We start from the raw sequence: 57,010 nt of genomic DNA on the forward strand, positions 1-57,010 counted from the left end.
CCGAGCCCCATTTGGTCCGCTCGCTCAGCGAGAGGAATCCCGCCGCCGGGATGGTCGCGAAGGCGCCCACCAGGTAGGCCACGAACAGCACCGTGCCCTGCCCGGGCTCCTCGCCCCGGCCCAGCTGGACCAGGCCGACCACCAGCTGGGCCAGGACCAGCACGGTCACCACGGCCATGCCGATGAAGTGCCAGTCCTTGGTCGGCTGGTCCCGCCAGGCGGCGAAACCGCACCAGGCGGCGAGGGCGAGTGCGGCCGCGCCGATGGCGACCGTCAGGGCGTCGAGCATGCAGCGAGGGTATTACGGGCCGAAAGACCCGATGCGCGCACCCCTGCCCGGGAGCTTTGCTTGAAGCATGAAGCTGCAAGGGAAGCACGGCCCGCATTTCGACGCGCTGCTGTTCGACAACGACGGCACGCTCATCTCCTCGATGGAGTCGGTGCACCGCTGCTGGACCCGCTGGGCCCGGGAGTACGGGATCACCGAGGAGGCCTTCGCCGCGGTGGAACTCCACGGCCGCCCGGCCGCGGAGATCATCGCCGACCTCCTGCCCGAGGACGTACGGGCCGGGGCGCTCGCCCGGATCGAGGCCCTGGAGGTCGAGGACGTGGCGGGCGGGGTGGTCCTGCTCCCCGGTACCAAGGAGCTGCTCTCGGCCCTTCCCGCCGGCCACTGGGCTGTGGTCACCTCCGCGACCCGGCCGCTGGCCGAGGCCCGGCTGCGGGAGGTCGGCGTCGACTTCCCGGAGATGGTGGCCGCCGACGACATCACCCGCGGCAAGCCCGACCCGGAGCCCTTCCTGCTGGCGGCCGCCCGCCTCGGCGTGGACCCGGCCCGCTGCGCGGTCTTCGAGGACGCCCCCGCCGGCCTGTCCGCGGGCCGCGCCGCCGGGATGACCACCGTGGCCTTGACCACAACGCACCCGGCCGCGGAGCTCGACGCGGACGTGGTCGTACGGGACCTCTCGGCCGTGTCCGTGCTGGTCGGAGCCGATGGCGTGGAGATCGAGACGGACGATCGGCCCTGACCGCTGGTGTCCGGTATGCGGCCGAAATCCGTCCGCTATTCGGACATCTTTGATCGGTGACGGGGAACGTCTGGTTTACTGGGCCCATGACCACGACGAGCAGCCGCACCCTTGCGACCGAGGCGACGATGACGCCCGGTGCTCGTTGTATGTGTCGAATGCGCGCCTTCTGAGGGCCCCTTCCCCAGGTCTCACGCCCCGAAGCGAGACCGGCCGAGCCGCTCCCGGCACCCCCGTGTGAACCCGGACCGCTCCTGCCCCGCGCACGCGCCGAAGCCATCGTTTTCTGATGGTTCGACCCGTATCGCGTCCCCAGATGTTTGCCCCGTGCCCGGCACCCGCTGCGCCGCGCACTCGACAGCGACGGAAATCCTGTGATCACCACATCGGGCCTCACGAAGGTCTACCAGTCCCGTGGCCGAGAGGTCACCGCCCTGGACGGCGTCGACCTGCACGTCCGCCAGGGCGAGGTCTACGGAGTCATCGGCCAGAGCGGCGCCGGAAAGTCCTCCCTGATCCGCTGCGTGAACCTGCTCGAGCGCCCCACCTCCGGCACCGTGTCCGTCGACGGCGTCGACCTCACCGCCCTCGCCGGCCGGGGCCGCCGCGCCGGCAAGGAGCTCCGCGAGGCCCGCAGCCGCATCGGCATGGTCTTCCAGCACTTCAACCTGCTGTCCTCGCGCACCGTTCAGGGCAACGTCGAACTGCCCCTGGAGATCCTCGGGGTCTCCGGCCGCGAGCGCTCCCGCAAGGCCGCCGAGCTGCTCGACCTCGTCGGTCTCGCCGACAAGGCCAAGTCCTACCCCGGTCAGCTCTCCGGCGGCCAGAAGCAGCGCGTCGGCATCGCCCGCGCCCTGGCCGGCGACCCCAAGGTGCTGCTCTCCGACGAGGCCACCAGCGCCCTGGACCCCGAGACCACCCGCCAGATCCTCCAGCTGCTGCGCGACCTCAACCGCCAGCTGGGCCTGACCGTGCTGCTCATCACGCACGAGATGGACGTGGTCAAGTCCGTCTGCGACTCGGCCGCCCTCATGCGCAGCGGCCGGATCGTCGAGGCCGGTACCGTCACCGAGCTGCTGGCCACTCCGGGATCCGAGCTCGCCCACGAACTGTTCCCGCTGACCGGGTCCGCGACCACCGCGGAGCACACGGTCATCGACGTCACCTTCCACGGCGAGACCGCGACCCAGCCGGTCATCTCCCAGCTGGCCCGCACCTACAACATCGACATATCGATTCTCGGCGCCGCGATGGACACCGTCGCCGGCCGGCAGATCGGCCGCATGCGCATCGAACTGCCCGGCCGCTACGAGGACAACGTCGTGCCCGTCGGCTTCCTGCGCGAGCAGGGCCTGCAGGTGGACGTGGTGGAAGCGGACGTCGAGGCCGACGTCGACGTGGACGGCGAACTGGCCGAGCTGGTCAAGGATGGTGCGAAGTGACCTGGTCCGAAATGCAGCCGCTGCTCACGCAGGGCACCTTCGACACCCTCTACATGGTGCTGTGGTCCGCCCTGGTGACGATCGTGGGCGGCCTGCCCATCGGCATCCTGCTGGTCCTGACCGACAAGGGCGGCCTGCTCCAGAACCGAGCGGTCAACAAGGTCCTCGGCGTGATCGTGAACATCGGCCGCTCGCTGCCGTTCATCATCCTGCTGATCTTCCTGATTCCGGTCACCACGGCGATCGTCGGCACCTTCATCGGCCCCACCGCCATGATCGTCCCGCTCGCCATCGGCGCCATCCCCTTCTTCGCCCGGCTCGTCGAGACCGCCGTCCGCGAGGTGGACCACGGCCTGATCGAAGCCGTCGAGTCCATGGGCGGCGGCATCCCGACCCTCGTCGGCAAGGTGCTCCTCCCGCAGGCGCTGCCCTCGCTGATCGCGGCCGTCACCACCACCGTGATCACCCTGATCGGCTACTCGGCCATGGCCGGCGCCGTCGGCGGCGAAGGCCTCGGATCCAAGGCCATCACGTACGGCTTCCAGCGGTTCGAGACCGGCTTCATGATCGCCACCGTCGTGGTGCTGATCGTGCTCGTCACGGTGATCCAGCTGCTCGGCGACGGCGTGGTACGCCTCCTCGCGCGCCGCGGTCGGACAGCCTGAACCGGCCCGAGCCGGACATTCATCAACTTTTCCCAAGAAAGCCCGCACTTGTCGTGCTTGGGCCGTCATCCACACAGCAAGACGCAAGAAAGGCACTCTTCGTGCGCAAGAACATCAAGCTCACCGCCCTCGCCGCCACCGTCTCGGCGCTCGCCCTCGGCCTCACCGCCTGCGGCAGCTCCTCCGACCCGTCCTCCACCAAGGCCGACGGCGGCAAGACCGACGAGAGCAAGCCCCTGGTCGTCGCGGCGTCCCCGACCCCGCACGCCGACATCCTGAAGTTCGTCAAGGACAACCTGGCGGCCAAGGACGGCCTCAAGCTGGAGGTGAAGGAGTTCACGGACTACGTCCTGCCGAACACCGCCACCCAGCAGGGCCAGGTCGACGCCAACTACTTCCAGCACGTGCCGTACCTCGACGACTTCAACAAGAAGAACGGCACCGACATCGTGCCCGTCGTGAACGTGCACCTGGAGCCCCTGGGCCTGTACTCCAAGAAGTTCAAGGCCCTCACCGACATCAAGGCCGGCCAGACCATCGCCGTCCCCAACGACCCCACCAACGAGGGCCGCGCGCTCCAGCTGCTCGCCGCGAACAACCTCATCACCCTCAAGGAGGGTGTCGGCACCGGCGCCAAGCTGTCCGACATCACCGACAAGAAGGGCCTGGAGTTCAAGGAGCTGGAGGCCGCCACGGTCCCGCGCGCCCTGAACGACGTGGACGCCGCCGTCATCAACGGCAACTACGCCATCGAGGCCAAGCTCGTCCCGGCCAAGGACGCGCTCGTCCTGGAGAAGGCCGAGGGCAACCCGTACGCCAACATCCTGGCCGTCAAGAAGGGCAACGAGAACGACCCGCGGATCCAGAAGCTCGCCAAGCTCCTGAACTCCGACGAGGTCAAGAAGTTCATCGACGAGAAGTACCAGGGCTCGGTCATCCCGGCCTTCGGCAAGCCGGCCGCCTAGTTCCGGCCACGGCGCCGGACCTGCCCGGACCGGCCCGCCCGCCCGGCCCCGTACGCCCCACCGGCGTACGGGGCCGGGCTCTGCCCGCTTCCGGGCAGCCCGGCCCTGCACATCACCAGGCCCATGCTGCATGCTGTGGCCTACGACCCGCGGCTGCGGCCCGTAGGAACGGTCCCGCACCACGGTCGCCTCGCATCACGGTCGCACCACGGTCCCAGGCTTGGAGCTGCGCATGACTACCACCTTCCCGGACGTCACCATCAGCACGGACCGGCTGGTGCTGCGCCCCTTCGAGGAAGAAGACGTCACCGCGCTCGCCGAGATGATGAACGACGAACACGTCACCGCCTGGACCTCCGTCCCGCACCCCTACACCTACGCCGACGCCGTCACCTGGGCCACGAAGACCGCCCACGCCGAGCGCACCGAGGGCCGCGGCATCGTCTTCGCCGTCACCGAGTTCCTCACCCAGCGGCTGGTCGGCATCGTCCACCTGCAGGACACCGACTGGCGGACCCGCGCCACCGAGGTCGGCTACGTCACCGCCCCCTGGGCCCGCGGCGAGGGCTACGCCAGCGAGTCCGTCCGCGCCGTCGCCCGCTGGCTCTTCACCGACCAGGGCTTCGAACGCCTCGAACTGCGCACCGCCGCCGACAACACGGCATCCCAGCAAGTGGCGCAGAAGACCGGTTGCATCAGTGAAGGCGTCCTGCGCAACGCCTGCATAGTGCGCACCCAGAACCCCGACGGAACCTGGGCCGACACCCGCAGCGACCTCATCGTCTGGGGCCTGGTCCCCGAGGACCTGGACGAGGACGCCGACGGCTACTCCAGCTCCCACGACGACTACGGGAACGAGTACGGCGACGACTACGGGACCGACTACCGGACCGACTACGGAGACGGATACCAGGACGGCTACTCCGTGGGCCACGCGGACCCCCGAGCCGAAGCCCGCGACGCCTACCCGGCCCGCCCCGCCCACACCGACGACGCGAACGGCTACGCCCTCTTCTCCGACCGGAACTAACAGGCCGACCGGGTAGTCTCACGAAGCCCGACCCCCTCGACGAAGCTTCGCCCTGCTCCGGCCGCATCCGGGCAGGGCCCCTCCCACACCAGGAGACTGACGACGATGGCCGACCGGGTCACGGTGATCGGCTGGGACGGCTCCCCCCTGACCGCGGCAGCCCGGTCCGCGCTCTCCGCCGCCACTCTGGTGGCCGGCGCCGCCCACCACCTCGCACTCCCCGAAGTCCCGCCCACCGCCGAACGCGTGCGCCTGGGCAGCCTGCCCCTCGCCGCCCGCCGGATCGCCGGCCACCGCGGCACCGCCGTCGTCCTCGCCGACGGGGACCCCGGCTTCTTCGGCGTCGTACGGACCCTGCGCGCCCCGGAACACGGCCTGGAGGTGGAGGTCGTACCGGCCGTCTCCGCCGTCGCCGCCGCCTTCGCCCGCGCCGGGATGCCCTGGGACGACGCCCAGGTCGTCGTCGCCCACCGCCGCACCCTGCGCCGCGCCGTGAACGTCTGCCGCGCCCACTCCAAGGTCGCCGTCATCACCTCGCCCGGCGCCGGCCCCGCCGAACTCGCCCTGCTGCTCGAAGGCGTCCACCGCACCTTCGTCATCTGCGAGGAACTCGGCACCGACAAGGAACAGGTCACGGTCCTCACCTCCGACAAGGCCGCCGACCACAGCTGGCGCGACCCCAACGTGGTCATCGTCATCGGCGGTACGGGACCGGCCGCGGCCGCCGCCGAACCGGCCTGGCTGCTGGGCCGCAGCGCGGCCCCGGCCGCCGGCCGGGGCTGGGCCCGCCCGCAGATCGACGTGGGCGAAGGCGAGGCCACGCAGCTGCGCGCTGCCCAACTCGCCCGGCTCGGCCCGCGCACCGGGGATCTCGTCTGGGACATCGGCTCCGGCTCCGGAGCCCTCGCCGTGGACGCCGCCGCCCTCGGCGCCGCCGTCATCGCCGTCGACGCCGACCGGCACGCTTGCGAACGCACAACCGCAGCCGCCCGCGCCCGGGGCGTGCAGCTCCAGGTCGTCAACGGCCGCGCCCCGCACGTACTGGAAACCCTTCCCGAACCGGACGTCGTCCGCGTCGGCGGCGGCGGAGCCCAGGTGGTCGCCGCCGTCGCCGACCGGCGTCCCGAACGGATCGTCAGCCACGCCTCCACGCGCGACGAGGCGGAGGCCATCGGCCGGGTGCTGGCCGAGGGCGGGTACGCCGTCGAGTGCGCGCTGCTCCAGTCCGTCGGCCTGGACACCCGGACCTGGACCGAACAACAGCGCTCCGTGGTGTTCCTGCTGGCCGCCGAACGCCCCGTTCACCGCCCGGACCGTCCCTAGCCGCGAGCCCGGGGTAGGCTGGCCGATCGCCGCACCGCCCGGACGATTCGGGCATGCGGTACCGGCTGGACGCGCGACGTGGCGCAGTCCACAGAGGACCGTGGCGGTTATGGCCGCCGCGGTGGCGAACGGGCAGGACAATACTTACTGGTTGTCGTGCGGGCGTGCGTGAGGCCTCGTGGGCGACCGGGCAGTCGAAGAGGCAACACCGATGGGCGAGGGGTACGCATGACTGACACCGGCCAGGTTCCGGGCGAGGGTCTCCCGGACAGCACGGGCATGGTGGATCAGCCGGGCGTCCCCGCCCCTGCTCCCCTGTCTTCCCCGGCGACCGGGAGCTACGCCTTCCAGGACCTCGTGGACAACCCGGCCGAACCGGAGGACGAGGAACTGCTGCTGATGCCGAGCAGCCAGGGCGCGTGGAGCGACCCCCAGGTCGTCCCGCCGGTGCCCGCGTTCCCCGAGTTCCCCGAGCCCTCCGCGTACACGGACGCCCCCTACGCCGACTTCGGCGGGGCCCCCGAGTACCAGCAGCCCCACCCGGTCCAGCTTCCGGTCCCCGAGGCCCCGCTCGGCTTCGAGCCCGCCGGCTACCCGCAGCAGTCCTTCGACGGGCAGCCGTTCACGGAGCAGCCGTCCTTCGCCGACGCCTCCTACGCCGACGCCTCCTACGGCGCCGGTGCGCACGAGGCCGGCGGCCGGGATTCCGGCGCCCTTGACCTCGGCGGCCTCGTGGCCCCGCAGCCGCTGTCCGCTCCCCAGGCCCAGCCCCAGGCCCCGGTGGCGCCCGTCGCGGCGGCCCCGGTGCGGCGGCCGCTGCACATGGGCCCGGCCGTCCCCGAGGCCACCGGCGGAGTCGTACGGTCCCTCGCGGACCGCGGTCCGGCCGCGGCGCCGGCGCCCGCCGCCGCCCCCGTGCAGGCCCAGGCTCCGCTGACGCCGGCCGGGCCCGTGCCCGTTCCCGTCCCGGTCGCCTCCGTCCCCTCCGCCCCCGAGCCCGTGAACCCGGACCTGAGCACCCCGGCCACGCCCGTCCCGGTGCGCCAGTCCGGGCCGCCGACCACGGGGCCCGAGTACCTGGACTTCACGCAGGCCGAGGCCGGGCAGGTGCCGGGTGCGGCGCAGCAGCCGGTCGAGATCCCGGTCGAGATCCCGGTCCAGGCCGGGACGCCGTGGATCGTGGAGCCGGCTGCGGAAGCCGCGGCGGAGCCCGCCGGAGAGCCCGTGGCCGAGCCCGTCGCGGAGCCTGTCGCCGAGCCCGCCGCGGCCCCTGTCGCCTTCGCCGGGCCCGAAGCGGTGCTCGTGCCCGAGCCGGAGTCCGCGGCCGCGGCCGTGCCGCCGGCGGCGCCGGAGCCGGAGCCGGTCGCCGTGGCTCCTGCGGCCGAGCCGGTGCTCGTGGAGCCGGAGCCGGAGCCCGTCGCCGAACCCGTCGTCTTCGCCGAGCCCCAGCCCCAATCCGAGCTCCCCGTCGTACCGGTCCCCGAGGCCGTCGTCGCTGCCGTGGAGCCGGAGCCGCAGCCGGAGCCGCAGCCGGCAGAAACGGTGGTTCAGGCCGAGGAGCCGGAGCCGCTGCCGCTGCCCGAGGCCGTCCCCGTCGTGGTCCCCGGGATCGAGCCCGTCGCCCCGGCGCAGGCCGACGTACCGCTGGAGGCCGGTCAGGCCCCCGAGGCCGAAGCCGAGCCGGAAGCCGAGCCCGAAGCCGGGCTGGAACCGGAAGCCGACGCCGAGGCCCCCGCCACCGAGGCGGCCCCCGGATACGCCGACGCCGAGCGCGAGGCCGTCCTGCGCGTCATGCGCGAGCGCCGTGACATCCGCAAGGGCTTCCGCCGCGACCCGATCCCGCACGAGGTGCTGCTGCGCGTCCTGGAGGCGGCCCACACCGCGCCCAGCGTCGGCCACTCCCAGCCGTGGGACTTCGTCGTCATCAAGTCCGCCGAGACCCGCCGGACCATGCACGAGCTCGCCGAGCGCCAGCGCGAGGCCTACGCGAAGTCGCTGCCCAAGGGCCGCGCCAAGCAGTTCAAGGAACTCAAGATCGAGGCCATCCTCGACACCCCGGTGAACATCGTGGTCACCGCCGACCCCACCCGGGGCGGCCGCCACACCCTGGGCCGGCACACCCAGCCGCAGATGGCCCCGTACTCCTCGGCCCTCGCCGTGGAGAACCTCTGGCTCGCGGCACGCGCCGAGGGCCTCGGGGTCGGCTGGGTCAGCTTCTTCGACGAGCGCGAGATGGTCCGCGAGCTCGGTCTGCCGGAGCACCTGGAGGTCGTCGCCTACCTGTGCGTCGGCTACGTGGACGAGTTCCCCGAAGAGCCCGAGCTGATGCAGGCCGGCTGGTCGCAGCGGCGTCCCCTCGCCTGGGTCGTCCACGAGGAGACGTACGGGCGCCGCGCGCTGCCCGGCGAGGAGCCGCACGACCTGCTCTCCGAGACGGTCGCCAGCATCCGTCCGCTCGACGCGAAGGCGCTCGGCGAGGCGTGGGAGCGGCAGAAGCGCATGACCAAGCCCGCCGGGGCCCTGGGCATGCTCGAAATCATCTCGGCCCAGCTGTCCGGCCTCTCGCGGGTCTGCCCGCCGCCGATCCCGGAGCCGGCCGCGGTCGCGATCTTCGCGGGTGACCACGGGGTGCACGCCCAGGGAGTCACCCCCTGGCCGCAGGAGGTCACCACGCAGATGGTGGCCAACTTCCTGGGCGGCGGCGCGGTGTGCAACGCGTTCGCCAACCAGGTGGGCGCGGAGGTCTGCGTGATCGACGTCGGCGTCGCGGGTGACCTTCCGGCCACGCCGGGGCTGCTGCCGCGGAAGGTCCGCGCGGGCACGGCGGACCTGTCGGTCGGCCCCGCGATGACCCGCGAGGAGGCCGTCGCGGCGATCGAGGTGGGCATCGAGACGGCCCGCGACCTGGTCGCGGCGGGGAACAAGGCGCTCCTGACGGGCGAGATGGGCATCGCCAACACCACGGTGTCGGCGGCGCTGATCTCGGTCTTCACCGGGGTGGACCCGGGCGAGGTCACCGGGCGCGGCACGGGGATCAACGACGAGACCCACGCCCGTAAGGTCGAGGTCGTGCGGCGCGCGCTGGAGCTCCACCAGCCCGATCCGGCGGACCCGATCGGCGTCCTGGCGGCCATCGGCGGCCTGGAGCACGCGGCGATCGTGGGCCTGCTCCTGGGTGGAGCCTCGCTGCGGACCCCGGTGATCCTGGACGGGGTCAGCGCCGGCGCGGCCGCGCTGGTGGCCCGTGCGATCGCTCCGGAGTCGCTGTCCGCGTGCATCGCGGGACACCGCAGTGCGGAGCCGGGGCACGTGGCGGCACTGAACAAGCTCGGGCTGCGCCCGCTGGTCGACCTGGACCTGCGGCTCGGCGAGGGTACGGGGGCGCTGCTGGCGCTGCCGCTGGTGCAGAGTGCTGCGCGGGCGATGCACGAGGTGGCTACGTTCGACTCGGCGGGTGTCACGGAGAAGTAGGCCGGCCGGCTCGCTGCGGGGGCCGGTGCCGGGGGCGGGGTGGGGTGTCGTCCGGGACTCATGATTTATGGCGCCCTGTGCACCCTGCGTCCCGTGTGGCCTGTTTCCGCGCCAACAAATCACGTTTTACGTCCCGGACGACACCCCACCCCGCCCCCGACACCGGCCAATCCAGCCCCTCCGGCGTTTGAGGAGCGGGGGTCCGGGGGCGGAGCCCCCGAAGGGGGCCGGGGCGGAGCCCCGGTTTCGGGAAGGGGCGGGGTGGGGAATGCCCCGCAGGGCCCCCGGTCAGCCCCCGCCGGCCCGGCGGCCCCGTGGCCGCCCCGGGCGGGAGGCTCCGTACGGGCCGGGGATCATGGGGCGGGAGCCCCGTGGCCTGGGGCGGAGCCGAGGGGTGGTCCGGGCACCGCCCGGCCAGGGCAAAGGCCCCCGAGGCGACCACCGCGCAGGTGGGTCGTATCGTGGACCCCGGACGGGCCACCGCACGTCACCGCCCGATCAGCCGCTCCAGCGACGCAGCGGCCCGCCGTCACCGCCGCATCAGGAGCCGCAACCGCCATGGGACACCCGGCACACCCCGCCTACCCCGTCGGACTCCGCCTCACGGGCCGCCGCGTCGTCGTGATCGGCGGTGGCCAGGTCGCCCAGCGCCGCCTGCCCTCGCTCATCGCGGCCGGCGCCGACATCGTCCTCATCTCGCCCTCTGCGACCCCCTCCGTGGACGCCATGGCGGAGACCGGGGAGATCCGCTGGGAGCGCCGCCGCTACGAGGCCGGTGACCTGGCCGGCGCCTGGTACGCCCTGGTCGCCACCCGGGACCGTGCCGCCAACGACGCCGCCTCCGCCGAAGCGGAGCGCGAGCGGATCTGGTGCGTCCGGGCCGACGACGCCGAGGCCGCGAGTGCCTGGACCCCGGCCACCGGCCGGGTGGAGGGCGTCACCGTGGCCGTGCTGAGCGGCAACGATCCCCGCCGTTCCGCCGCCGTGCGCGACGCGGTCGTCGAGGGGCTGCGGGACGGCTCCCTGACCGCCGCCCGCCCGCACACCCCCGGCGTGTCCCTCGTCGGCGGCGGTCCGGGCGACCCGGACCTGATCACGGTCCGCGGGCGGCGCCTGCTCGCCGAGGCCGATGTGGTCATCGCCGACCGGCTGGGCCCCCGTGACCTCCTCGACGAGCTCCCGCCGCACGTCGAGGTCATCGACGCCGCGAAGATCCCGTACGGCCGGTTCATGGCCCAGGAGGCCATCAACGACGCCCTCATCACGCACGCCAAGGCCGGCAAGGCCGTGGTCCGGCTCAAGGGCGGGGACCCGTACGTCTTCGGGCGGGGGATGGAGGAGCTCCAGGCCCTCGCCGAGGCGGGCATCCCCTGCACCGTCGTGCCGGGCATCTCGAGTTCGATCTCCGTGCCCGGCGCGGCCGGCATCCCGGTCACCCACCGCGGCGTGGCCCACGAGTTCACCGTGGTCAGCGGCCACGTCGGTCCCGACGACCCGCGCTCCCTCGTGGACTGGGCCTCGCTGGCCAAGCTCACCGGCACCCTGGTCATCCTGATGGGCGTCGACAAGATCGGGCTGATCGCCGAGGCGCTGGTCCGGCACGGCCGCCCCGCCGACACCGCCGTGGCCGTCATCCAGGAGGGCACGACCGCGGCGCAGCGCCGCGTGGACGCCACCCTGGCGACGGTCGGCGAGACCGTCCGGGTCCAGGAAGTGCGGCCGCCCGCCGTCATCGTGATCGGCGACGTGGTGAAGGTGCACCGGCCCGCCGCCGAGTGACACCCCGCCATCCCGCAACCCCGCAGAGCCGTTGGCACCGCACCCAGGACAAGGCAGTATCACCCTGTGGCTGATCTCATCACCGTCGAGGACCCCGACGACCCGCGCCTGCGCGACTACACGGGCCTGACCGACGTAGAACTCCGGCGCAGGCGCGAGCCCGCGGAAGGTCTCTTCATCGCCGAGGGCGAGAAGGTGATCAGACGCGCCAAGGACGCCGGGTACGAGATGCGCTCGATGCTGCTCTCCGCGAAGTGGGTCGACGTCATGCGCGACGTCATCGACGAGCTCCCGGCCCCGGTCTACGCCGTCAGCCCGGAGCTCGCCGAGCGCGTCACCGGCTACCACGTGCACCGCGGCGCCCTCGCCTCCATGCAGCGCAAGCCGCTGCCCACGGCCGAGGAACTGCTCGCCACCACCCGGCGCGTGGTCATCATGGAAGCGGTGAACGACCACACCAACATCGGCGCCATCTTCCGCAGCGCGGCCGCCCTCGGCATGGACGCGGTGCTGCTCTCGCCCGACTGCGCGGACCCGCTGTACCGGCGCTCCGTCAAGGTCTCCATGGGCGCCGTGTTCTCCGTCCCGTACGCCCGGCTGGAGGCCTGGCCCAAGAGCCTGGACTCGGTGCGCGAGGCGGGCTTCAAGCTGCTCGCCCTCACCCCGCACCAGAAGGCTTCGCCGATCGACGTGGCGGCTCCGCAGGACCTGGAGCGGGTCGCGCTGATGCTGGGCGCGGAGGGGGACGGGCTGTCGACGCAGGCACTGGTCGCGGCCGACGAGTGGGTGCGGATCCCGATGGCGCACGGGGTGGACTCGCTGAACGTGGGTGCGGCCGCGGCCGTCGCCTTCTACGCGGTGGCCAGCGGCCGCCCGTAGGGCCCGGAAGCTCCCTAGAGCTTCTGGGCCAGCGCGATGCCCAGCGCCACGAGCAAGGTCACCACGACGAAGACGATCAGGCGCTGGCGCATCAGCCTGGGGTCCGGCCGTGACGGCCGCCGCCCCGTGCCCGTCGTACGGGGAGCCGGGCGGCCGCCCGTACGCCCCGCGGTGGAGCCGGGACCCCGGGAGCCGGTGCCCCGGGCCGCGGAGGGCCGCGAGTCCGGCCCGCCGCGCGGTCCCTGACCCTTGATCTGCGCCTTCCCCTGGCCGGCTCCGGTTCCGGTGCCCGGCCGCCCCGGGGCGGGGGTGCCGACGGTCCGGCGCTCCGTGCGCTGCTCGGCGTACCCCGCGGTGTCCTCTACGTAGCCCTCGGGCAGCCGCCCCGTCGGCCGGTCGGTGCGCGCCCGCTGCGCCGGAGGGCGGATGTCGCCCATCCCGTGCGCCTCGCGGGCCGCGATCTCCTTGAGCCGCATCGACAGCTGGAGGGTGCTCGGCCGCTCGTCGGGGTCCTTCGCCAGGCAGGCCCGTACGAGGGGCGCGAGCGCGTCCGGGACACCCTGGAGATGCGGCTCCTCGTGCACCACCCGGTACAGCATGACCTCGGAACTGCCGTGCCCGAAGGGCGAGTCGGCGGTGGCCGCGTAGGCGAGGGTGGCGCCGAGGGAGAAGACGTCCGTGGCGGGGGTGACGGCTGCGCCGCGCACCTGCTCGGGAGCGAGGAAGCCGGGGGAGCCGACGGCCGTTCCCACGTGGGTGAGGGTGCTGGCGCCGGTGGCCCAGGCGATCCCGAAGTCGATGATGCGGGGACCCTTGGGGGACAGCAGGATGTTCGAGGGCTTGAGGTCGCGGTGGACCACCCCGGCCTCGTGCACGGCGACCAGCCCCTCGGAGAGCGCGGCGCCGATCGCGGCGATGGCCGCGGCCGTCAGGGGGCCCTCCTCGGCCACCTTGTCGTGCAGGGAGGGGCCGGGCACGTACTGGGTGGCGAACCAGGGGCGCTCCGCCTCCAGGTCCGCGGCGACCAGCCGCGCGGTGCACCCGCCGCGGATCCGCCGGGCGGCGGAGACCTCGCGCGCGAAGCGCGAGCGGAACTCCTGGTCCTCGGCGAGATCGGGTCGGATCACCTTGAGCGCGACGCGCTGTCCGCGCCGGTCGGAGCCCAGGTAGACGACGCCCATGCCGCCCGCGCCGAGGCGCCGGTGCAGCCTGAACGAGCCGACGACACGCGGGTCCTCGCGCCGGAGCCGCATCATCGCCATGTCCACCCCGCTGACCGGTCGTCCTGTTGACGTGGCACAGCTTACGGACCATCCGGCATGCGCGCTCAGAGGCCGCGCCCTCGCCGGGATATTCGATTGTCAGTACGGGGCAGTCCACTTGGGGAATCTCCGGGCCACCGGTAGGACGCATGTGCGGAGAGCCCTGGTCCGGTCAAGCCGGGCCGGTGGCAAGGGAATTGGGATGAGGGGCGGGGTGGCGGGGGAGGGATGGCCGTCGCGGCGGCCGGGCCCGCCCGGTTGATCTTGGGACTGCCTGGTCGGCGGCCGGGCGTGTGCGGTGAGTGACGGAAGTGAGCGAAGTCACCACGCTCCGGTCATCCCCTCCGGGAAGACCCTCAGACCGGGGGGCGGGTCTCCACCCAGGGGAGTACGCGAGAGGTGGACTCCTCATCCTCCTGGAGGCCAGGCAATGGGTACGAAGGCATGAGGCCAGGAGCCCGTCCCGCGCCTAGTGTTGAGGTCAAGCGGCGGGTGGAGAACACTCGTCCCCCGAGGTCATCAACCCGCCGCTGCCAAACGACAGGGAGAGGACCATGGCGGACATCGCACGGCAGGGACGCAAGGCATTCGCGTTCAACGGCCATGAGTCCGGTCGTCGCCATCCACTGGTGGCCGCGGCCATGGTGCTCCCCCTGGCCGCCCTCCTGCTCTTCCTCTTCGGAGGCTTCGACCAGGTGGCGGCACAGGCGTCGTCCGTAAGCGTGATGCTGGGGCGCTGAGCGGCGCCCCGGGCCCAGGAGAGCGGCCTGGGCCGGGACTGTCACCGGCCGAACCCCGTGGGGACGGGGGAGCGGTCGACGGACGGCAGGTGAAGGGTGCTGCGCGTACGGCTGGGGAGCCGGACGCGCAGCACCCTTTTTACTGCCCCTGCGGCATTCCGCGTCCGTCCGGCGGATCGGACGCTGCCGCCCGGCCGCGCGCTGCGTACGCTCGTGCCGAGGAGCACCCGCCCGGGGTGCGGGGCACGGGGAGAGCCGACGCGTGGTTCCGCTGGAGCGAGTGAGCGCGGCCGATCTCGCCGCGTACGCGGGCGCGGCGGAGTACGTCCTCCTCGCGGACCGCGACGACGGCACCGTGGTCCGCTGCGGGGACGTCGTGGCCAAGGCGCACGCGGGCGACAGCGATCCCGACGCCCTGGCGGTACGGATCCGCGTGGCCGGGGACCCCGCGCTGGCCGGGGTGCTGCTGGCCCCGCTGCGCACCGGGCTCGGCCTGCTCGGATCCCGCCCCGTCTCCTTGTGGCCCTACGGTGCTCCGGTGGCTCCGGACCGCCCCGAGGAGGCCCCCTGGGAGCCGGCCGCGGAGCTCCTGGCCGCCCTCCACCTGACCCCGCTCCACCACCTCCCGTACCCGGTCCCCCCGATGCGCGGCCCGGCGAAGCTCGCCCGGGCCCTGCACCGCCTCGACGCGGCCCACCCGCCCCGGGCCCGCGTCCAGGTCCGCGCCCCCGCCGGGCCGCCCGGTCCGGCAGCCGGGGAACGGGCTGCGGAAGGGCCCGCGCAGCGGCCGGCCGGGCGCGGGATCCCCGGACGCACGGCCGGGGTGAGGATCCCGGGCCGCCCCGCCGGGGACACCGACCCCGACGCCGCGCGGATGGCCCGGCTCGTACGGGCCGCCGCGGCCACGCTCCCGGGCTGGGCCCGGGGTGAGGGGCCGCCGCCGTCCGGCGGGGCGCTCTGCCACGGCGACCTGCACCTCGGGCAGCTGGTGCGGAGCCCCGCCGGGGGCTGGCGGCTGATCGACGTGGACGACCTGGGACTCGGCACGCCCGCCTGGGACCTGGCCCGGCCCGCGGCCTGGTACGCCGCCGGCCTGCTGGACACCCGGACCTGGCTGCGCTTCCTCGACGCCTACCGCGCCGCCGGCGGTCCCGCAGCCGGTGCGCCCGGCTGCGACCCCTGGCCGGAACTGGACCTCGCGGCCCGCGCGCTCACCGTGCAGACGGCCGCGCTGGCCCTCGCCAAGGCCGCCCGCGAGCACCGCCGACTCGACGACGTGGAGCGGATGATGGTGGAAGCCTGTGCCCGAATCGCCTCCGTCCGGGCCGACTTGGAGCCGAAGACCCCGTCGTAGGGTGAGCCGCACGCCACGGGGTACGCATCCGGTGTCTACGCGAACGGCGAGGAGTTGATCCGGTCATGCAGTGTCCGAAGTGTCACGCGATGATGCACACGTACAACCGCAACGGTGTCCAGATAGAGCAGTGCAGCGGCTGCCGCGGCATCTTCCTCGACTACGGGGAGCTGGAGGCGCTGACCCGGCTGGAGTCCCAGTACACCTCCCAGTACGGCCAGGTCCCGCCCCCGGCCGCGCCGCCGGCCCCGGCCGGGTACCCGCAGCAGCACGCTGCCCCCGCGCCCGCCTGGGGCGCCCCGCAGCACGGCGGTCACGGCCACGGGCACGGCCACCGCAAGGGCGGCTTCGGCCGGATGCTCTTCTCTTCCTGAGCCCATCTGAGTCCGCGCGCGAACACGCGAAAGCCCCGGCCGTGGGAACGGCCGGGGCTTCCGGACAACTGGTGCGCGATACTGGGATTGAACCAGTGACCTCTTCCGTGTCAGGGAAGCGCTCTCCCGCTGAGCTAATCGCGCGGGACCACGTTCACGGTGCGAGCACCGCCGGTGGCAAGTGTGAAGCATACTGCGTGCGCGATACTGGGATTGAACCAGTGACCTCTTCCGTGTCAGGGAAGCGCTCTCCCGCTGAGCTAATCGCGCGGGGATCCTTGCGGACCAGTGGACGATACTGGGATTGAACCAGTGACCTCTTCCGTGTCAGGGAAGCGCTCTCCCGCTGAGCTAATCGTCCTTGGAGGTGGAGACGGGATTTGAACCCGTGTAGACGGCTTTGCAGGCCGTTGCCTCGCCTCTCGGCCACTCCACCATGGAGCAAGAAGGGGGTCCTCGGGAAGATGATCCCCCACCTTTGAGCGGACGACGAGACTCGAACTCGCGACATCCACCTTGGCAAGGTGGTGCTCTACCAACTGAGCTACGTCCGCAGGTCGCCGTGTTCGCTCCGGGGTTTTCCCCTTCGCTCCCTGGCGACGTGTTGAACTCTAGCGGATTCCCGGGCCAGCTCAAAAACGCGTTTCCGCAGCGTGCTGCCGCCCGATCACCGCCGGTCACCCGGCGGACGCCTCACCGGCGCCCCGGCGTCACCGGTCATAGACTCGCAGCCGTGCACGACCTGCCTCCCCTGGCCCGCTTCGGCGGCCTTCTCGCGACCGATCTCCGAGATGTCACCAGTGATCCCGCCGCCCTGGACTCCACCGGGTTCTGGGCGGTGACGGCCGACTTCGAAGGCCGACTCGTCTGCGCGCGCTTCGGGGACGTACGCCCCGATCCGGTGCCGGCGCCCGTCCCCGGGGCCTGGGACGGCCCCGACGCCGACGAGTGGACCTCCTCGCTCGACCGCGCCGCCTACACCGCCGGCGTACGCCGCATCCGCGAGCACATCGAGGCGGGGGAGGTCTACCAGGCCAACCTCTGCCGCGTGATGTCCGCGCCGCTCCCCGATCCGGCGGGCGCCGATGTGGACGCCCTGACCGCGCTCCTCGCTCGCGGCAACCCGGCCCCGTATGCAGGAACGATTCGGCTGCCGGCCCACGGGGTCGAGATCGCCACCGCTTCTCCCGAGCTCTACCTGCGCCGCGCGGGCCGCCGCGTCGAGTCCGGCCCGATCAAGGGCACCGGCCGCACCGCCGCCGATCTGCTGCCCAAGGACCACGCCGAGAACGTGATGATCGTGGACCTCGTGCGCAACGACCTCGGCCGGGTCTGCGCCACCGGCTCCGTGACCGTCCCGGAGCTCTGCGCGCTCGAGGAGCACCCGGGCCTGGTCCACCTCGTCTCCACCGTCGCCGGGGAACTCGCCGAAGGCGCGGGCTGGCCCGAGCTGCTCGCCGCGACCTTCCCGCCCGGCTCCGTCACCGGAGCCCCCAAATCCTCCGCCCTGCGGATCATCGAGGCCCTGGAGACCGCCCCCCGCGGCCCCTACTGCGGAGGCATCGGCTGGGTCGACGCCGACCGCGGCACGGCCGAGCTCGCCGTCGGCATCCGGACCTTCTGGATCGACCGCGCGGCCCCCGGCGGGCCCCGGCTGCTCTTCGGCACCGGCGCCGGGATCACCTGGGGCTCCGACCCCGACCGCGAATGGGCGGAGACCGAGCTGAAGGCCGCCCGGCTGCTGCGGGTAGCGTCGGGAGCGATCGAATCGAGCGCGGCCGGCGTGACCGGCGTACAGACGGACGAAAGCGGGAGGACCGTACGGTGAGGATCTGGCTCGACGGAGCACTGCGGGACACGGACGAGGCGAAGGTGTCCGTGTTCGACCACGGTCTCACCGTCGGCGACGGGGTCTTCGAGACGCTCAAGGCGGAGCGCGGGGCCACCTTCGCGCTCACCCGGCACCTGGAGCGGCTGACCCGCTCCGCCCGGGGGCTCGGCCTCCCGGATCCGGACCCGGAGGAGGTGCGCCGGGCCTGCGCCGCCGTACTGGAGGCGAACCCGGTGCCGCTCGGCCGGCTTCGGGTCACCTACACCGGCGGCGTCTCCCCGCTCGGCTCCGACCGCGGCGAGGCCGGTCCGACGCTGATCGTCGCTCTGGCCGGGTCCACCCGCCGCCCCGACACCACCTCCGTGGTCACCGTGCCGTGGGTGCGCAACGAGCGCTCCGCCGTGGTGGGCCTGAAGACCACCTCGTACGCCGAGAACGTGGTCGCGCTCGCCGCCGCCCACCGGGCGGGTGCCTCCGAGGCCCTCTTCGCCAACACCGTCGGACGGCTCTGCGAGGGCACCGGCTCCAATGTGTTCGTCGTCCTCGACGGGCAGCTGCACACCCCGCCCGTGGCCTCCGGCTGCCTCGCGGGCATCACCCGGGCCCTCGTCGCCGAATGGTGCGGGGCCAAGGAGACCGACCTGCCCTTCGAGGCGCTGGAACAGGCCGAGGAGGTCTTCCTGACCTCCTCCCTGCGCGACGTCCAGGCCGTCCTACGGATCGACGGGCGCGAGCTGGGCTCCGCCCCCGGCCCCGTCACCGCCGAGGCCATGCGGATCTTCGACGCCCGCTCCGCCGAGGACCCCGACCCCCGCTCCTGACCGGGACCGGACCATTCCGCTGTGCTTCGGGCCGCGGGGCGGGTAGAACTCGACTGATGACCACCACCCTGCGGCCGAGCGGGCCGCTTCAGCAGAGCACCGGCGGGGCGCGCTCGCGCCCGTACGAGATCCGCGTCAACAGCAGGCGCGTCGGCGCCCTGCTGCTCGCCGCGGACACCCCCTTCGGGCCGACGGTCGCCGAGATCCGCGAACTCGCCGTCGACGAGCCCGACCGGCGGCGCGGCCGCGCCACGGTGGCCGCGCTCGCCGCCGAGGAAGTGCTGCGCGGCTGGGGCTGCCGCCGGGTGCGCATCTCGGTCCCGGCCGGCTCGGCGGGCGGCCTGCGGCTGGCCGCAGCCCTCGGGTACGCCGAGTACAGCCGCAACATGGCCAAGGAACTCCCGGCCGGGCCGCCCGCCCTCTCCGAGGGGGTCACGGGCCGCCCGATGACGGAGGCCGAGTTCGGGACCTGGCTCGCGGCGGGCCGGGAGGAGTACGCGCAGAACTGGATCAGCCGCGGCATGCCCGCCGAGGCCGCGCACACGAAGTCGGCGAACGACCACGCGGCCATGCTGCCCCTGGGCCTCGCGACCCCGGGCGTGAGCATCTCCGTACTGGAGGCGGCCGGCGTCCCCGTCGGCAGCGTCTGGGTCGCGCCGAGCGGCGGGGACTCGTACGTCTACGACGTCGCGGTCGCCGAGGAGCACCGCGGCCGCGGCTACGGCCGGGACCTGATGCTGCTCGCGGAACGCACCGCGCTGGCCGCCGGCCACCGGATGCTCGGGCTGCACGTCTTCACCGACAACGTCCCGGCCCTGCGGCTCTACGAGTCCCTCGGCTACCGGACGACCAACCTCAACTACGCCAAGGACCTGATCTAGCCCGCGGCGAGCAACCGGTCGGCGATCTCCTCGATGCGCCCGCGCAGGCCGTCCTGGCTCTTGCCGCCGTCGAGGCGCTCCCCGCCGATCACGTAGGTCGGGGTCCCGGTCACGCCGATCGCCTTGCCCTCGGCCTGGTCGGCGTCCACGATCAGGATGTGCCGGCCGTCGATCAGCGCCGTGTCGAACTCCTCGGCGTCCAGGCCCAGTTCACGCGCGACCTCGACGAGCAGCGATTCGCCGGCCTTGTCGAGCTCCGCGGTGCGGGCGAGGAGGGCCTCCACGTACGGCCAGCCCTGTCCCTGCTCGGCGGCCTCCTCCGCGGCCTGCGCGGCGGCGAAGGCGTGCTTGTGCTTCTCCAGCGGGAAGTGGCGCAGCCGGATGTCCAGCCGGTCGCCGTAGCGGGCCCGCAGGGCGCGCACGTCGTCCAGAGCGCTGTGGCAGTCCGGGCACTGGAGTTCGCACCAGACGTCGAGGATCACGGAATCGGTCATACGGACAGTCTCCCAGCCCGCGGGGGCGGGCCGGACCGGGACCTGGGGAGGAGTCCCGACCCGGAGATGTCCCGGAGATCCGCCCGCGACGGGCCCCGGCCATGGCCCCGGCCGGGGTCACCGGTGCAGGATGGATGGGGACAGAACGCCCGGCCCGCCGGCCGGGTCCCGCCGCGGCCCCTGTGGCCGTCCCGCCCCTGGAGGCCCCGCATGCTCGCCGAGACCATTTGCTCCGCGGTGTCCGCGGCGGGCCTGGGCATCGCCGCGCTGACCGCCTACCGCAAGCGATTCCTCGCGGCCACCCGGATCGCGGCGTACTCGCTGGTGCCCGTCGGCCTGGTGATGACGGGCGTCGTGGCGTGGGCGACCGGGATCGTCTTCAAGCCGACCGTCTGGGCCGGGTTCGGCGTGCTGGGACTGGCCTGGCTGCTCTTCGTGACCACCCGCGCGATAGAGCGGCGCGGCGTGGACGCGGGGGAGGGGAAGCAGAAGCGGCCGAAGGCCGCCAAGGGCCGCCCGGCCCAGGAGGCCGTGGCACCGGCCGCCTCCGCGCCCTCGCTGGGTGACGGTGCCCGACCGCGGCCGACCGCGGCCGCCGCCCCCGCCGAGGACTTCTCCGACATCGAGGCGATCCTCAAGAAGCACGGCATCTGACCGATCCCGGCCGGGAACCACCTGATCTGACGGGATCCGGTGAACTCGCGCGCCCCGTCTGGCGTGTTGAGCGGCGCGCGCGGGCCTGCTGGGCCATCATCGCCCCGACATGCCCGACACATCATCGGGTGAGCCCGCCGTTCCCGCGCCGGCCACCGTTCCCGTCGCCGAGGAGCCGAGAGGCTGCCTCTTCGCGCTCTCCCAGCCGCCCCTGATGATCTTCCTAGCCGTGATCGGCGGTCTGCTGCTGCTCGCCGCCGTCCACGATCTCTTCCTGCTCTGAGCCGGGCTCCGTCTCCAGCTCCGATTTGCGCCGGGCCCGGTACGCCGCCACGTGCAGCCGGTTCCCGCACGTACGGCTGTCGCAGTAGCGCCGGGAGCGGTTGCGGGACAGGTCGACGAAGGCCCGCCGGCAGTCCGGGGCCTCGCAGCGGCGCAGCCGCTCCTGCTCGCCGGAGACCACGATGAAGGCCAGTGCCATGCCGCCGTCGGCCGCCAGGTGGTCGCCCACCGAGGCGCCCGGGGCGAAGTAGTGCACGTGCCAGTCGTAGCCGTCGTGGTTGGTCAGCTGCGGGGTGGTCCCGGCCGTCGCCACCAGTTCGTTGATCAGTACGGCGGCCGCGCGCGAGGTCGGCGCCGCGAAGACCTGCGCGAACTTGCCGCGGACCGTGCGCACGCCGGCCAGGTCCCGGGCGCTGAGCTCGCCGACGTCGCTGATCGAGTAGTCGTGGACGAAGCCGCGCAGCGCGTTCACGTCCGCCAGCGCGTCGGGCTGTTCCGTCTCGGCCGAGGTGTTCACCAGAGCGACGACGACGTCGAGCGCGCGACGGGTGTCGTGGGGGATCTGCACGGGGTCTCCCTGGAGGGCCGGGCCTGCGGTGGCGGTCGGCTGCCGCCGCTGGTGGCCGACTCTAGCGGGTCACCCGAAAGCGCACCGGCGCCGTCCGCGCGGGTGGCTTCCGCGTGAACAGCGCCGGCACTTCCGTATGTGGTTGTCCGCCGTGCACCGTCGCCCCGAGTCGGACGGTGTCGGGCGGCCCCCGGGGTCAGCCGGGGGAGGGTTCCCTCTGTAGGCCTGGCTCAGGATTCGGCCAGGATGTGGGAGAGCTCCTTGTCGAGGTCGAAGTGCCGGTGTTCGGTTCCTGGTGGAACCGCGGCGTCCGTCCGCTTGAGGAACGACTCCAGTGCTCGGGCGGGTGCTTCGAGCAGTGCTTCTCCCTCCGGTGAGCTCAGGGCGATGCAGACCACTCCCTGACCGTGACTGCGGGACGGCCAGACTCGGACGTCGCCGGTACCGGTGGGCCGGTGAAGACCCTCTGCGAGGAGGTCGCGGGCGAATACCCATTCGACCGTCTCCTCGGCGCCGGTGTGGAAGGTGGCGTGCACGGCGTAGGGATCGGCCGTGTCATACCGCAGGCCCGCCGGAACAGGCAGTGAGGACTCGCTCGACACAACGAGGCGCAGGTGCAGCTCGCAGCTGACCGTGGTGTTCATAAGCGCCAGGGCCTTTCGCTCAGTGTGCGCTCGGGGATTCGCACGTCGGCGAAATCGACATGCCACCTACGGTGCCGTTGTAAACCCCTCTGACCGTTTTGCGGACCTCTGGGTCCCTCGGACGGCGGATCCAAACCGTCATTCACGTGTGCTGGGACCTCCGGTAGATTCGTCCCCATGAACACGGGGAGTGACCGCGAGGCCAACGAGTCCGCAGCCGAATCCGCAGCCGAATCCACAGGGGGTTCCGCCGCGGCGGAGACGCCGCACGTCTCCAAGGCGCCGGCCTTCATCAAGGCCCGCCGGAGCCTGCACCTGAGCTGGCAGGTCGGAGTCTTCATCGTCGGCCTCGCCGTCATCGGCGCCGGCGTCGCCATGCTCGTGCTGCCCGGCCCGGGCTGGGTGGCGATCTTCGCGGGCCTCGCGATCTGGGCCACCGAATTCGCCTGGGCCCACCTCGCCCTGCGCTGGACCAAGCGCAAGGTCAGCGAAGCCGCCCAGAAGGCCCTGGACCCGAAGGTCCGCCGCCGCAACATCATCCTGACCAGCGTCGGGCTCGCCATCGCGGCCGTCCTGATCGGGTTCTACCTGTGGAAGTACGGGCTCCAGCTGCCCTGGAACAACGAGGTGAAGTGAGCCCGCCCGACCATGGCGGAGAGCACCGCTGACATGCGGTAATGTTTGCGGTGCGTCCGGGCGATTAGCTCAGTGGGAGAGCACTTCGTTCACACCGAAGGGGTCACTGGTTCGAACCCAGTATCGCCCACCCGGACCAGAGGCCCGGAGACTTTCACAGTCTCCGGGCCTCCGGCATTTTCACCCGTCCGGCCCCGGCCCGGGCCGCGCCGGGCTACCTCAGACGGCCGATCGCCTCCCGCAGCCGGCGGGCGTCGCGCAGTCGCTTCTCGTAGGTCGCCCCCACCACCAGCAGCAGCACCCCCGCCAGGGCCGGCGGCAGCCAGCGCGGCAGCGCGTCCACCACCTGGACGACGTACGGGGTCAGCTCGTGCAGTGCCACCGCCGCCAGCGTCGCCCCGCCCAGCAGCAGCGGTGCCCGGAGCCGGCCGCGGGCGCCGGCCAGGGTCACCCCGAGCGCGGCCGTCCCCAGCAGCAGCGGCCGCAGCCAGTGCGGATCGCCCCACACCGCGAGGGTGCTCGGCAGCAGGGTCGCCGCCAGGCCCGGCCCGTACACCGTCCAGGATCCGGCCTGCGGATCACGGCGCCGCCGCAGGAGTCCCACGGCCAGCGCCGCCGCCGTCACCGGCAGGGTGTACGCCTCGGGCACCGTCACCTCCGAAGCCGCGAGCCGGACCCAGGTCGCCGCCACGAACAGCGCCCCGGCAGGCCCGCCCGCCGCCGACCGGCGCTCCGGCCGCACGGCCGCCGCCGCGCACACCACCCCGGCCAGCGCCAGGACCAGCGCGAGCACCGGGGCGTCCCCGGTGGCCAGGGCCACCGCGAGGAGACCCGCCGCGGCCGCCGCGACCTCCGCCGGGACCCGTACGCCGCCCAGCCGCGGCCCGAGCGCCGCCACCGCCGCCGGGACCACCAGCACCGGCGGGGCCCACCAGGCCACCGGCCGCTCCAGCAGGGCGCCCAGCGCCACCACGAGGAGCGCCGCGTACCCGACGGCGAGCGCCGCCGCCCCCGAGCGGGCCCACACCGGGGCCGGCCGGTACGCCGCTCCCGCCGCGCAGGCGGCCCCCAGCAGGCCGAGCACCCCGAAGGTGGCCAGCCGGCCGTCCAGGGCCGCCACGGACACGCTCAGGGCCCCTGCGAGCGCGCAGGCCCCCGCCGCGATTCCCGCGACCGCCGTGGACCGCAGCGCCAGCAGTCCCGCCGCCAGGGTCACCGCGAGCTGGGCCGCGAAGGCCGCGCCCGGGGCCGCTCCGAGCACCACCGGGGCCGTGAACAGCGCCGCCCAGCCCAGGACCACCGCCACCGGCCCCGGCTCCCGGCGCCCGGGGAGGACCCGGACCAGCCACCACGCGGCCCCGGCCGCCAGCAGCAGCGCCACCAGCGGAGCCGACTCCAGGGCGTTGCCCGCCGTCGGGTCGGGTGTCGTCGCCGACCAGACCTCCTCCAGCACCCGCAGCCGGCCCACCAGCACCGTCGCCGCCCAGACCAGGGCGGTCACCGCCTCCAGGGCGGCCACCCCCGCACCGGCCAGCGCGAGGCCGCGCCGGACCGGACCCGGGAGCGCGGAGACCCGTAGGGCCCCCAGCAGGGCCAGGGCCACCAGCAGGTACGCCACCGCGGCCCAGGGCGGGCGCAGCTCCGGAGCCGCCAGGCCGCCCAGCGCAGCCACCGCGGTGAGGCCGCCGGCCGCGGCGAACGCCGCCGGGATCCGGGCGGAGCGGCACGCCACCGTCACCGCGAGGGCGGCCACCGCCGCCAGCAGCACCGACGGCTGCAGCGCCGCGCCCGCCGAGTCCGCTGCCGCCGTTTCCGTCAGGCCCGTCAGGAGCGCGGCCCCGCCCGCCACCGAGCCCGCCGCCCCCGCCCAGACGGACAGGCGCCCCGGCCGCAGCAGCGCGAGCCCCGCGTCCAGGGCCGCCGTCGCCAGCAGCGCCCAGCCCACCCCCTGCTCCGCGGTCCCGGCGGCCAGCGCCGCCAGCGGCAGCGGGAGCTGCGCCGTCAGCAGGGCCGCGGGGACCGGGATCCGCAGCGCGGGCAGGAACTGCCCGTACCCCGCCCACCCCGCCGCCAGCACCGCGGCCGCGCCCGCCGCGTACGCCGTGCCGTCCGTGTCCGGCATGCCGACGGCGTACAGCGCGTACGCGTCCAGCACCGTCAGCAGCAGGCCGACGGCGGCCACCGCCTCGGCGGTGGAGCGCAGCCCCCGGCGCAGCAGCGCCACCGGGGCGCCCAGCGCCGCCGCCGTCACCACCGCGAGCACGGCGCTGCGCCCGGCGATCCCCAGGGAGCCCCAGCTGACCAGGGTGAACGCCAGGGCCGCGACCGCCAGCAGTACCGCACCCAGCACCAGCAGCACGTTCTGCGCACCGGGAGCCGGAGCCTGCATCCCCGGCGCGGGCGCGGGCGCCGGTGGCGGGGTCGGCGCACCCCAGGCCCGGGGGGCCTGGGCGCCCAGGAGCCAGGCGCGGCGGCTCAGCAGGAAGTGGCGCCGGGCGTCGAGCTGTATCAGTTCCCGGTCGATGAGCACGAGCTCCTCGGCCGGCGGCAGGGGGTTGTCCATGGTTCGGAGTGTGGCGCCCGTCACCCCGTCAGGACATGGGTGCGCGTACTCATCTCCGGGCGGGTTCGGCCTGAGTACCGGGTGCGCGCCCCCGGAGCACGCGAGACTGGGGACATGGACCGAAGCAACCGCAGCGCCAACACCGCTGACCGGTGGACCCGTTACCGCTTCCGCAGCGTGTGGGACCTCGGCGCGGCGCCCGTCCGCGTCTACGCCGCCCTGGAACGCCCCGAGTCCTATCCCCAGTGGTGGCCCCAGATACGGGCCGTCGCCCCCGCCGCCGCCGACGGCGGCGGCACCGCCTTCATCCGCTCCGCCCTCCCGTACACCCTGCGCGTCAGCGCTGCCGAACTGCTGCGGGACCCCGTGCGCGGCATCCTGGAGGTCGCCCTGCTCGGTGACCTGGAGGGCTGGGCGCGCTGGACCGTACGACCGCGGCACGGAGGGACGCGGGCCCTGTACGAGCAGGAGGTCGAGGTGCGCCGCCCCCTGATGCGGGTGTTCGCCGTCCCCGGGCGGCCGCTGTTCCGGCTCAACCACACCCTGATGATGCGGGCCGGGCGGCGGGGGCTCGCCGCGCATCTGGCGGCCCGGCCGGAAGCGGTTTGAACCAGCCCCCGGCCTTCTGTATTGTTCACACCGTTCCCGGGCGATTAGCTCAGCGGGAGAGCACTTCGTTCACACCGAAGGGGTCACTGGTTCGATCCCAGTATCGCCCACCGGGACAGGCCGGTCCGTCTTATGACGGACCGGCCTTCCGCATGTACGGGTCCCTTGCTGTACTGGTCCCGCTTCCCCCGCCGCTCACGCCGCCGCGGGCAGCTCCGGCCGCAGCGGCCAGTGCGGATCCACCGGCTCCGGCGTGCCCTGCCGGGCGAACCACGCCTGGAGGCCCCGCGCCTGCGCCGCGTGCCACACCGCCTGGAGCGTGTGCAGCTCCGCCGGTGTCAGCCGCTCCAGGCGGCCCGCGAACCTGCGCCCCACGGCCCGTACGAGCTCCAGGGACGCCAGTGCGTCGGCGCCCGCGTCATGGGCGCCCTCCAGCTCTATCCCGTAGTGCGCGCACAGGTCCGTGAGCGTGCGGCGGCCCTTGCGGTAGCGGTCCAGGTGCTTGTCCAGCACCCGCGGATCCAGCACCGTCAGCGGCCGGTTGTCCAGGTACCGGGCCAGCGAGGACGCCCGGTGCCGGCGCAACTCCCGGTCCAGCAGCGTCAGATCGAACGGCGCGTTCATCACCACCACCGGGCGGCCCGCCACCTGCTGCTCCCCGAGCGCGCGGGCTATCTCCTCCACCACCGGCGCGGGCCACCGGCCGTTGCGCTGGAGGTGCTCATCGGTCAGACCGTGCACTTCCGTGGCCCCCGGGGGTACCGGGATGCCGGGATTGACCAGCCAGCGCGTCGAGCGGATCCGGCCGCCCGCGCACTCCTGCACGATGAGCGCGGCGGACACGATCCGGTCCCGCTCCACGTCCACCCCGGTCGTCTCCGTGTCGAATGCGGCCAGCGGGCCCTCGTACCAGCGTGTCATGGCGAACTCCTCGTCACCCGTCGGCAGATGGCCCCACCCGGGCACCGCGCCCCAGGCCCCGCCACCCTTGCCCGAAACGGTGATACCCGGGCTCTTTGCCCCGTACGCCGTTTGCGGGACGCCGACTGCGGAGACAACTCAACTGGGGGACCGCACACATGACCGGTCGTCAACCCCGACACCCCGGCACGTACCTGACGCGGCCCGGCACGGCCGCTCGACAGGCACGGCCCGGAAGGCACCGGAAGGCATGGGGAGCCGGCCATGGCGCTCGCGCAGCCCGAACCGGGCGGGATGCTCGCGGGGCGGACCGACCAGCGGACCGATCCGCGGAGCGGACCGCTGCGCGGCACGCTCGCCACCACCGCCTGCATGGAGACCCTCCAGGTGGGGTACCTGCACGCCGTCGCCGCCGCGGCCGGCTGCTCGCTGTCCCAGCCCTTCCCCGACAACGGCATCGACTGGCACGTCAGCCACGGAGCCCCCGAGCACGTCATCGACGACGAGGTGACCATCAAGGTCCAGCTCAAGGCGACTTACCAGATACCGCCCAGACCGGCCGGGCCCACCTTCGGCTTCACCCTCGACAACGAGCACCTGGTGAAGCTGGCCCGCAGCCCGGTCGCCGTGCACAAGATCCTCGTCGTGATGCTCGTCCCGCGGGAACGCGACCAATGGCTGAGCGCCGGACACGACCGGCTCGACCTGCGGCACTGCTGCTACTGGACCAATCTCGCCGGACACCCCGTGACCGGCCGGCGCCGGACCACCGTACGGATCCCCACCACGCGGATCTTCGACGACCGGGCGCTCTGCGAGATCATGACCCGGGTCGGGTCGGGAGGGACACCTTGATGAACTGGCAGTCACCGCACCTGGAGCCGCTCTCCTCACCGGAGTTCGCCGCGGGCACCCCCGATCCCGCGCAGGTCGATCCCCTGGTGCTCGGCGCCCTCCTGCACCGGCACGGCTGGCTGCGCCGCGGCGGCGCCGCCGGACGGTACGGGCGCTGGACGCCGCCCGCCCCGTACGCCACGGGCAGCGGCTCCACCAGCCTCCTCGTCCCCGAGAGCCGGGCCTTCCCCGACTGCTCCGACCTGCTCGAAGAGGCGCTCACCGCACTCTCGCGCAGCGCTCTGCCGTCGGCCCGCGAGGTGCTGTACGGGCTCAGCGTGCCCAGCGACGAGATCCGCTGGGACCGCGAGATCCCGCCGGGGGCGTACGGGCTCCAGGGCGAGGCCGACTGGACGGTCCAGGAACAGCTCCGCTCGGCCGCCCGCCAGCTGCTCCTCGCCGGGGCGCTGGCCGACCGGGCGCGGGCCGGGTACTACGGAGCCCGCCACCGCGGCCAGGCGGAGCGGGCGCTCGACGGGGTCCTGGTCGGCCCGGCTCCGGGCGGCCGGCGGCTGACGGCGTACGTCCCCGTAGACGGGGGCCGGGGGACCGTGACCCGGCTGCACCACGCGCTGCACGCCGCCCGCGAGGCCGTGGACTACCGGCGGGCCACCGGCGGGATGGAAGCCTTCGACGCCGCCGTCGAGGCCGGGGTCAGCAGGGAGCTCGCCGAGGCGCTGATCTCGCTGGTCCACGGCTCGGAGGGGGCCCGGGTGTCCCTCGCGTGGGCCCCGGCGGCCGGGGTGCCGGCGGGATGCGCGGCCCGGCCGGAGCCGGTGGAGTTCTCGCCCGGCGACCTGCCGGTGCTCCGGGAGGCGGCGGCGCGGTACACGAGGGACGAGCCGGCGGTGGCGGTCCGGGTGGCGGGAGCGGTGGTCCGGATGCGGAGGTCGGCGCCGGGGGGTGGGGGGACGGTCCGGCTGCGGGTCCTCGCGGGGGCGGAGATCCCGTACGTCCGGGTCGTCCTCGACGAGGAGTCGTACCGGGTGGCGGGCCACGCGCACCTGGTGGGGCTGCCGATCCGGGTCAGCGGGCGATTGCAGCGGCGGGGCGGTTTCCGTCGGCTGACGGATGCCGCGGATGTCTGTCCGGTCCCGCTGGACGAGGTCGAGCGGGACCGGCTGATGAAGTCCCTGGACGGGGACGAAGCCCTGGATCCCGGCGAGGTCCTCCCGTCGGACGACTGACCCCCTGCGGGTGTGCGGCCCTGCGGGGCATGTCCCCTACCCGCCCTTCCACCGTTCCCCGGGCTCCGCCCGGACCCGGTCCTCAAACGCCGGACGGGCTGGAAAGATCCAGCCTCGCCGGCGTTTGAGGCGCGGGGTCCGGGGCGGAGCCCCGGGGAACGGGCGAAGGGTGGGTAGGGGACAGCCCCGCAGGGCCGTGCAGGGGCTCGTGCTCGCACCGCCCGGCGGGGGCCGGCTCTAACCGTTTAGCGGCGCAGCCGTTCCGCTCGGTACGATTCAGGCGCGCAGTGTTCGCTCGCGCACCCCCTGAGTCAGGAGAGACCGGTGTCAGACGTCCGTGTGTTCATCCAACGCGATTCCGAGCGGGACGAGCGCGTGGTGGCCACGGGCACTACGGCGGCGGAGCTCTTCGCCGGCGAGCGCACCATCGTCGCCGCGCGCATCGCAGGTGAGCTGAAGGACCTCGCGTACGAGGTGAAGGACGGCGAGACCGTCGAGCCCGTGGAGATCTCCTCCCCGGACGGCCTGGACATCCTGCGCCACTCCACCGCGCACGTCATGGCCCAGGCCGTGCAGGAGCTGTTCCCCGAGGCCAAGCTGGGCATCGGCCCGCCGGTCCGCGACGGCTTCTACTACGACTTCGACGTGGCCAAGCCCTTCACCCCCGATGACCTCAAGGCCATCGAGAAGAAGATGCAGGAGATCCAGAAGCGCGGCCAGCGCTTCGCCCGCCGCGTGGTCACCGACGAGGCGGCCCGCGAGGAGCTCAAGGACGAGCCGTACAAGCTCGAGCTCATCGGCATCAAGGGTTCGGCCTCGACCGACGACGGCGCGAACGTCGAGGTGGGCGGCGGCGAGCTGACCATCTACGACAACTTCGACGCCAAGACCGGCGACCTGTGCTGGAAGGACCTCTGCCGCGGTCCCCACCTGCCCACCACCCGCAACATCCCGGCGTTCAAGCTGATGCGCAACGCCGCCGCCTACTGGCGCGGCAGCGAGAAGAACCCGATGCTCCAGCGCATCTACGGCACCGCGTGGCCGTCGAAGGAGGAGCTGAAGGCCCACCTCGACTTCCTCGTGGAGGCCGAGAAGCGCGACCACCGCAAGCTCGGCGTGGAGCTCGACCTGTTCTCCGTACAGGACGAGATCGGCTCCGGCCTGGCCGTCTTCCACCCGCGGGGCGGCGTGATCCGCCGCACCATGGAGGACTACTCGCGCAAGCGGCACGAGGAAGAGGGCTACGAGTTCGTCTACACCCCGCACGCCACCAAGGGCACCCTCTTCGAGAAGAGCGGCCACCTGGACTGGTACGCGGAGGGCATGTACCCCCCCATGCAGCTCGACGGTGGTACCGACTACTACCTCAAGCCCATGAACTGCCCGATGCACAACCTGATCTTCGATGCGCGCGGCCGCTCCTACCGCGAACTGCCGCTGCGCCTCTTCGAGTTCGGCACCGTGTACCGGTACGAGAAGTCCGGCGTCGTGCACGGCCTGACCCGCTCGCGCGGCTTCACCCAGGACGACGCGCACATCTACTGCACCAAGGAGCAGATGGCGGAGGAGCTCGACCGCACGCTCACCTTCGTGCTGAACCTGCTCCGCGACTACGGTCTGACCGACTTCTACCTGGAGCTGTCGACCAAGGACCCGGAGAAGTTCGTCGGCTCGGACGAGATCTGGGAGGAGGCCACCGCCACCCTCCAGCAGGTCGCCGAGAAGCAGGGCCTGCCCCTGGTCCCGGACCCGGGCGGCGCCGCCTTCTACGGCCCGAAGATCTCGGTCCAGTGCCGTGACGCGATCGGCCGCACCTGGCAGATGTCGACCGTCCAGCTCGACTTCAACCTGCCGGAGCGCTTCAACCTGGAGTACACCGGCCCGGACGGCACCAAGCAGCGCCCGGTCATGATCCACCGTGCGCTGTTCGGTTCCATCGAGCGGTTCTTCGCCGTCCTGCTGGAGCACTACGCGGGCGTCATGCCGCCGTGGCTCGCCCCGGTCCAGGCCGTCGGCATCCCGATCGGCGACTCGCACATCGAGTACCTGCAGGAGTTCGCCGCCGAGGCGAAGAAGAAGGGCCTGCGCGTGGAGGTGGACGCCTCCTCCGACCGCATGCAGAAGAAGATCCGCAACCAGCAGAAGCTGAAGGTCCCCTTCATGATCATCGTCGGTGACGAGGACATGGCCGCGGGCACCGTCTCCTTCCGCTACCGCGACGGTTCGCAGGAGAACGGCGTCCCGCGCGACCAGGCGCTGGCGAAGCTCGTCGATGTCGTGGAGCGCCGCGTCCAGGTGTGACGGACCGGTCCCGCGGGACCGTGAGCGCGAGAGCCCCCGGGGAGGATCATTTCCCCGGGGGCTCTTCGTCGTCCTCGCGCCGGAAGGCCTGGAGCATCCAGGACGAGAACGAGCCGGTCACCGCACCGAGCAGGGCCAGACCGCCCACCATCATGAAGGCGGCCAAGGTGCGCCCCGCCGGGGTGACCGGGGCCACGTCCCCGTAGCCCACCGTGGTCAGCGTCTCGCAGACCCACCAGACGGCGTCCCCGAAGGTGCGGATCGTGGCGCCGGGGGCCCGGCGCTCGAAGTGGTACACCCCGAGCGCTCCCGCGAAGCCGAGCAGCACGGCCGAGAGGCCGGCGTACGTCATCACGCGTGCGTAGAGCCCCCCGCGCGGGCGGCGCTGCTTGGCCTGGATCGCGTCGTGGACCTTGACCATGCGCAGCGGCCGCAGGATCGGCAGCATCAGGATCAGGGTGTCCAGCCAGTGCACGCGGACGAAGCGCAGGGGGTGCAGGCCGCTCAGGAGCAGCCGGGACACGTAGTCCACGAGGAAGCAGGCCCAGGCGAGCGCGACGACGCCGAGGGCGACCGCCCTTACCAGGGGGTGGGAGTGGTAGGTCAGCACGGCGAGGGCGTAGGAGCCGAGGAAGATCAGGGAGACGTAGAGCAGCGGCAGCTCGGTCCGGCGTTCCCAGGCCTGGTCACGGGTCTCGGGTGCATCGTGCATGGGCTCAGCATCGCCGTCCCGCCACCGGTCTCCGCCCCGGCGACACGCCGCTCCGGGGCAAGGTCATATGCTGCATCCCATGACGATTGAGCCGGAGCAGCAGATCGGTGTGGGCACGCAGGACGCGTTCCAGCGTCTGTGGACGCCCCACCGGATGGCCTACATCCAGGGGGAGAACAAGCCGACCGGTCCGGAGGCCGGGGACGGCTGTCCCTTCTGCGGGATTCCGGACATGTCCGACCAGGACGGGCTGGTCGTGGCCCGGGGCAAGCACGTCTACGCCGTGCTGAACCTCTACCCGTACAACGGCGGCCACCTGATGGTCGTGCCGTACCGGCACGTCGCCGACTACACGGACCTGGACGCCGCCGAGACCCTCGAACTCGCCGACCTCACCAAGCGGGCGATGGTCGCGCTGCGCAAGGCCTCCGGCGCGCACGGGTTCAACATCGGCATGAACCAGGGCCAGGCCGCCGGCGCCGGCATCGCCGCGCACCTGCACCAGCACATCGTGCCCCGCTGGGGCGGGGACACGAACTTCATGCCGGTCGTGGGCCACACCAAGGTGCTGCCCCAACTCCTCGCGGACACCCGCCAGATGCTCGCGGACGCCTGGCCGACGGACTGAGATCGCCGGCTGGGCCCCGGCCGGCGGGCCGGGGCTCAGGCGTCGTAGACGTCCGCCTTGCGCGGTGCGGCGTCCTGCACCAGACCGCTGACGATCATCGAGCGGTTGGTGAAGCGCTCGGTGTCGACCCCGTTCTCCTCCAGGACCCGCATCGCGGCGGTGTGCACCGCCCGCAGGACCGGGGTCGCGGCGCGCATCGCGTCGTCCGCCATGAAGCGGTGGCGCCACGGCTGGCCGGCCCAGACGTGGCGGACGCCGAAGGGCTCCGGGAGGACGAGCTTGCCGCCCAGGAAGTCCAGGAGCGGCGGGTACCAGGTGAAGGGCGCGCGGACGGCGAGGCGTACGACCTCGCTCGTGTCGACCACGGGCCGCTTGAGTTCCACGGTCTCCCAGAAGCGTACGGATTTGGCGACCTCGTCCACCGGCGCCGTCGACTTGGTGGTGAACAGGCCGTGGACCGGGCCGAGCGCGTGCCCGGTGACCTCCACGCGCAGGGTCTTGTAGAGCACGGTGACCGTGACCAGCATGGTGATCACGAGCTGGCCGTCCCAGAGCGGGTACTGGATGCCGAGGTAGTGCCGGTTGCCGGCGCTGAACTGCTGCTCGTTGCAGATCCGGGTGATCTCGTGCGGCTTCACCAGGAAGGTGTCCACGTCCGCTCCGCTGGGGCGGGCCACCTCCTTGGCGCCCTCGCCGACCGGGGTGACGATCCAGTGCTGGATCGCGGCGGGCGGGAGGCCGCCGGTGTGCAGGGGGCCGCGCTCCAGCTTGCGCAGCTGGGTGTCGATCGCGCGTATGACGTCCCAGCTGCGGAACGGGTGGATCTCGGACCCCTCGTTCTTGGGGGCGAGCTCCTCGGCCATCTGCCAGCTGCCCCAGCGGGTGCCCATGCCGAGTATGCCCTTGGGGCCCGCGTAGAAGACGGAGTTGCTGCGGTCCTCGGCGGTGAGCTTGGCCAGGGAGTGGCGCAGGTCCTCGCGGGCCTTCTCGTCGGGGTTGCCGGGGACGGCCTCCGGGATCTTGGCGGCGACCCCGCCGCCGCCCGCGAGGAGCCCGTCCCACCGGGAGCGCAGGTCCTCGGCGGTGGCCTCGCAGATCCGGCGGGCGAGGAACCAGCCGGCGACCGGGGCGATGACCATGGCGCGGACGTAGATGCCCAGGACTCCGGTCACCGGCAGCCGGAACATCAGGACGGCGACCACCAGGGCCACGCCGACGAGGAGCGCCGTGCCCATCCATGAGGCCCGCTTGTCCTCGGAGGCCGCCAGGGCCTTGCGGGCCCAGAACAGGCCGAGCCACAGCAGCAGGCCGGGGAGGAACACGACCCCGCAGACGACCATGATCAGGCGGAGCTTGCGGTCGCGCTCCTTGCGGATGCGGGAGGCGGCCAGGCAGTGCTCGACGACGGTCTGCGGGTCGGCGCCGAAGGACTGGATCAGGGGCTTGCGGGTGGGCGGGATGGTGCGGGCCTCGACGGCGCGGCAGAAGGCCTCGCCGAGGTTGGGGGCGAGCAGGGACACCTTGGCGGGCTTGACCACGGACTCGTGGTACTCGTTGTTGGCCTTGAGTATCTCTTCCAGCTTGGTGTCGCGCCCGCCGTCCCGGTAGGCGGCGGAGGCGAGGGCGTTGGTCGCGGCCGTCTGGCCGCCGCCGCCCTGGAGTGGGATCTGTGCCCCGGGCCTGAAGTCGAATCCGTCGTCCGCCACCGCTGCCCCCATCGCTGTGCGTCGTGCTCGTGTGCGGGCCTGCCCGCGATACCCCGCCCGCTCGGTCGTTCCGCTCGGTCTTCCGGGTTGGTCTTCCCGTTCGGCCTTCCTGCTCGGTCTACCCGTTCGGAATGCCCGCCTCACGCGCGGACGAGCCTATAGGCCGATTCCTCCCCATGGGCATGGGACAGGTAAATGCCGCCCACCGCAAGCGGGTTGAGTGGGCGGCCGGGGTGACGCTATGTCAGTTGGCTTCCCTTCTCGGCCTGTTCGCGCAGCTTGTCCGCTATCTGTGGCGGCATCGGCTCGTGCCGCGCGTACGTACGGCTGAACAGCCCCGTGCCGTGCGAGACGGAGCGCAGCTCGACGGCGTACCGGCCGATCTCGATCTCGGGGATCTCGGCCAGGACCCGGGTGCGGCCGGTGCCCGCCGCGTCGGTGCCGACGACGCGGCCCCGGCGGCCGGCGAGGTCGCTCATGACGGGGCCGACGTACTCGTCGGGGACGAGGACGGCCAGCTCGGCGACCGGTTCGAGGAGCTGGACGCGGGCCGCGGCGGCGGCCTCGCGCAGGGCGAGGGCGCCCGCGGTCTGGAAGGCGGCGTCGGAGGAGTCCACCGAGTGGGCCTTGCCGTCGAGCAGGGTGATGCGTACGTCGACCAGCGGGTAGCCGGCCGCGAGCCCCCGGGCGGCCTGCGCCCGGACCCCCTTCTCCACGGACGGGATGAACTGGCGCGGGACGGCTCCGCCGACCACCTTGTCGACGAACTCGATCCCGCTGCCCGGGGGCAGCGGCTCGACCTCGATCTCGCAGATGGCGAACTGGCCGTGCCCGCCGGACTGCTTCACGTGCCGTCCGCGGCCGCCGGCCTTGGCGCCGAAGGTCTCGCGGAGGCTGACCTTGTGCGGGACCGGATCGACCTGGACCCCGTACCGGGTGCGCAGCCGTTCGAGGGCGAGGTCCTGGTGGGCCTCGCCGAGGCACCACAGGACGAGCTGGCGGGTGTGCGGGTTCTGTTCGAGCCGCAGGGTGGGGTCCTCGGCGACCAGCCGGGCCAGGCCCTGGGAGAGCTTGTCCTCGTCGGCCTTGCTGTGCGCCTCGATGGCGAGGGGGAGCAGCGGGTCCGGCATCGACCAGGCCTCCATGAGGAGGGGGTTGTCCTTGGCGGAGAGGGTGTCGCCGGTCTCGGCGCGGCCGAGCCGGGCCACGCAGGCCAGATCGCCGGCGATGCAGTGGGTGAGGGGGCGCTGCTGTTTGCCGAAGGGGGAGGTCAGGGCGCCGACGCGCTCGTCCACATCGTGATCCTCGTGCCCCCGGTCGGTGAGCCCGTGCCCGCTCACGTGGACCGTCTCGTCGGGGCGCAGGGTGCCGGAGAAGACGCGGACGAGCGAGACGCGGCCGACGTAGGGGTCGGAGGAGGTCTTCACCACCTCGGCGACGAGCGGTCCGGCGGGATCGCAGGTGACCGCGGGGCGGGCCGCGCCGTCGGGGGTGGTGACGCCGACGGGAGCGCGCTCCAGCGGGGTGGGGAAGCCGCCGGTGATCAGTTCGAGGAGTTCTACGGTGCCCAGGCCCTTGCGGGCGCCGTCGGCGGCGGGGGCGGCCATCAGGACGGGGTGGAAGGTGCCGCGGGCGACGGCCCGCTCCAGGTCGTCGACCAGGGTCTTGAGATCGATGTCCTCGCCGCCGAGATAGCGGTCCATGAGGGTCTCGTCCTCGCTCTCGGCGATGATCCCCTCGATCAGCCGGGCCCGGGCGTCGGTGATGAGGGCGAGCTCGCCGGGTTCCGGGTCGCGTTCGACGCGGTCGCCGGAGGTGTAGTCGTAGACGCGCTGGGAGAGCAGGCCGAGCAGTCCGGCCACCGGGGCGTGGCCGTCGGGGCCGGCGGGGCCGTGCAGGGGCAGGTAGAGCGGGCGCACGGCATCGGGGTCGTCCGCTCCGAAGGCGTCGCCGCACACCGTGGTCATCTGCGCGTAGTCGGCGCGGGCGGCCTCCAGGTGGGTCACGACGATGGCGCGCGGCATGCCGACGGCCGCGCATTCGTCCCAGACCATCCGGGTGGCCCCGGAGAGCCCGTCGCCGTCCTCGGCGGCCGAGACCACGAAGAGGGCCGCGTCGGCGGCGCGCAGCCCGGCCCGGAGCTCTCCGACGAAGTCGGCGTAACCGGGGGTGTCCAGGATGTTGATTTTGATTCCGGCCCACTCCACGGGGACCAGGGAGAGCTGGACGGAGCGCTGGCGGCGGTGCTCGATCTCGTCGTAGTCGGAGACGGTGGCCCCGTCCTCGACGCGCCCGGCCCGGTTCACGGCGCCGGCGGTCAGGGCCAGGGCCTCGACCAGGGTGGTCTTGCCGGATCCGCTGTGGCCGACCAGCACGACGTTCCGTACGGACGCGGGGTGGTCGGCCGTCGGTGCTCTGCCGGCGGCTCCGGATTGGTGTGATGCGGCTCCCACGATGCTCGTGCCTCCCGTTTGGAGGGGATGGAGGGGAAAAGACCTCCTTCGAGCTTTGCACTGCCGTCACACGGCGTCCATACGTCGTACCGGAGGCGCCGGTGCCGGGGGAGAGGTAGGGAGAGGCGGAGGCGGCGTCCGGAGACATGCCCGGAAACGGGCCCGGCAGGGCGCCGGGGACGTGGCGAACGGCCCGAGAACGGCCCGCGTCGTGTGAACCGGTGGGTGCGCGGCGCCGATGGCCCGGGGCCCTGGCTACGATGGGCCAGCCGGTGGCCGTGGTGGCCGTGCGGCCCAGCGACCCTCCGGGAAGGCCATGCTGAACAAGTACGCGCGTGCATTCTTCACGCGTGTTCTCACGCCATTCGCCGCTTTTCTGCTCCGGATGGGAGTGAGTCCCGACGCGGTCACCCTCATCGGCACGGCCGGAGTGGTGGTCGGAGCCCTGGTCTTCTTCCCCATGGGCGAGTTCTTCTGGGGCACGATCACCATCACGCTCTTCGTCTTCTCCGACCTGGTGGACGGGAACATGGCCCGCCAGGCCGGCGTCTCCAGCCGGTGGGGGGCGTTCCTCGACTCCACCCTCGACCGGGTGGCGGACGCGGCGATCTTCGGCGGGCTCGCGCTCTGGTACGCGGGCTCCGGGAACAACAACGCGCTCTGCGCCGTCGCCATCTTCTGCCTGGCCAGCGGCCAGGTGGTCTCGTACACCAAGGCCCGCGGCGAATCGATCGGCCTGCCGGTCGCCGTCAACGGGCTCATCGAGCGCGCCGAGCGCCTGGTCATCACGCTGGTCGCGGCCGGTCTGTCCGGGCTGGAGACCTTCGGCGTCCCCTCGTGGATCGGCGTACTGCTGCCGATCGCGCTGTGGGTGGTCGCCGCGGGCTCGCTCGTGACCCTGATCCAGCGCGTGGTCACCGTACGGCGCGAATCGGCGGAAGCCGACGCCGCGGCCGCGGCCGCCGCGGGTGCTCCCTCCGAAGGCGGTACGCCCTGATGGGCAAGGCACAGGACAAGCTGGTCGACGGGCTCTACGGGCTCGGCTGGGCCGGGGTCAAGAAGCTGCCCGAGCCCGCCGCGGCGGCCCTCGGCCGGCGGATCGCCGACTTCGCCTGGAAGCGGCGCGGCAAGAGCGTGCTGCGCCTGGAGTCGAACCTGGCCCGGGTGGTGCCGGACGCGACGCCCGAGCGGCTGCGCGAGCTGTCGCACGCGGGCATGCGCTCCTACATGCGGTACTGGATGGAGTCCTTCCGGCTGCCGACCATGGCCAAGGAACGGTTCAGCTCCGACGTGGAGATGAAGGACGACCACATCCTGCGCGAGGCACTGGCCTCCGGGCGCGGAGTGGTGGTCGCCCTCCCGCACCTGGCCAACTGGGACCTCGCCGGCGCCTGGGCCGTCACCCACATCGGCGTCCCCTTCACCACCGTCGCCGAACGGCTCAAGCCGGAGACCCTCTACGACCGGTTCGTCGCCTACCGCGAGAGCCTGGGCATGGAGGTGCTCCCGCACAACGGCGGCGCCGCCTTCGGCACGCTCGCGCGGCGGCTGCGCTCCGGCGGACTCGTCTGCCTGGTCGCGGACCGGGACCTGTCCGCCTCCGGCGTGGAAGTGGACTTCTTCGGCTCGGCGGCGCGCATGCCGGCCGGACCGGCGCTGCTCGCCCAGCAGACGGGCGCCGTGCTGCTCCCGGCCACCCTGTACTACGGGGACGCGCCGAAGATGTACGGCCGGATCCACCCCCCGGTGGAGGTGCCCGGGACCGGCACCCGCCAGGAGAAGACGGCCGTCATGACGCAGGCGGTCGCCGACGCCTTCGCCCAGGGCATCGCCGAGCACCCGCAGGACTGGCACATGCTCCAGCGGCTGTGGCTGGACGACCTGGAGACCACCGGCCCGGGCGCCGGCCGGCCCGAGGAGCACTCCGCGTGAAGATCGGCATCGTCTGCCCGTACTCCTGGGACGTCCCCGGAGGGGTCCAGTTCCACATCCGGGACCTCGCGGAACACCTGATCGGCCTCGGCCACCAGGTGTCGGTCCTGGCCCCGGCGGACGACGAGACCCCGCTGCCCCCCTACGTGGTCTCGGCGGGACGGGCGGTGCCGGTGCCGTACAACGGGTCGGTCGCCCGGCTCAACTTCGGCTTCCTGTCCGCGGCCCGCGTACGGCGCTGGCTGCACGACGGGGTCTTCGACGTGGTCCACATCCACGAACCGACCTCCCCCTCCCTCGGCCTGCTGACCTGCTGGGCGGCGCAGGGCCCCATCGTGGCCACCTTCCACACCTCCAACCCGCGCTCCCGGGCCATGCTGGCGGCCTACCCGATCCTCCAGCCGGCCCTGGAGAAGATCAGCGCCCGGATCGCCGTGAGCGAGTACGCGCGGCGCACTCTCGTCGAGCACCTCGGCGGCGACGCGGTGGTCATCCCCAACGGAGTCGACGTCGACTTCTTCGCCAAGGCCGACCCGAACCCGGCCTGGTCCGGCCAGACCCTCGGCTTCATCGGCCGCATCGACGAACCGCGCAAGGGCCTGCCCGTCCTGATGGCGGCCTTCCCGCGCATCGTCGAGGCGTGCCCGGACGTACGCCTCCTGGTGGCGGGCCGCGGAGACGAGGAGGAGGCGGTCGCCTCCCTGCCCGCCGAACTCCGCTCCCGGGTCGAGTTCCTCGGAATGGTCTCCGACGAGGACAAGGCACGGCTGCTGCGCAGCGTCGACCTGTACGTGGCTCCGAACACGGGCGGCGAGAGCTTCGGCATCATCCTCGTCGAGGCCCTCTCCGCCGGCGCGGCGGTCCTCGCGGCCGACCTCGACGCCTTCGCACAGGTCCTGGACCAGGGGGCGGCGGGGGAGCTCTTCGCGAACGAGGACCCCGACTCCCTGGCGGCCGCGGCGATCGCGCTGCTCCGCGATCCGGCCCGCCGCGCGGAACTGAGCGCGCGTGGCTCCGCGCACGTGCGGCGCTTCGACTGGTCGACGGTGGCGGCGGACATCCTGGCCGTCTACGAAACCGTCACGGACGGCGCGGCGGCGGTGGCCGAGGACGAGCGGGTCCCGCTCCGCACCCGCCTGGGCCTCACCCGCGACGCGTAGCCCTACCGGGCCCGACCCGGCCGGAGTTCCCCTACCCGCCCTTCGCCCGTTCCCCGGGCTGCGCCCGGACCCCTTCTGGGGCTCCGCCCCAGACCCCGCGCCTCAAACGCCGGCGAGGCTGGATTTTTCCAGCCCGTCCGGCGTTTGAGGACCGGGTCCGGGCGGAGCCCGGGGAACGGTGGAAGGGCGGGTAGGGGACAGCCCCGCAGGACCACCGACGGACGGAGTCCGGCGCAGCGGCGCGAAGCCGGAGAGGCCCGCAAGGGCCGAGGCGCGCGAGCGGCGCATTGAAAGGTAAGGTCGCGGCCCGTGATCGAAACCCTTGTCTGGATTGCCCTCGGCCTCGGCCTCGTCGGGGTTTACCTCAGCTGGACCGCCGGCCGGCTCGACCGGCTGCACTCGCGGATGGACGCCGCCCGCGCCGCACTCGACGCACAGCTCGTCCGCCGGGCCTCCGTGGTGCTGGAGGTGGCGACCTCCGGGGTGCTGGATCCGGCTTCCTCCCTCGTGCTGTACGAGGCCGCGCACGCCGCCCGGCAGGCGGAGGAGGAGCACCGGGAGGTGGCCGAGAGCGAGCTCAGCCAGGCGCTGCGCGCGGTGTTCTCCGATGTCGGGCAGGTCGACGCGCTCAAGGCGGCCCCGGGCGGGGCGGAGGCCGCCGAGGAGCTGGCTGCGGCGGTCCGCCGGGTGCCCATGGCGCGGCGGTTCCTCAACGACGCCGTCCGTGCGGCCCGGGCGCTGCGCCGCCACCGCAAGGTCCGCTGGTTCCGGCTGGCGGGCCACGCGCCCTTCCCCCTGGCCTTCGAGATGGACGACGAGCCTCCGGTGGATCTGGCCGAGCGGCCGTAACTTGTACCCAATGGCCAAATCGCGAGGAGCCACCGGCTGCACATTGGCCCTTGCCGTGGACTGGTCCAGAAGGTTTCCTCGGTCGAGTACCACCAGATCGCCAGCAGCGATCACCAGTAGCGCCTGAATCTTCCTTTCGAGTGAGGTCAATCCGTGAGCACGCTTCCCTCCACCCCGCAGTCCGCTGAGTCGGCGATCGGCACCTCCCGCGTCAAGCGCGGCATGGCCGAGCAGCTCAAGGGCGGCGTGATCATGGATGTGGTCAACGCCGAGCAGGCGAAGATCGCCGAGGACGCCGGCGCCGTGGCCGTCATGGCCCTGGAGCGGGTTCCCGCCGACATCCGCAAGGACGGCGGCGTGGCCCGGATGTCCGACCCGAACATGATCGAAGAGATCATCGAGGCCGTCTCCATCCCGGTCATGGCCAAGTCCCGCATCGGCCACTTCGTCGAGGCCCAGGTCCTGCAGTCCCTCGGCGTCGACTACATCGACGAGTCCGAGGTCCTGACCCCGGCCGACGAGGTCAACCACTCCGACAAGTGGGCGTTCACCACCCCCTTCGTCTGTGGCGCCACCAACCTGGGCGAGGCCCTGCGCCGCATCGCCGAGGGCGCGGCCATGATCCGTTCGAAGGGCGAGGCCGGTACCGGCAACGTCGTCGAGGCCGTCCGCCACCTGCGCCAGATCAAGAACGAGATCGCCCGCCTGCGCGGCTACGACAACAACGAGCTGTTCGCCGCCGCCAAGGAGCTGCGCGCGCCGTACGAGCTGGTCAAGGAAGTTGCCGAGCTCGGCAAGCTCCCGGTCGTGCTGTTCTCCGCCGGTGGCGTCGCCACCCCGGCCGACGCCGCGCTGATGCGCCAGCTCGGTGCCGAGGGCGTCTTCGTCGGCTCCGGCATCTTCAAGTCGGGCGACCCGGCCAAGCGCGCCGCCGCCATCGTGAAGGCCACCACCTTCTTCGACGACCCGAAGATCATCGCGGACGCGTCCCGCAACCTGGGCGAGGCCATGGTCGGCATCAACTGCGACACCCTCCCCGAGTCCGAGCGCTACGCCAACCGCGGCTGGTAGTCATCACCATGACCACCCCCGTGATTGGTGTCCTGGCACTCCAGGGCGACGTACGGGAGCACCTGATCGCCCTGGCCTCGGCTGACGCCGTGGCCAGGCCGGTCCGGCGTCCCGAGGAGCTCGCCGAGGTCGACGCCCTGGTGATCCCCGGCGGCGAGTCCACGACCATGTCGAAGCTCGCCGTGCTGTTCGGCATGCTGGAGCCGCTGCGCGAGCGCGTACGGGCCGGGATGCCGGTCTACGGCACCTGCGCCGGCATGATCATGCTCGCCGACAAGCTGCTGGACGGCCGTGAGGACCAGGAGACCCTGGGCGGCATCGATATGATCGTGCGCCGCAACGCCTTCGGCCGGCAGAACGAGTCCTTCGAGGCTCAGGTGGACTTCGCGGGCATCGAGGGCGGCCCCGTCGAGGGCGTCTTCATCCGCGCCCCCTGGGTCGAGCCCGTCGGCGGCGCCGTCGAGGTGCTCGCCACGTACGACGGGCACACCGTCGCCGTGCGCCAGGGCAATGTCCTCGCCACCTCCTTCCACCCGGAGCTCACGGGTGACGACCGGGTCCACGCGTACTTCGTCGACATGGTGCGCGCGGGGCTGTAACGGCGTCCCGGTAGGATCTGAGGCGAACATTGTTGGTGACGCGAAGGAGACAGGCAGATGTCCGGCCACTCTAAATGGGCTACGACGAAGCACAAGAAGGCCGTGGTTGACGCCAAGCGCGGCAAGCTCTTCGCGAAGCTGATCAAGAACATCGAGGTCGCGGCCCGTATGGGCGGCGCCGACATCGATGGCAACCCGACCCTCTTCGACGCCATCCAGAAGGCGAAGAAGAGCTCGGTCCCGAACAAGAACATCGACTCCGCGGTCAAGCGCGGCGGCGGCCTCGAGGCCGGCGGCGCCGACTACGAGACGATCATGTACGAAGGCTACGGCCCGAACGGCGTCGCGGTGCTCATCGAGTGCCTCACCGACAACCGCAACCGTGCCGCCTCCGACGTGCGCGTCGCCATGACCCGCAACGGCGGTTCGATGGCCGACCCGGGCTCGGTCTCGTACCTGTTCAACCGCAAGGGCGTCGTCCTGCTGCCCAAGGGCGAGCTGTCCGAGGACGATGTCCTGGAGACGGTGCTGGAGGCGGGTGCCGAGGAGGTCAACGACCTCGGCGAGCAGTTCGAGATCATCAGCGAGGCCACCGACATGGTCGCGGTCCGTACCGCGCTCCAGGAGGCGGGCATCGACTACGACTCGGCCGACTCCAACTTCCTGCCGACCATGCAGGTCGAGCTGGACGAAGAGGGCGCACGCAAGATCTTCAAGCTGATCGACGCGCTCGAGGACAGCGACGACGTGCAGAACGTCTTCGCCAACTTCGACGTCTCGGACGAGGTCATGGAGAAGGTCGACGCCTGATCCAGGCGTCAACCGCTCACAGCGTTCGGACAGCGGGCCGACGGGGACACACCCCGTCGGCCCGCTGCTTTGTCAGTGCCGCCCGATAACCTGCGAAGCTGCACGTACAGGAGATCGAAGAAGGGGGTGCGGTGCGCGTACTCGGTGTTGACCCCGGCCTGACCCGGTGCGGTGTCGGCGTGGTCGAGGGGGTGGCGGGCCGCCCCCTGACGATGCTGGGTGTGGGGGTCGTACGGACGCCCGCGGACGCCGAGTTGGGCCACCGGCTCGTCGCCATCGAGCAGGGCATCGAGGAATGGCTCGATGAGCACCGGCCGGAAGTCGTCGCCGTGGAGCGGGTGTTCAGCCAGCACAACGTCAGCACGGTGATGGGCACCGCCCAGGCCAGTGCCGTCGCCATGCTGTGCGCCGCCCGCCGCGGCATACCGGTCGCGCTGCACACCCCGAGCGAGGTCAAGGCGGCCGTCACCGGCAGCGGTCGCGCCGACAAGGCGCAGGTCGGAGCCATGGTCACCCGGCTGCTGCGGCTGTCCGCCCCGCCCAAGCCCGCCGACGCCGCGGACGCCCTCGCCCTCGCCATCTGCCACATCTGGCGCGCCCCCGCGCAGAACCGCCTCCAGCAGGCCGTCGACCGGCATGCCAGCGCCCTGAAAGGCCGCACTCCATGATCGCCTTCGTCAGCGGCCCGGTGGCCGCGCTCGCCCCCACCCTGGCCGTCATCGAGGTCGGGGGAGTGGGCATGGCCGTGCACTGCACGGCGAACACCCTCGCGGGCCTGCGGACCGGTGAGCCGGCCCGGCTGGCGACCTCCCTGGTCGTACGGGAGGACTCGCTGACGCTGTACGGCTTCGCCGACGACGACGAGCGCCAGGTCTTCGAGCTCCTGCAGACCGCGAGCGGGGTCGGGCCGAAGCTCGCCCAGGCGATGCTGGCGGCGCACAGCCCGGACGCGCTCCGCGTCGCCGTCTCGGTGGGGGACGAGAAGGCGCTGATGGCGGTCTCCGGCATCGGGAAGAAGGGCGCGCAGAAGCTCCTGCTGGACCTCAAGGACAAGCTCGGCGCGCCGCTGGGGTCGAGCGGGATGGTGGGCGCGCAGCGCGCGGCGGCCTCCGGTCCGGCGCCGTGGTCGGAGCAGCTGTCCGCGGCCCTGATCGGCCTCGGCTACGCGCCCCGCGACGCGGACGAGGCGGTCTCCGCGGTGACCCCGCAGGCGGAGGAGGCCATTGCCGCCGGCGGGTCGGCGCCGGTTCCGCAGCTCCTGCGGGCGGCGCTGCAGTCCCTGAACCGGGCCCGCTGACCTCGGCGGGGCCGGGCCCCGGGCCCCGGGGGCCGGAGCCAGGGCCGCTGCGCGGAGCGGGGTCCCCTACCCGCCCTTCCACCGTTCCCCGGGCTCCGCCCGGACCCGTTGCCGGGTGCGGCGCCGTTGCCGGGGGCGCTGCCCCCGGACCCCCGCTCCTCAAACGCCGGAGGGGCTGGATTTCCGCCTGGCGGGGCTGGATGGGCCCGGAGGGGCCGGATGTGCCCGGGCCGCCGCACACGACGTACCGACCGAGAAGGCAGACTGACACCGTGAACTGGGATGACGAGAGCGACGACCGGATCGTCGCAGCCGCGGCGGACGGCGAGGACACCGCCGTCGAGGCGGCCCTGCGGCCCAAGGACCTCGGTGAGTTCGTCGGGCAGGAGAAGGTCCGCCAGCAGCTGGACCTCGTCCTGAAGGCGGCCCGCCAGCGCGGCGCCACCGCCGATCACGTGCTGCTGTCGGGCGCCCCGGGCCTGGGGAAGACCACCCTGTCCATGATCATCGCCGCGGAGATGGGCGCGCCCATCCGGATCACCTCCGGCCCCGCCATCCAGCACGCGGGCGACCTCGCGGCCATCCTCTCCTCCCTCCAGGAGGGCGAGGTCCTCTTCCTCGACGAGATCCACCGGATGTCGCGGCCCGCCGAGGAAATGCTCTACATGGCGATGGAGGACTTCCGCGTCGACGTGATCGTCGGCAAGGGACCGGGAGCCACCGCCATCCCGCTGGAGCTGCCGCCGTTCACCCTCGTCGGGGCCACCACCCGCGCCGGCCTGCTCCCGCCCCCGCTGCGCGACCGCTTCGGCTTCACCGGCCACATGGAGTTCTACGCCCCCGAGGAGCTGGAGCGCGTCATCCACCGCTCCGCCCGGCTCCTCGACGTGGAGATCGACACCGACGGCGCCGCCGAGATCGCGGGCCGCTCGCGCGGAACGCCCCGTATCGCCAACCGGCTGCTGCGCCGCGTCCGCGACTACGCACAGGTCAGGGCCGACGGCGTGATCAACCGCGCGGTCGCCGGCACCGCCCTGAAGGTCTACGAGGTGGACGAGCGCGGGCTCGACCGGCTGGACCGGGCCGTCCTGGAGGCGCTGCTGAAGCTCTTCGGCGGGGGACCCGTCGGCCTGTCGACGCTCGCGGTCGCCGTCGGCGAGGAGCGGGAGACCGTGGAAGAGGTGGCCGAGCCGTTCCTCGTCCGCGAGGGGCTTCTGGCCAGGACCCCGAGGGGGCGGGTCGCGACCCCGGCCGCATGGGCTCACCTGGGACTTGTTCCGCCGCAGCAGGGCGGTAACGGATCAAGCGGACAACAGGGCCTCTTCGGGACCTGACGGCGCGGACGTTGGCCCCGTCAGGAACTGCGATGACATGCTGGGCGTTGTTCCATCGGTGCGGACTCGCCTAGACTCCGCCGATGCCGACCCTTACGGTCGGCGTACCCACCCCCCGTACAAAGGCCGTGCGCTTGTGCGGTCGATGCGAAGGACCTGCGTCCCGTGAATATCATGTCCCTCCTTCCGTTCGTGCTGATCATCGGGGCGATGTTCCTGCTGACCCGCAGCCAGAAGAAGAAGCAGCAGCAGGCCGCGCAGATGCGCGACCAGCTGACGGCCGGCACCGGCGTCCGCACCATCGGTGGCATGTACGCCACGGTGAAGGAGATCGGCGAAGACACCGTCACGCTCGAGGTGGCCCCCGGCGTCCACGCGATCTACGCGAAGAACGCCATCGGTGCCGTGCTGGAGGACGAGGAGTACAACCGCATCGTCCACGGCTTCACCGATGATCTGACGATCGACACGCCGGTCGTCCCGGACGACGCGTCCTCCCTGACCGGGGACGAGGCCCCCAAGCTCGACCTGGGCAAGAAGGACGAGCCCAAGGCCGACGAGCCGGCGGCGGAGGAGCCCAAGGGCGACGAGCCCAAGGACGGCAAGACCGACGGCGAGGCCGGCGCGAAGTAGCGCTGGGCCGGGGACCGTGCGGGGCGCCTGATCGGCAGCCCCGCCGGCCCCGCCAGTGACCCTTCTGCGGGGGGCAGGGGTCCCCACACACATTTTCGTGGCCGTCCACGCGCTGACCCGGCGCGGGACGGTTGGACAGGGAGATACGACAAGGTGGCAGCACCGAAGAAGGGCCGGCGGCCCACGGGGGCTCAGGGGAGGCCGGGGCGTTCCCTGGCCATCATCCTGATCGCGATGGTGGCGCTCACCGCGGGGATGTTCCTCACGAAGCAGACGACGCCGCGACTCGGCATCGACCTCGCCGGCGGTACGAGCATCACGCTCAAGGCCAAGAGCGAGCCCGGCAAGCCGGACGCGATCAACGAGACCAACATGGCCACGGCGATCGGCATCATCGAACGCCGCGTCAACGGTCTGGGTGTCTCTGAGGCCGAGGTCCAGCAGCAGGGCAAAGACCACATCATCGTGAACATCCCCAAGGGGACGAACGAGCAGCAGGCGCGCGAGCAGGTCGGCACCACCGCCCAGCTGTACTTCCGCCCCGTGCTCGCCAAGTCGGAGGGCGCCCCGGTGGCCCCCGAGGCCAGCTCGAGCGGCTCCCCGAGCGGTTCTCCGAGTGCCGCCCCGAGCGGCTCCGGCAGCCCGTCCGCCAGTGCGGCCACCCCGTCGTCCAGCGCCACTTCCCAGGGCCGTGCGGTCAGTGAGGCCCTCAAGGCCCCGAACGCCCCCTCTCCCTCGCCCTCGGCGAGCGAGTCGAAGAAGGCAGACGACAAGGCCACGCCGTCCACGTCGCCCTCCGCGCCCAGCGCCGAGGAGTCCGCCGCCGCGGACCTGCAGGCGAAGTTCGCCGCGCTGGACTGCAGCAACGAGGCGCAGCGCGCCGCCCTCAAGGTCGCCAAGCCCGAAGAGCCGACGCTGGCCTGCGGCAAGAGCGACGGTGTCTGGTACAAGTGGGTGCTCGGCCCGGCCGCGGTCAACGGCCAGGACGTGAAGGACGCCAAGGGGATCATCGACCCCCAGCGCGGCATCTGGATCGTCACGATGCAGTTCACCGACAAGGGTGCCGACAAGTTCGGCAAGATCACCGGTGAGCTCGCGGCCAAGCAGCCCCCGCAGAACCAGTTCGCGATCGTGCTCGACGGCGAGGTCATCTCCGACCCGAACGTCCGCGAGGCGCTGACCGGCGGCAACGCCGAGATCTCCGGCGGCTTCAACCAGCAGTCCGCGATGGACCTGGGCAACATGCTCTCGTACGGCGCCCTGCCCCTGTCCTTCCAGGAGGACAGCGTCACCACCGTCTCCGCCGCGCTCGGCGGCGAGCAGCTGAAGGCCGGCCTCATCGCCGGTGCCATCGGCCTCGCCCTCGTGGTGATCTACCTGCTGGCGTACTACCGGGGCCTGGCGTTCGTCGCCATCATCAGCCTCATCGTCTCCGGCATCCTGACCTACACGATCATGGCGCTGCTCGGTAAGGGCATCGGCTTCGCGCTGAACCTGCCGGCCGTCTGCGGTGCGATCGTCGCGATCGGCATCACCGCCGACTCGTTCATCGTGTACTTCGAACGCATCCGGGACGAGATCCGCGAGGGCCGCACCCTGCGTCCGGCCGTCGAGCGTGCCTGGCCGCGTGCCCGGCGCACCATCCTGGTCTCCGACTTCGTGTCGTTCCTGGCGGCCGCGGTGCTCTTCATCGTCACCGTTGGCAAGGTGCAGGGCTTCGCCTTCACCCTGGGTCTGACGACCCTGCTCGACGTGGTCGTGGTGTTCCTCTTCACCAAGCCCGTCATGACGCTGCTGGCCCGGACGAACTTCTTCGCCAGCGGTCACCCGTGGTCCGGGCTGGACCCGAAGCGACTGGGCGCGAAGCCGCCGCTGCGACGCTCGCGTCGTACCGGCTCCGACGCGTCCGCCGCGACCGTCTCCGTTCCCGTCGACGCAAAGGAGGCGTGAGAGATGTCGAAGCTCGGAGATCTCGGCGCCAAGCTGTACCGGGGTGAGGTCGGCTACGACTTCGTCGGCAAGCGCTTCGTCTGGTACGGCGTTTCCATCCTGATCACCATCACGGCGATCGTGGCCCTGGCCGTTCAGGGCCTCAACATGGGCATCGAGTTCAAGGGTGGTGCCGTCTTCACCACCCCGAAGACCACCATCTCGGAGGCCCAGGCCCGGGAGGACGCGGAGAAGGCCTCCGGCCACGACGCGGTCGTCCAGAAGCTCGGCACCGGTGGTCTGCGCATCCAGATCTCGGACCTGAACACCGACCAGGCCGCCGAGGTGAAGGCCAAGCTCGCCACCGACCTCAAGCTCGACGCGGCCCAGATCAACGCCGACCTGGTCGGCCCCAGCTGGGGCGAGCAGATCGCGAACAAGGCCTGGACCGGCCTTGGGGTCTTCATGATCCTCGTGGTGATCTACCTGGCCATCGCCTTCGAGTGGCGGATGGCGGTCGCGGCGCTCATCGCGCTGATCCACGACCTCACGATCACGGTCGGCGTCTACGCGCTGGTCGGCTTCGAGGTCACCCCGGGTACGGTCATCGGTCTGCTGACCATCCTCGGTTACTCCCTCTACGACACCGTCGTCGTCTTCGACGGTCTCAAGGAGGGCTCGAAGGACATCACCAAGCAGACCCGCTGGACGTACAGCGAGATCGCCAACCGGAGTGTCAACGGCACCCTGGTCCGCTCGATCAACACCACCGTCGTGGCGCTGCTCCCGGTCGGAGCGCTGCTGTTCATCGGCGGCGGCTTCCTGGGCGCCGGCATGCTGAACGACATCTCGCTGTCGCTGTTCGTCGGCCTCGCGGCCGGCGCCTACTCGTCGATCTTCATCGCGACCCCGCTGGTCGTGGACCTGAAGGAGCGCGAGCCGGCGATGAAGGCCCTGAAGAAGCGGGTGCTCGCGAAGCGGGCGGCGGCGGAGGCCAAGGGCGAGTCGGCCGATGAGGCCGGTACCGAAGGTGCGCCCGAGGTCGTGGCGCAGGGCCGGTCGGGACGCCGCCGGTGACCGCGGAGCTGCCCTCGGGCGTACGGGACCTGCTGCTCAGCCGGATCACGGACGTGGCGGACTACCCGAAGCCGGGCGTGATGTTCAAGGACATCACCCCGCTGCTGGCCGACCCGAAGGCGTTCGGCGCCCTCACGGACGCGCTGGTGGCCCTGGCCGGGCAGTACGGAGCGACGAAGATCGTCGGGCTGGAGGCGCGGGGGTTCATCCTGGCGGCTCCGGTGGCCGTGCAGGCGGGCATCGGCTTCGTGCCGGTCCGCAAGGCCGGGAAGCTGCCCGGGGCGACGCTCCTGCAGTCCTACGACCTGGAGTACGGGTCGGCGGAGATCGAGATCCACGCGGAGGCGCTGGCCGCCGAGGACAGGGTCATGGTCATCGACGACGTGCTGGCCACCGGCGGTACCGCCGCGGCCTCGCTGGAGCTGATCCGGCGGGCCGGGGCGCAGGTCGCCGGGGTCGCGGTCCTGATGGAGCTCTCGTTCCTGCCGGGCCGTGAGCGGCTGGTGCCCGCCCTGGGCGATGCGCCGCTGGACGCGCTGATCGTGGTCTGACCACACCGTTCGCCGAAGCGGGCGTGCACCGGTAACCCCGGAGCGCGCCCGCTTCGGCGTGTGCGGGCCGCTGCGCGGGGCCGTGTCCCCTACCTGCCCTTCGCCCGTTCCCCGGGGCTCCGCCCCGGACCCCGGTCCTCAAACGCCGGACGGGCTGGATATGGCCGGGCTCGGGGAACAGGGTGGCGGAACCCTCGCTACGATGGGTTATCCGGACCGGACACGGGCACCGGATTCCGCTGAGGAGCGCTCTTGCCAGACGAGGTCCAGCCAATCTCTGCCGCGCAGCCCGACCCGCAGCCCGAGCAGCCGGCCGCGGCGGCTGCCGCCACGCCCCCGCCGGCGCCGCCCGCGCCGCCGGTCAAGCCCGTGTCCGCGAAGTCGGCCGGGTCCTCCAATCGGGTGCGCGCCCGGCTGGCCCGTCTCGGCGTCCAGCGTTCCAACCCGTACAACCCGGTCCTGGAACCGCTGCTCCGCATAGTCCGCAGCAACGACCCGAAGATCGAGACGGCCACCCTGCGCCAGATCGAGCAGGCGTACCAGGTCGCGGAGCGCTGGCACCGGGGTCAGAAGCGCAAGAGCGGTGACCCGTACATCACCCACCCGCTCGCGGTGACCACGATCCTCGCCGAACTGGGCATGGATCCGGCCACGCTGATGGCGGGACTGCTCCACGACACCGTGGAGGACACCGAGTACGGGCTGGAGGACCTGCGGCGCGACTTCGGCGACGCCGTGACCCTGCTCGTCGACGGCGTCACCAAGCTCGACCGCGTCAAGTTCGGCGAGGCGGCCCAGGCCGAGACCGTCCGCAAGATGGTCGTGGCCATGGCCAAGGACCCCCGGGTCCTGGTCATCAAGCTCGCCGACCGCCTGCACAACATGCGCACCATGCGCTACCTCAAGCGGGAGAAGCAGGAGAAGAAGGCCCGCGAGACCCTCGAGATCTACGCCCCGCTGGCGCACCGGCTGGGCATGAACACCATCAAGTGGGAGCTGGAGGACCTCGCCTTCGCGATCCTCTACCCCAAGATGTACGACGAGATCGTGCGCCTGGTGGCCGAAAGGGCGCCCAAGCGCGACGAGTACCTCACCGTCGTCACCGACGAGGTGCAGGCCGACCTGCGGGCCGCCCGCATCAAGGCCACCGTCACCGGACGCCCCAAGCACTACTACAGCGTCTACCAGAAGATGATCGTGCGCGGCCGCGACTTCGCCGAGATCTACGACCTGGTCGGCATCCGGGTCCTCGTCGACACCGTCCGCGACTGCTACGCCGCCCTCGGCACCGTGCACGCGCGATGGAACCCGGTCCCCGGCCGGTTCAAGGACTACATCGCCATGCCGAAGTTCAACATGTACCAGTCGCTCCACACGACGGTCATCGGACCCAGCGGCAAGCCCGTAGAGCTCCAGATCCGCACCTTCGACATGCACCGCCGCGCCGAGTACGGCATCGCCGCGCACTGGAAGTACAAGCAGCAGACCGTCGCGGGCGCCTCGAAGGTGCGCACCGACGTGCCGCAGGCAGCCAAGGGCACGGCGGGCCACGACACGGTCAACGACATGGCCTGGCTGCGCCAGCTGCTGGACTGGCAGAAGGAGACCGAGGACCCGAGCGAGTTCCTCGACTCGCTGCGCTTCGACCTCTCGCGCAACGAGGTCTTCGTCTTCACGCCCAAGGGCGACGTCATCGCCCTGCCGGCCGGCGCCACCCCCGTGGACTTCTCGTACGCCGTCCACACCGAGGTCGGCCACCGGACCATAGGGGCGCGGGTCAACGGGCGGCTCGTACCGCTCGAATCGACCCTCGACAACGGCGATCTGGTCGAGGTCTTCACCTCCAAGGCCGAGGGGGCCGGCCCGTCCCGTGACTGGCTGGGCTTCGTCAAGTCCCCGCGCGCCAGGAACAAGATCCGCGCCTGGTTCTCCAAGGAACGCCGCGACGAGGCGATCGAGCACGGCAAGGACGCCATCGCGCGGGCCATGCGCAAGCAGAACCTGCCGATCCAGCGCATCCTGACCGGCGACTCGCTCGTCACCCTCGCGCACGAGATGCGCTACCCCGACATCTCCTCGCTCTACGCGGCGATCGGCGAGGGCCACGTCACCGCGCAGAACGTCGTGCAGAAGCTGGTCCAGGCCCTCGGCGGCGAGGACGCGGCCAACGAGGACATCGAGGAGACCATCCCGCCGGCCCGCGGGCGCAGCACGCGCCGCGGAAACGCCGACCCCGGCGTCGTGGTCAAGGGCGTCGAGGACGTGTGGGTCAAGCTGGCCCGCTGCTGCACCCCGGTGCCGGGCGACCCCATCATCGGCTTCGTCACCCGCGGCAGCGGCGTATCGGTTCACCGCGCCGACTGCGTCAACGTGGACTCCCTCTCGCAGCAGCCCGAGCGGATGCTGGAGGTCGAGTGGGCGCCCACCCAGTCCTCCGTGTTCCTGGTCGCCATCCAGGTCGAGGCGCTGGACCGGTCCCGGCTGCTGTCGGACGTCACCCGGGTCCTGTCGGACCAGCACGTGAACATCCTGTCGGCGGCCGTGCAGACCTCCCGCGACCGGGTGGCCACCTCCCGGTTCACCTTCGAGATGGGCGACCCGAAGCACCTGGGCCACGTCCTGAAGGCCGTACGGGGCGTCGAGGGCGTCTACGACGTCTACCGCGTGACCTCGGCCCGCAGGCCGTAAGCAGGACATACGGAAGGGCCCCGGTACGCACTGCGTACCGGGGCCCTTCCTGCGTTCTGGAGGCGTCAGCCGCCGAACTCCTCAAGACCCTTCAGCGCCTGGTCCAGCAGGGCCTGGCGGCCCTCCAGCTCCCGGGACAGCTTGTCGGCCTTGGAGTTGTTGCCCTGCGCGCGCGCCGCGTCGATCTGGCCGCGCAGCTTGTCGACCGCCGCCTGCAGCTGACCCGTCAGACCGGCCGCACGGGCCCGCGCCTCCGGGTTCGTACGGCGCCACTCGCCCTCCTCGGCCTCCTGGATGGCCCGCTCGACGGCGTGCATCCGGCCCTCGACCTTGGGACGCGCGTCCCGCGGTACGTGGCCGATGGCCTCCCAGCGCTCGTTCAGGGAGCGGAAAGCCGCACGGGCAGCCTTCAGGTCCGTTACGGGTACGAGCTTCTCGGCCTCGTCGGCCAGCTCCTCCTTCAGCTTCAGGTTCTCCACCTGCTCGGCGTCGCGCTCGGCGAAGACCTCGCTGCGGGCCGCGAAGAACACGTCCTGGGCGCCGCGGAAACGGTTCCACAGGTCGTCCTCGGACTCGCGCTGCGCGCGGCCGGCGGCCTTCCAGCTCTCCATCAGCTCGCGGTAGCGCGCGGCCGTCGGACCCCAGTCCGTCGACTTCGACAGCGACTCGGCCTCCGCGACCAGCTTCTCCTTGACCTTGCGGGCGTCCTCGCGCTGCGCGTCGAGCGAGGCGAAGTGCGCCTTGCGGCGCTTGGAGAAGGCGGAGCGGGCGTGCGAGAAGCGGTGCCACAGCTCGTCGTCCGACTTGCGGTCGAGGCGGGGCAGACCCTTCCAGATGTCCACCAGGGCCCGCAGCCGCTCGCCGGCGCTGCGCCACTGGTCGCTCTGCGCGAGCTCCTCGGCCTCGGTCACCAGCGCGTCCTTGGCCGCACGGGCCTCGTCCGTCTGCTTGGCCTTCTGGACCTTGCGCTCCTCGCGGCGCGAGTCCACGGTCGACACCAGCTTGTCCAGCCGGACGCGCAGCGCGTCGAGGTCACCGACGGCGTGGTGCTCGTCCACCTGCGTGCGCAGGTGCTCGATGGCCGTCTGGGCGTCCTTGGCGGCCAGATCGGTGGTCCGCACCCGTCGTTCGAGGAGGCCGATCTCGACCACCAGGCCCTCGTACTTGCGCTCGAAGTAGGCCAGGGCCTCCTCCGGGGTGCCGGCCTGCCACGAGCCGACGACCTTCTCGCCATCGGCAGTACGCACGTACACGGTGCCGGTCTCGTCGACTCGGCCCCACGGGTCGCTGCTCACAGCGCCTCCTCCACCTGATGCCTTGCGAGGGGTTCACCCCCTGGGCATCGTCCACAGTTTCCTGGGGCGGGCCGCGCCCGCCCTGCACAACGCCAACATAGGCGACCGCCGGGCCGGCTGTCCGCATCCAGCACGACGCAATATCGGCGTACCGACGTCAGAAGAGCCGTCGCGGATGCGGACCGGGCCCGGGGCGCCCGGTCCCGGTCAGTTCTGGGTGACGGTGCCCTTCTCGATGGTCACCGGGGTCTTGGGAGCCCCGTCCGTCTGGCCGTTGTCCGTACCGGCCTTGGCCACCTCTTCGAGCACCTTCAGACCGGCCGCGTCGATCTTGCCGAAGGGGGTGTACGAGGGGGGAAGCGGGCTGTCCTTGTAGACCAGGAAGAACTGGCTGCCGCCCGAGCCGGGCTTGCCGGTGTTGGCCATGGCCACCGTGCCCGCCGGGTAGGTGACCTGGCCGGTCTCGTTGGGCTTGCCCAGCGCGTCGAGGTTCTCGTCCGCGATGGTGTAGCCGGGGCCGCCCATGCCGGTGCCCTGCGGGTCACCGCACTGCAGGACGAAGATCCCGCTCGTCGTCAGGCGGTGGCACTTGGTGTTGTCGAAGAAGTTCTTGTCGGCGAGTGACTTGAACGAGTTGACCGTCTGCGGGGTCTTCGCCGCGTCCATCTCGAACTTGATGTCGCCCGCGCTCGTCTTCAGGTCGAAGGTGTACTTCGCCTTGGCGTCGATCGCCATCGCCGGGGAGGGGGACTGCTGCGGGGTGGGCGCGGCCGAGGCCGAGGGGGTCGCGGCCGGGTCGGCCGCCTCGTCCTTCTTGTCCTTGTCGAACACACCGCCGGCCACGAGGCCGACCAGCGCCGCGACGACCACGGCCACCGCCGCACCGACCACGGCCATCCGCTTGCGCGACTTCTGCCGCGCTTCGGCACGCCGCTTCTGCTGGCGTTCGTACTTCTCCCTGGCGAGCTGGCGCCGCCGCTGATCGCTCGTGACCACCGGGTCGTCTCCTTGTGCGTATCTGGTACCACTGTCCGGGCTGGGTTAGGCCGTACCGTATATGGGTTCGCTGTGTAATGAGCGGCGCCGGTACCCTCTGAGCAGCAGCATTCGGATCTGCAGCCTCCCGCCGGACGACGATTGAGGACGAACGTGCTGATTGCCGGATTCCCCGCCGGGGCCTGGGGGACCAACTGTTACGTGGTCGCCCCCGCCGCCGGTGAGGAGTGCGTCATCATCGACCCGGGCCACCAGGCCACCCAGGGTGTCGAGGAGACGCTGAAGAAGCACCGGCTCAAGCCCGTCGCGGTCGTCCTGACCCATGGCCACATCGATCATGTGGCCTCGGTGGTCCCGGTGTGCGGAGCACACGACGTACCGGCCTGGATCCACCCCGAGGACCGCTTCATGATGAGCGACCCGGAGAAGGCACTCGGCCGTTCCCTCGGAGCGCAGCTGATGGGCGAGCTCACCGTGGGGGAGCCCTCCGACGTCAAGGAGCTCAACGACGGCGCGAAGCTCGCCCTCGCGGGCATGGAGCTCACCGTGTCGCACGCCCCGGGCCATACCAGGGGGTCGGTGACCTTCGGGATGCCCGAGGCGGGGGACATCCCGCCGCTGCTGTTCTCGGGCGACCTGCTCTTCGCCGGCTCCATCGGGCGTACCGACTTCCCCGGCGGCAGCCACGCCGACATGCTCGAATCGCTGGCCCGCGTGTGCCTGCCGCTCGACGACTCGACCGTGGTGCTGCCCGGACACAACGAGCACACGACCATTGGCCGTGAGCGAGCCACCAACCCGTACCTGCGGCAGGTGGCCGCCGGCCTGGGAGACGGTTTCACGTCTCCACGACGAGGAATGTGACGAGAGTTTCGTGAGTACTTTTCAGGCCCCCAAGGGCACGTACGACCTGCTGCCGCCCCGCTCCGCCACCTTCCTGGCGGTCCGCGAGGCGATCTCCGCGCCCCTGAGGAACTCCGGCTACGGCTACGTGGAGACCCCCGGCTTCGAGAACGTGGAGCTCTTCTCCCGCGGAGTCGGCGAGTCCACCGACATCGTCAGCAAGGAGATGTACACCCTCACCACGAAGGGCGGCGACCAGCTCGCCCTGCGCCCCGAGGGCACCGCCTCCGTGCTCCGCGCCGCCCTGCAGGGCAACCTGCACAAGCTCGGCGGGCTGCCCGTCAAGCTCTGGTACTCCGGCTCGTACTACCGCTACGAGCGGGCCCAGGCGGGACGCTACCGCCACTTCTCCCAGGTCGGCGCCGAGGCCATCGGAGCCGAGGACCCGGCCCTGGACGCCGAGCTGATCATCCTGGCCGACCAGGCGTACCGCTCGCTGGGCCTGCGCAACTTCCGCATCCTGCTGAACTCGCTCGGAGACAAGGAGTGCCGCCCGGTGTACCGGGAGGCCCTCCAGACCTTCCTGCGCGGGCTCGACCTCGATGCGGAGACCGTGCGCCGGGCCGAGATCAACCCGCTGCGCGTGCTCGACGACAAGCGGGCCGACGTGCAGAAGCAGCTCGTCGGCGCCCCCATGCTGCGCGACTACCTCTGCGACGCCTGCAAGGCGTACCACGAGGAGGTCCGGGCGCTGGTGACGGCGGCCGGGGTCGCCTTCGAGGACGACGAGAAGCTCGTGCGCGGCCTGGACTACTACACCCGCACCACCTTCGAGTTCGTCCACGACGG

The 57,010-nt window shown here is 72.2% G+C and carries 51 protein-coding genes, 7 tRNA genes and 1 pseudogene (2 of these 59 running past the window's edge); 42 read left to right on the forward strand and 17 right to left on the reverse strand.

Translation table 11 applies throughout. The features are described 5' to 3' along the window. Positions 1–289: the 5' portion of a hypothetical protein gene (locus NLX94_RS22750; RefSeq protein WP_254384848.1), read on the reverse strand. It extends 80 nt beyond the left edge of the window; 289 of the gene's 369 nt are visible here — the first part of the coding sequence; it begins with the start codon at positions 287–289; its stop codon lies off the left edge, out of view. Positions 290–356: 67 nt separating this feature from the next. Here NLX94_RS22750 and NLX94_RS22755 point away from each other — a divergent pair, with 67 nt between their 5' ends. The 9 genes and pseudogenes from NLX94_RS22755 (at position 357) to NLX94_RS22795 (ending at position 12,582) form a co-directional block, all read left to right on the forward strand. Further along, the gene (locus tag NLX94_RS22755) at positions 357–1,028 is read left to right on the forward strand and encodes an HAD family hydrolase (RefSeq protein WP_254384849.1); all 672 of its coding nucleotides are present in this window, start codon (positions 357–359) and stop codon (positions 1,026–1,028) included. Positions 1,029–1,402: 374 nt separating this feature from the next. Further along, a complete protein-coding gene (locus NLX94_RS22760; protein WP_254384850.1) occupies positions 1,403–2,470 on the forward strand; it encodes a methionine ABC transporter ATP-binding protein in 1,068 nt (355 codons plus the stop codon). Then, positions 2,467–3,135 carry a methionine ABC transporter permease gene (locus NLX94_RS22765; protein ID WP_254384851.1) on the forward strand — a complete coding sequence of 223 codons (669 nt, stop codon included), beginning with the start codon at positions 2,467–2,469 and terminating at the stop codon, positions 3,133–3,135. Before NLX94_RS22760 ends, NLX94_RS22765 begins: the two co-directional genes overlap by 4 nt. Positions 3,136–3,236: 101 nt before the next feature. Next, the gene (locus tag NLX94_RS22770) at positions 3,237–4,100 is read left to right on the forward strand and encodes a MetQ/NlpA family ABC transporter substrate-binding protein (protein ID WP_254384852.1); all 864 of its coding nucleotides are present in this window, start codon (positions 3,237–3,239) and stop codon (positions 4,098–4,100) included. 232 nt (positions 4,101–4,332) lie between these two features. Continuing rightward, positions 4,333–4,944: pseudogene (locus NLX94_RS22775) on the forward strand (GNAT family N-acetyltransferase); the annotation flags it as partial. A gap of 291 nt (positions 4,945–5,235) precedes the next feature. Next, positions 5,236–6,453, forward strand: a complete 1,218-nt coding sequence (gene cbiE, locus NLX94_RS22780) for a precorrin-6y C5,15-methyltransferase (decarboxylating) subunit CbiE (RefSeq protein ID WP_254384853.1) — start codon at positions 5,236–5,238, stop codon at positions 6,451–6,453. A gap of 228 nt (positions 6,454–6,681) precedes the next feature. Continuing rightward, on the forward strand, positions 6,682–9,924 hold the full coding sequence (cobT, locus tag NLX94_RS22785) for a nicotinate-nucleotide--dimethylbenzimidazole phosphoribosyltransferase (RefSeq protein ID WP_254384854.1): 3,243 nt from the start codon (positions 6,682–6,684) through the stop codon (positions 9,922–9,924). 558 nt (positions 9,925–10,482) lie between these two features. Next, positions 10,483–11,703 (forward strand): uroporphyrinogen-III C-methyltransferase, encoded by a 1,221-nt coding sequence (cobA, locus tag NLX94_RS22790; protein ID WP_254384855.1) that lies wholly within the window; start codon positions 10,483–10,485, stop codon positions 11,701–11,703. Between the two features lie 66 nt (positions 11,704–11,769). Then, on the forward strand, positions 11,770–12,582 hold the full coding sequence (locus NLX94_RS22795; protein ID WP_254384856.1) for an RNA methyltransferase: 813 nt from the start codon (positions 11,770–11,772) through the stop codon (positions 12,580–12,582). A 14-nt stretch (positions 12,583–12,596) separates the two neighbouring features. Here the strand turns inward: NLX94_RS22795 and NLX94_RS22800 are convergent, their stop codons facing one another. Continuing rightward, positions 12,597–13,844 carry a serine/threonine-protein kinase gene (locus NLX94_RS22800; RefSeq protein WP_254384857.1) on the reverse strand — a complete coding sequence of 416 codons (1,248 nt, stop codon included), beginning with the start codon at positions 13,842–13,844 and terminating at the stop codon, positions 12,597–12,599. Positions 13,845–14,398: 554 nt separating this feature from the next. Here NLX94_RS22800 and NLX94_RS22805 point away from each other — a divergent pair. The 3 genes from NLX94_RS22805 (at position 14,399) to NLX94_RS22815 (ending at position 16,312) form a co-directional block, all read left to right on the forward strand. Beyond that, a complete protein-coding gene (locus tag NLX94_RS22805) occupies positions 14,399–14,584 on the forward strand; it encodes a hypothetical protein (protein ID WP_254384858.1) in 186 nt (61 codons plus the stop codon). Positions 14,585–14,864: 280 nt separating this feature from the next. Further along, entirely contained in the window at positions 14,865–15,938 is a 1,074-nt protein-coding gene (locus tag NLX94_RS22810; protein ID WP_254384859.1) for an aminoglycoside phosphotransferase family protein, read from the forward strand. Between the two features lie 65 nt (positions 15,939–16,003). Continuing rightward, positions 16,004–16,312 (forward strand): zf-TFIIB domain-containing protein, encoded by a 309-nt coding sequence (locus tag NLX94_RS22815; RefSeq protein ID WP_254384860.1) that lies wholly within the window; start codon positions 16,004–16,006, stop codon positions 16,310–16,312. Between the two features lie 69 nt (positions 16,313–16,381). Here NLX94_RS22815 and NLX94_RS22820 read toward each other — a convergent pair. The 5 genes from NLX94_RS22820 to NLX94_RS22840 form a co-directional block, all read right to left on the reverse strand. Further along, positions 16,382–16,456, reverse strand: a tRNA-Val gene (locus NLX94_RS22820). Between the two features lie 54 nt (positions 16,457–16,510). Then, positions 16,511–16,582: transfer RNA gene (locus tag NLX94_RS22825), tRNA-Val, on the reverse strand. Between the two features lie 19 nt (positions 16,583–16,601). Further along, positions 16,602–16,673 (reverse strand) — tRNA-Val (locus tag NLX94_RS22830). A gap of 1 nt (position 16,674) precedes the next feature. After that, positions 16,675–16,748: transfer RNA gene (locus tag NLX94_RS22835), tRNA-Cys, on the reverse strand. A 45-nt stretch (positions 16,749–16,793) separates the two neighbouring features. Continuing rightward, positions 16,794–16,866, reverse strand: a tRNA-Gly gene (locus NLX94_RS22840). 179 nt (positions 16,867–17,045) lie between these two features. On the opposite strand from NLX94_RS22840, the gene NLX94_RS22845 reads away from it, so the two are divergent. Genes NLX94_RS22845 through NLX94_RS22855 form a run of 3 tightly spaced genes read left to right on the forward strand, consistent with a single transcriptional unit; the run spans position 17,046 to position 19,845 of the window. After that, on the forward strand, positions 17,046–18,140 hold the full coding sequence (locus NLX94_RS22845) for a chorismate-binding protein (RefSeq protein ID WP_254384861.1): 1,095 nt from the start codon (positions 17,046–17,048) through the stop codon (positions 18,138–18,140). Further along, positions 18,137–18,964, forward strand: a complete 828-nt coding sequence (locus NLX94_RS22850) for an aminodeoxychorismate lyase (protein WP_254384862.1) — start codon at positions 18,137–18,139, stop codon at positions 18,962–18,964. Before NLX94_RS22845 ends, NLX94_RS22850 begins: the two co-directional genes overlap by 4 nt. Before the next feature lie 56 nt (positions 18,965–19,020). After that, on the forward strand, positions 19,021–19,845 hold the full coding sequence (locus tag NLX94_RS22855; protein WP_254384863.1) for a GNAT family N-acetyltransferase: 825 nt from the start codon (positions 19,021–19,023) through the stop codon (positions 19,843–19,845). On the opposite strand, the gene NLX94_RS22860 is transcribed toward NLX94_RS22855, so the two are convergent. Further along, positions 19,842–20,339, reverse strand: a complete 498-nt coding sequence (locus tag NLX94_RS22860) for a DsbA family protein (RefSeq protein WP_254384864.1) — start codon at positions 20,337–20,339, stop codon at positions 19,842–19,844. The two genes, NLX94_RS22855 and NLX94_RS22860, sit on opposite strands and share 4 nt — an antisense overlap. Before the next feature lie 210 nt (positions 20,340–20,549). Here NLX94_RS22860 and NLX94_RS22865 point away from each other — a divergent pair, with 210 nt between their 5' ends. Further along, entirely contained in the window at positions 20,550–20,993 is a 444-nt protein-coding gene (locus NLX94_RS22865) for a hypothetical protein (RefSeq protein WP_254384865.1), read from the forward strand. A 109-nt stretch (positions 20,994–21,102) separates the two neighbouring features. After that, positions 21,103–21,276 (forward strand): hypothetical protein, encoded by a 174-nt coding sequence (locus NLX94_RS22870; protein WP_254384866.1) that lies wholly within the window; start codon positions 21,103–21,105, stop codon positions 21,274–21,276. Here NLX94_RS22870 and NLX94_RS22875 read toward each other — a convergent pair. After that, positions 21,217–21,843, reverse strand: a complete 627-nt coding sequence (locus NLX94_RS22875; RefSeq protein ID WP_254384867.1) for a CGNR zinc finger domain-containing protein — start codon at positions 21,841–21,843, stop codon at positions 21,217–21,219. The two genes, NLX94_RS22870 and NLX94_RS22875, sit on opposite strands and share 60 nt — an antisense overlap. 230 nt (positions 21,844–22,073) lie before the next feature. Continuing rightward, entirely contained in the window at positions 22,074–22,487 is a 414-nt protein-coding gene (locus NLX94_RS22880) for an SsgA family sporulation/cell division regulator (RefSeq protein ID WP_030011909.1), read from the reverse strand. A gap of 177 nt (positions 22,488–22,664) precedes the next feature. Here NLX94_RS22880 and NLX94_RS22885 point away from each other — a divergent pair, with 177 nt between their 5' ends. Further along, the gene (locus tag NLX94_RS22885; RefSeq protein WP_254384868.1) at positions 22,665–23,123 is read left to right on the forward strand and encodes a TIGR02611 family protein; all 459 of its coding nucleotides are present in this window, start codon (positions 22,665–22,667) and stop codon (positions 23,121–23,123) included. A gap of 58 nt (positions 23,124–23,181) precedes the next feature. Beyond that, positions 23,182–23,253: transfer RNA gene (locus NLX94_RS22890), tRNA-Val, on the forward strand. Positions 23,254–23,337: 84 nt separating this feature from the next. Here NLX94_RS22890 and NLX94_RS22895 read toward each other — a convergent pair. After that, a complete protein-coding gene (locus tag NLX94_RS22895) occupies positions 23,338–25,686 on the reverse strand; it encodes an SCO7613 C-terminal domain-containing membrane protein (RefSeq protein ID WP_254384869.1) in 2,349 nt (782 codons plus the stop codon). Between the two features lie 114 nt (positions 25,687–25,800). Here NLX94_RS22895 and NLX94_RS22900 point away from each other — a divergent pair, with 114 nt between their 5' ends. Then, complete coding sequence (locus NLX94_RS22900) at positions 25,801–26,295, forward strand: SRPBCC family protein (protein WP_254384870.1); 495 nt, start codon at positions 25,801–25,803, stop codon at positions 26,293–26,295. A 38-nt stretch (positions 26,296–26,333) separates the two neighbouring features. Then, positions 26,334–26,405 (forward strand) — tRNA-Val (locus NLX94_RS22905). Between the two features lie 85 nt (positions 26,406–26,490). Here NLX94_RS22905 and NLX94_RS22910 read toward each other — a convergent pair. Continuing rightward, entirely contained in the window at positions 26,491–27,216 is a 726-nt protein-coding gene (locus NLX94_RS22910) for a 3'-5' exonuclease (RefSeq protein ID WP_254384871.1), read from the reverse strand. A gap of 264 nt (positions 27,217–27,480) precedes the next feature. Between NLX94_RS22910 and NLX94_RS22915 the strand changes: the two genes are divergently transcribed. From NLX94_RS22915 to thrS, 3 genes are all read left to right on the forward strand, one after another. Beyond that, the gene (locus NLX94_RS22915; protein WP_254384872.1) at positions 27,481–28,071 is read left to right on the forward strand and encodes a DUF4365 domain-containing protein; all 591 of its coding nucleotides are present in this window, start codon (positions 27,481–27,483) and stop codon (positions 28,069–28,071) included. Next, positions 28,071–29,297 carry a hypothetical protein gene (locus NLX94_RS22920; protein WP_254384873.1) on the forward strand — a complete coding sequence of 409 codons (1,227 nt, stop codon included), beginning with the start codon at positions 28,071–28,073 and terminating at the stop codon, positions 29,295–29,297. The genes NLX94_RS22915 and NLX94_RS22920 overlap by 1 nt, the downstream gene beginning before the upstream one ends. 324 nt (positions 29,298–29,621) lie before the next feature. Next, complete coding sequence (thrS, locus tag NLX94_RS22925; RefSeq protein WP_254384874.1) at positions 29,622–31,598, forward strand: threonine--tRNA ligase; 1,977 nt, start codon at positions 29,622–29,624, stop codon at positions 31,596–31,598. A 46-nt stretch (positions 31,599–31,644) separates the two neighbouring features. On the opposite strand, the gene NLX94_RS22930 is transcribed toward thrS, so the two are convergent. Next, on the reverse strand, positions 31,645–32,310 hold the full coding sequence (locus NLX94_RS22930; protein ID WP_254384875.1) for a potassium channel family protein: 666 nt from the start codon (positions 32,308–32,310) through the stop codon (positions 31,645–31,647). A 67-nt stretch (positions 32,311–32,377) separates the two neighbouring features. On the opposite strand from NLX94_RS22930, the gene NLX94_RS22935 reads away from it, so the two are divergent. Then, positions 32,378–32,938, forward strand: coding sequence for an HIT domain-containing protein (locus NLX94_RS22935; RefSeq protein ID WP_254384876.1), 561 nt, complete (start codon positions 32,378–32,380; stop codon positions 32,936–32,938). Between the two features lie 35 nt (positions 32,939–32,973). Here the strand turns inward: NLX94_RS22935 and NLX94_RS22940 are convergent, their stop codons facing one another. Continuing rightward, entirely contained in the window at positions 32,974–34,644 is a 1,671-nt protein-coding gene (locus tag NLX94_RS22940; RefSeq protein WP_254384877.1) for a hypothetical protein, read from the reverse strand. Between the two features lie 239 nt (positions 34,645–34,883). After that, a complete protein-coding gene (locus tag NLX94_RS22945) occupies positions 34,884–37,097 on the reverse strand; it encodes an elongation factor G-like protein EF-G2 (protein WP_254384878.1) in 2,214 nt (737 codons plus the stop codon). Positions 37,098–37,413: 316 nt separating this feature from the next. On the opposite strand from NLX94_RS22945, the gene pgsA reads away from it, so the two are divergent. The 15 genes from pgsA (at position 37,414) to NLX94_RS23025 (ending at position 53,027) form a co-directional block, all read left to right on the forward strand. Then, complete coding sequence (gene pgsA / locus NLX94_RS22950) at positions 37,414–38,094, forward strand: phosphatidylinositol phosphate synthase (protein WP_254384879.1); 681 nt, start codon at positions 37,414–37,416, stop codon at positions 38,092–38,094. Beyond that, positions 38,094–39,029 (forward strand): phosphatidylinositol mannoside acyltransferase, encoded by a 936-nt coding sequence (locus tag NLX94_RS22955; protein WP_254384880.1) that lies wholly within the window; start codon positions 38,094–38,096, stop codon positions 39,027–39,029. The genes pgsA and NLX94_RS22955 overlap by 1 nt, the downstream gene beginning before the upstream one ends. Next, positions 39,026–40,189 carry a glycosyltransferase family 4 protein gene (locus tag NLX94_RS22960; protein WP_254384881.1) on the forward strand — a complete coding sequence of 388 codons (1,164 nt, stop codon included), beginning with the start codon at positions 39,026–39,028 and terminating at the stop codon, positions 40,187–40,189. The genes NLX94_RS22955 and NLX94_RS22960 overlap by 4 nt, the downstream gene beginning before the upstream one ends. A gap of 309 nt (positions 40,190–40,498) precedes the next feature. Then, the gene (locus NLX94_RS22965; protein ID WP_254384882.1) at positions 40,499–41,038 is read left to right on the forward strand and encodes a hypothetical protein; all 540 of its coding nucleotides are present in this window, start codon (positions 40,499–40,501) and stop codon (positions 41,036–41,038) included. 153 nt (positions 41,039–41,191) lie between these two features. After that, entirely contained in the window at positions 41,192–42,109 is a 918-nt protein-coding gene (gene pdxS / locus NLX94_RS22970; RefSeq protein WP_308402491.1) for a pyridoxal 5'-phosphate synthase lyase subunit PdxS, read from the forward strand. Positions 42,110–42,117: 8 nt separating this feature from the next. Continuing rightward, positions 42,118–42,708 (forward strand): pyridoxal 5'-phosphate synthase glutaminase subunit PdxT, encoded by a 591-nt coding sequence (pdxT, locus tag NLX94_RS22975; protein ID WP_254384883.1) that lies wholly within the window; start codon positions 42,118–42,120, stop codon positions 42,706–42,708. 57 nt (positions 42,709–42,765) lie between these two features. After that, a complete protein-coding gene (locus NLX94_RS22980; protein ID WP_254384884.1) occupies positions 42,766–43,518 on the forward strand; it encodes a YebC/PmpR family DNA-binding transcriptional regulator in 753 nt (250 codons plus the stop codon). A gap of 131 nt (positions 43,519–43,649) precedes the next feature. Continuing rightward, on the forward strand, positions 43,650–44,186 hold the full coding sequence (gene ruvC, locus NLX94_RS22985; RefSeq protein ID WP_254384885.1) for a crossover junction endodeoxyribonuclease RuvC: 537 nt from the start codon (positions 43,650–43,652) through the stop codon (positions 44,184–44,186). Beyond that, entirely contained in the window at positions 44,183–44,815 is a 633-nt protein-coding gene (ruvA, locus tag NLX94_RS22990) for a Holliday junction branch migration protein RuvA (RefSeq protein ID WP_254384886.1), read from the forward strand. The genes ruvC and ruvA overlap by 4 nt, the downstream gene beginning before the upstream one ends. A gap of 272 nt (positions 44,816–45,087) precedes the next feature. After that, on the forward strand, positions 45,088–46,149 hold the full coding sequence (gene ruvB, locus NLX94_RS23000; RefSeq protein ID WP_254384887.1) for a Holliday junction branch migration DNA helicase RuvB: 1,062 nt from the start codon (positions 45,088–45,090) through the stop codon (positions 46,147–46,149). Between the two features lie 165 nt (positions 46,150–46,314). Beyond that, complete coding sequence (gene yajC / locus NLX94_RS23005; protein WP_254384888.1) at positions 46,315–46,782, forward strand: preprotein translocase subunit YajC; 468 nt, start codon at positions 46,315–46,317, stop codon at positions 46,780–46,782. 153 nt (positions 46,783–46,935) lie between these two features. After that, complete coding sequence (gene secD, locus NLX94_RS23010; protein WP_254384889.1) at positions 46,936–48,732, forward strand: protein translocase subunit SecD; 1,797 nt, start codon at positions 46,936–46,938, stop codon at positions 48,730–48,732. 3 nt (positions 48,733–48,735) lie between these two features. Beyond that, on the forward strand, positions 48,736–49,788 hold the full coding sequence (secF, locus tag NLX94_RS23015; protein ID WP_254384890.1) for a protein translocase subunit SecF: 1,053 nt from the start codon (positions 48,736–48,738) through the stop codon (positions 49,786–49,788). Beyond that, positions 49,785–50,339 carry an adenine phosphoribosyltransferase gene (locus NLX94_RS23020; protein ID WP_254384891.1) on the forward strand — a complete coding sequence of 185 codons (555 nt, stop codon included), beginning with the start codon at positions 49,785–49,787 and terminating at the stop codon, positions 50,337–50,339. The genes secF and NLX94_RS23020 overlap by 4 nt, the downstream gene beginning before the upstream one ends. A 252-nt stretch (positions 50,340–50,591) precedes the next feature. Further along, positions 50,592–53,027 (forward strand): bifunctional (p)ppGpp synthetase/guanosine-3',5'-bis(diphosphate) 3'-pyrophosphohydrolase, encoded by a 2,436-nt coding sequence (locus NLX94_RS23025; RefSeq protein ID WP_254384892.1) that lies wholly within the window; start codon positions 50,592–50,594, stop codon positions 53,025–53,027. Between the two features lie 65 nt (positions 53,028–53,092). On the opposite strand, the gene NLX94_RS23030 is transcribed toward NLX94_RS23025, so the two are convergent. Then, on the reverse strand, positions 53,093–54,322 hold the full coding sequence (locus NLX94_RS23030; protein ID WP_254384893.1) for a DUF349 domain-containing protein: 1,230 nt from the start codon (positions 54,320–54,322) through the stop codon (positions 53,093–53,095). Positions 54,323–54,529: 207 nt separating this feature from the next. Further along, on the reverse strand, positions 54,530–55,318 hold the full coding sequence (locus tag NLX94_RS23035) for a peptidylprolyl isomerase (protein WP_254384894.1): 789 nt from the start codon (positions 55,316–55,318) through the stop codon (positions 54,530–54,532). Between the two features lie 153 nt (positions 55,319–55,471). Between NLX94_RS23035 and NLX94_RS23040 the strand changes: the two genes are divergently transcribed. Both NLX94_RS23040 and hisS read left to right on the forward strand, forming a co-directional pair. Further along, entirely contained in the window at positions 55,472–56,182 is a 711-nt protein-coding gene (locus NLX94_RS23040; protein WP_254384895.1) for an MBL fold metallo-hydrolase, read from the forward strand. Positions 56,183–56,192: 10 nt separating this feature from the next. Next, a protein-coding gene (gene hisS / locus NLX94_RS23045; RefSeq protein WP_254384896.1) for a histidine--tRNA ligase crosses the window boundary here: on the forward strand, positions 56,193–57,010 show its 5' portion. 442 nt of this gene lie beyond the right edge of the window; the window shows 818 of its 1,260 coding nt (coding positions 1–818); the start codon lies at positions 56,193–56,195; its stop codon lies off the right edge, out of view.

Source organism: Streptomyces sp. TBY4 (assembly GCF_024213195.1).
Lineage (GTDB): Bacteria > Actinomycetota > Actinomycetes > Streptomycetales > Streptomycetaceae > Streptomyces.

Excerpts from the sequence above, each read along its gene's own strand:
- NLX94_RS22910 (WP_254384871.1), bottom strand. The coding sequence starts at position 27,216 with ATGACACGCTGGTACGAGGGCCCGCTGGCCGCATTCGACACGGAGACG.
- NLX94_RS22980 (WP_254384884.1), top strand. The coding sequence starts at position 42,766 with ATGTCCGGCCACTCTAAATGGGCTACGACGAAGCACAAGAAGGCCGTG.
- NLX94_RS22860 (WP_254384864.1), bottom strand. The coding sequence starts at position 20,339 with ATGACCGATTCCGTGATCCTCGACGTCTGGTGCGAACTCCAGTGCCCG.
- NLX94_RS22855 (WP_254384863.1), top strand. The coding sequence starts at position 19,021 with ATGACCACCACCCTGCGGCCGAGCGGGCCGCTTCAGCAGAGCACCGGC.
- NLX94_RS22900 (WP_254384870.1), top strand. The coding sequence starts at position 25,801 with ATGGACCGAAGCAACCGCAGCGCCAACACCGCTGACCGGTGGACCCGT.
- pdxT (WP_254384883.1), top strand. The coding sequence starts at position 42,118 with ATGACCACCCCCGTGATTGGTGTCCTGGCACTCCAGGGCGACGTACGG.
- cobT (WP_254384854.1), top strand. The coding sequence starts at position 6,682 with ATGACTGACACCGGCCAGGTTCCGGGCGAGGGTCTCCCGGACAGCACG.
- NLX94_RS22935 (WP_254384876.1), top strand. The coding sequence starts at position 32,378 with ATGCTGCATCCCATGACGATTGAGCCGGAGCAGCAGATCGGTGTGGGC.
- NLX94_RS22865 (WP_254384865.1), top strand. The coding sequence starts at position 20,550 with ATGCTCGCCGAGACCATTTGCTCCGCGGTGTCCGCGGCGGGCCTGGGC.
- NLX94_RS22800 (WP_254384857.1), bottom strand. The coding sequence starts at position 13,844 with ATGGCGATGATGCGGCTCCGGCGCGAGGACCCGCGTGTCGTCGGCTCG.
- NLX94_RS22955 (WP_254384880.1), top strand. The coding sequence starts at position 38,094 with ATGGGCAAGGCACAGGACAAGCTGGTCGACGGGCTCTACGGGCTCGGC.
- NLX94_RS22920 (WP_254384873.1), top strand. The coding sequence starts at position 28,071 with ATGAACTGGCAGTCACCGCACCTGGAGCCGCTCTCCTCACCGGAGTTC.
- NLX94_RS22895 (WP_254384869.1), bottom strand. The coding sequence starts at position 25,686 with ATGGACAACCCCCTGCCGCCGGCCGAGGAGCTCGTGCTCATCGACCGG.
- NLX94_RS22885 (WP_254384868.1), top strand. The coding sequence starts at position 22,665 with ATGAACACGGGGAGTGACCGCGAGGCCAACGAGTCCGCAGCCGAATCC.
- NLX94_RS22915 (WP_254384872.1), top strand. The coding sequence starts at position 27,481 with ATGGCGCTCGCGCAGCCCGAACCGGGCGGGATGCTCGCGGGGCGGACC.
- secF (WP_254384890.1), top strand. The coding sequence starts at position 48,736 with ATGTCGAAGCTCGGAGATCTCGGCGCCAAGCTGTACCGGGGTGAGGTC.
- cbiE (WP_254384853.1), top strand. The coding sequence starts at position 5,236 with ATGGCCGACCGGGTCACGGTGATCGGCTGGGACGGCTCCCCCCTGACC.
- NLX94_RS22805 (WP_254384858.1), top strand. The coding sequence starts at position 14,399 with ATGGCGGACATCGCACGGCAGGGACGCAAGGCATTCGCGTTCAACGGC.
- NLX94_RS22880 (WP_030011909.1), bottom strand. The coding sequence starts at position 22,487 with ATGAACACCACGGTCAGCTGCGAGCTGCACCTGCGCCTCGTTGTGTCG.
- NLX94_RS22755 (WP_254384849.1), top strand. The coding sequence starts at position 357 with ATGAAGCTGCAAGGGAAGCACGGCCCGCATTTCGACGCGCTGCTGTTC.
- cobA (WP_254384855.1), top strand. The coding sequence starts at position 10,483 with ATGGGACACCCGGCACACCCCGCCTACCCCGTCGGACTCCGCCTCACG.
- NLX94_RS22870 (WP_254384866.1), top strand. The coding sequence starts at position 21,103 with ATGCCCGACACATCATCGGGTGAGCCCGCCGTTCCCGCGCCGGCCACC.
- ruvA (WP_254384886.1), top strand. The coding sequence starts at position 44,183 with ATGATCGCCTTCGTCAGCGGCCCGGTGGCCGCGCTCGCCCCCACCCTG.
- NLX94_RS22815 (WP_254384860.1), top strand. The coding sequence starts at position 16,004 with ATGCAGTGTCCGAAGTGTCACGCGATGATGCACACGTACAACCGCAAC.
- NLX94_RS22930 (WP_254384875.1), bottom strand. The coding sequence starts at position 32,310 with ATGCACGATGCACCCGAGACCCGTGACCAGGCCTGGGAACGCCGGACC.
- pgsA (WP_254384879.1), top strand. The coding sequence starts at position 37,414 with ATGCTGAACAAGTACGCGCGTGCATTCTTCACGCGTGTTCTCACGCCA.